The 57,671-nt window shown below is 71.0% G+C and carries 47 protein-coding genes and 2 tRNA genes (2 of these 49 cut by a window edge); 15 read left to right on the top strand and 34 right to left on the bottom strand.

Annotated features, from left to right (window positions below; translation table 11 throughout):
* Positions 1-661, top strand: partial view of an L-cysteine desulfhydrase Cds1 gene (gene cds1 / locus IF11_RS0102020; protein ID WP_030349615.1) — the 3' portion only. It extends 497 nt beyond the left edge of the window; 661 of the gene's 1,158 nt are visible here — the last part of the coding sequence; its start codon lies off the left edge, out of view; its stop codon occupies positions 659-661.
* 35 nt (positions 662-696) lie between these two features.
* Here the strand turns inward: cds1 and IF11_RS36280 are convergent, their stop codons facing one another.
* The 3 genes from IF11_RS36280 to IF11_RS0102000 form a co-directional block, all read right to left on the bottom strand.
* Complete coding sequence (locus IF11_RS36280; RefSeq protein WP_037726861.1) at positions 697-2,820, bottom strand: hypothetical protein; 2,124 nt, start codon at positions 2,818-2,820, stop codon at positions 697-699.
* A 145-nt stretch (positions 2,821-2,965) separates the two neighbouring features.
* Complete coding sequence (locus IF11_RS0102005) at positions 2,966-3,400, bottom strand: SRPBCC family protein (protein WP_030349614.1); 435 nt, start codon at positions 3,398-3,400, stop codon at positions 2,966-2,968.
* A 90-nt stretch (positions 3,401-3,490) separates the two neighbouring features.
* Entirely contained in the window at positions 3,491-4,375 is an 885-nt protein-coding gene (locus IF11_RS0102000) for a DeoR/GlpR family DNA-binding transcription regulator (protein ID WP_030349613.1), read from the bottom strand.
* Between the two features lie 180 nt (positions 4,376-4,555).
* Here IF11_RS0102000 and IF11_RS0101995 point away from each other — a divergent pair, with 180 nt between their 5' ends.
* On the top strand, positions 4,556-7,003 hold the full coding sequence (locus IF11_RS0101995) for a hypothetical protein (RefSeq protein WP_030349612.1): 2,448 nt from the start codon (positions 4,556-4,558) through the stop codon (positions 7,001-7,003).
* Here IF11_RS0101995 and IF11_RS0101990 read toward each other — a convergent pair.
* The 4 genes from IF11_RS0101990 to IF11_RS0101975 form a co-directional block, all read right to left on the bottom strand.
* Positions 6,973-9,390: a right-handed parallel beta-helix repeat-containing protein gene (locus IF11_RS0101990; protein ID WP_030349611.1), complete on the bottom strand. Its 2,418-nt coding sequence runs from the start codon at positions 9,388-9,390 to the stop codon at positions 6,973-6,975. The two genes, IF11_RS0101995 and IF11_RS0101990, sit on opposite strands and share 31 nt — an antisense overlap.
* Before the next feature lie 176 nt (positions 9,391-9,566).
* Positions 9,567-10,178 (bottom strand): Rv1733c family protein, encoded by a 612-nt coding sequence (locus IF11_RS0101985; protein ID WP_030349610.1) that lies wholly within the window; start codon positions 10,176-10,178, stop codon positions 9,567-9,569.
* A 189-nt stretch (positions 10,179-10,367) separates the two neighbouring features.
* Entirely contained in the window at positions 10,368-11,231 is an 864-nt protein-coding gene (locus IF11_RS0101980) for an MOSC domain-containing protein (protein ID WP_030349609.1), read from the bottom strand.
* Positions 11,232-11,366: 135 nt separating this feature from the next.
* Positions 11,367-11,849 carry a DUF6643 family protein gene (locus tag IF11_RS0101975; protein WP_030349608.1) on the bottom strand — a complete coding sequence of 161 codons (483 nt, stop codon included), beginning with the start codon at positions 11,847-11,849 and terminating at the stop codon, positions 11,367-11,369.
* Between the two features lie 238 nt (positions 11,850-12,087).
* Between IF11_RS0101975 and IF11_RS0101970 the strand changes: the two genes are divergently transcribed.
* On the top strand, positions 12,088-13,389 hold the full coding sequence (locus IF11_RS0101970) for a TerD family protein (protein ID WP_206300745.1): 1,302 nt from the start codon (positions 12,088-12,090) through the stop codon (positions 13,387-13,389).
* Positions 13,390-13,456: 67 nt separating this feature from the next.
* Here the strand turns inward: IF11_RS0101970 and IF11_RS0101965 are convergent, their stop codons facing one another.
* Complete coding sequence (locus tag IF11_RS0101965; protein WP_030349606.1) at positions 13,457-14,710, bottom strand: glycosyltransferase; 1,254 nt, start codon at positions 14,708-14,710, stop codon at positions 13,457-13,459.
* Between the two features lie 58 nt (positions 14,711-14,768).
* On the opposite strand from IF11_RS0101965, the gene IF11_RS0101960 reads away from it, so the two are divergent.
* A complete protein-coding gene (locus IF11_RS0101960; protein WP_030349605.1) occupies positions 14,769-15,551 on the top strand; it encodes a glutamate racemase in 783 nt (260 codons plus the stop codon).
* 118 nt (positions 15,552-15,669) lie between these two features.
* Positions 15,670-16,230 carry a hypothetical protein gene (locus tag IF11_RS0101955; RefSeq protein ID WP_030349604.1) on the top strand — a complete coding sequence of 187 codons (561 nt, stop codon included), beginning with the start codon at positions 15,670-15,672 and terminating at the stop codon, positions 16,228-16,230.
* Positions 16,231-16,332: 102 nt separating this feature from the next.
* Here IF11_RS0101955 and IF11_RS0101950 read toward each other — a convergent pair whose 3' ends face one another.
* On the bottom strand, positions 16,333-17,331 hold the full coding sequence (locus IF11_RS0101950; RefSeq protein ID WP_037726798.1) for an O-antigen ligase family protein: 999 nt from the start codon (positions 17,329-17,331) through the stop codon (positions 16,333-16,335).
* Positions 17,332-17,708: 377 nt separating this feature from the next.
* On the opposite strand from IF11_RS0101950, the gene lnt reads away from it, so the two are divergent.
* The 4 genes from lnt (at position 17,709) to IF11_RS0101930 (ending at position 23,022) form a co-directional block, all read left to right on the top strand.
* A complete protein-coding gene (gene lnt / locus IF11_RS0101945; RefSeq protein ID WP_030349602.1) occupies positions 17,709-19,316 on the top strand; it encodes an apolipoprotein N-acyltransferase in 1,608 nt (535 codons plus the stop codon).
* Positions 19,317-19,508: 192 nt separating this feature from the next.
* Positions 19,509-19,988 carry an NUDIX hydrolase gene (locus IF11_RS0101940; RefSeq protein WP_030349601.1) on the top strand — a complete coding sequence of 160 codons (480 nt, stop codon included), beginning with the start codon at positions 19,509-19,511 and terminating at the stop codon, positions 19,986-19,988.
* A 56-nt stretch (positions 19,989-20,044) separates the two neighbouring features.
* Positions 20,045-20,920: a 3-hydroxybutyrate dehydrogenase gene (locus IF11_RS0101935; RefSeq protein ID WP_106979079.1), complete on the top strand. Its 876-nt coding sequence runs from the start codon at positions 20,045-20,047 to the stop codon at positions 20,918-20,920.
* Positions 20,921-21,099: 179 nt separating this feature from the next.
* A complete protein-coding gene (locus tag IF11_RS0101930; RefSeq protein WP_240627644.1) occupies positions 21,100-23,022 on the top strand; it encodes a helix-turn-helix domain-containing protein in 1,923 nt (640 codons plus the stop codon).
* A gap of 40 nt (positions 23,023-23,062) precedes the next feature.
* Here IF11_RS0101930 and IF11_RS0101925 read toward each other — a convergent pair whose 3' ends face one another.
* Together IF11_RS0101925 and IF11_RS0101920 are read right to left on the bottom strand one after the other, a co-directional pair.
* Positions 23,063-24,469, bottom strand: a complete 1,407-nt coding sequence (locus IF11_RS0101925; protein ID WP_037726796.1) for an MFS transporter — start codon at positions 24,467-24,469, stop codon at positions 23,063-23,065.
* Between the two features lie 291 nt (positions 24,470-24,760).
* Complete coding sequence (locus tag IF11_RS0101920; RefSeq protein ID WP_030349597.1) at positions 24,761-25,918, bottom strand: Dyp-type peroxidase; 1,158 nt, start codon at positions 25,916-25,918, stop codon at positions 24,761-24,763.
* Positions 25,919-26,005: 87 nt separating this feature from the next.
* On the opposite strand from IF11_RS0101920, the gene IF11_RS0101915 reads away from it, so the two are divergent.
* Positions 26,006-27,364, top strand: coding sequence for a right-handed parallel beta-helix repeat-containing protein (locus IF11_RS0101915; RefSeq protein WP_030349596.1), 1,359 nt, complete (start codon positions 26,006-26,008; stop codon positions 27,362-27,364).
* A gap of 7 nt (positions 27,365-27,371) precedes the next feature.
* Here the strand turns inward: IF11_RS0101915 and IF11_RS0101910 are convergent, their stop codons facing one another.
* The gene (locus IF11_RS0101910) at positions 27,372-28,052 is read right to left on the bottom strand and encodes a hypothetical protein (RefSeq protein ID WP_030349595.1); all 681 of its coding nucleotides are present in this window, start codon (positions 28,050-28,052) and stop codon (positions 27,372-27,374) included.
* Between the two features lie 265 nt (positions 28,053-28,317).
* Here IF11_RS0101910 and IF11_RS0101905 point away from each other — a divergent pair, with 265 nt between their 5' ends.
* A complete protein-coding gene (locus IF11_RS0101905) occupies positions 28,318-30,813 on the top strand; it encodes an SdrD B-like domain-containing protein (RefSeq protein WP_030349594.1) in 2,496 nt (831 codons plus the stop codon).
* A gap of 720 nt (positions 30,814-31,533) precedes the next feature.
* Positions 31,534-32,670: a PQQ-dependent sugar dehydrogenase gene (locus IF11_RS0101900; RefSeq protein WP_030349593.1), complete on the top strand. Its 1,137-nt coding sequence runs from the start codon at positions 31,534-31,536 to the stop codon at positions 32,668-32,670.
* Between the two features lie 55 nt (positions 32,671-32,725).
* Here the strand turns inward: IF11_RS0101900 and yicI are convergent, their stop codons facing one another.
* The 6 genes from yicI to IF11_RS0101870 are packed head-to-tail and all read right to left on the bottom strand — an operon-like array spanning position 32,726 to position 40,624.
* Positions 32,726-35,044: an alpha-xylosidase gene (gene yicI, locus IF11_RS0101895; protein ID WP_030349592.1), complete on the bottom strand. Its 2,319-nt coding sequence runs from the start codon at positions 35,042-35,044 to the stop codon at positions 32,726-32,728.
* The gene (locus tag IF11_RS0101890; protein ID WP_106979078.1) at positions 35,041-36,498 is read right to left on the bottom strand and encodes a GH1 family beta-glucosidase; all 1,458 of its coding nucleotides are present in this window, start codon (positions 36,496-36,498) and stop codon (positions 35,041-35,043) included. Before IF11_RS0101890 ends, yicI begins: the two co-directional genes overlap by 4 nt.
* A 56-nt stretch (positions 36,499-36,554) precedes the next feature.
* On the bottom strand, positions 36,555-37,373 hold the full coding sequence (locus IF11_RS0101885; RefSeq protein WP_030349590.1) for a carbohydrate ABC transporter permease: 819 nt from the start codon (positions 37,371-37,373) through the stop codon (positions 36,555-36,557).
* Positions 37,374-37,378: 5 nt separating this feature from the next.
* A complete protein-coding gene (locus IF11_RS0101880) occupies positions 37,379-38,335 on the bottom strand; it encodes a carbohydrate ABC transporter permease (RefSeq protein ID WP_030349589.1) in 957 nt (318 codons plus the stop codon).
* Positions 38,336-38,342: 7 nt separating this feature from the next.
* Positions 38,343-39,575: a sugar ABC transporter substrate-binding protein gene (locus tag IF11_RS0101875; protein ID WP_030349588.1), complete on the bottom strand. Its 1,233-nt coding sequence runs from the start codon at positions 39,573-39,575 to the stop codon at positions 38,343-38,345.
* Between the two features lie 17 nt (positions 39,576-39,592).
* Positions 39,593-40,624 (bottom strand): LacI family DNA-binding transcriptional regulator, encoded by a 1,032-nt coding sequence (locus IF11_RS0101870; RefSeq protein ID WP_030349587.1) that lies wholly within the window; start codon positions 40,622-40,624, stop codon positions 39,593-39,595.
* Between the two features lie 203 nt (positions 40,625-40,827).
* Here IF11_RS0101870 and IF11_RS0101865 point away from each other — a divergent pair.
* Positions 40,828-40,914, top strand: a tRNA-Ser gene (locus tag IF11_RS0101865).
* 95 nt (positions 40,915-41,009) lie between these two features.
* Here the strand turns inward: IF11_RS0101865 and IF11_RS0101860 are convergent.
* A complete protein-coding gene (locus IF11_RS0101860; RefSeq protein ID WP_030349586.1) occupies positions 41,010-41,399 on the bottom strand; it encodes a hypothetical protein in 390 nt (129 codons plus the stop codon).
* Between the two features lie 56 nt (positions 41,400-41,455).
* Between IF11_RS0101860 and IF11_RS0101855 the strand changes: the two genes are divergently transcribed.
* The gene (locus IF11_RS0101855) at positions 41,456-42,304 is read left to right on the top strand and encodes a helix-turn-helix transcriptional regulator (protein WP_078490325.1); all 849 of its coding nucleotides are present in this window, start codon (positions 41,456-41,458) and stop codon (positions 42,302-42,304) included.
* On the opposite strand, the gene IF11_RS0101850 is transcribed toward IF11_RS0101855, so the two are convergent.
* The 8 genes from IF11_RS0101850 to IF11_RS40655 form a co-directional block, all read right to left on the bottom strand.
* Positions 42,262-43,632 (bottom strand): NAD(P)/FAD-dependent oxidoreductase, encoded by a 1,371-nt coding sequence (locus IF11_RS0101850; protein WP_030349584.1) that lies wholly within the window; start codon positions 43,630-43,632, stop codon positions 42,262-42,264. The two genes, IF11_RS0101855 and IF11_RS0101850, sit on opposite strands and share 43 nt — an antisense overlap.
* Positions 43,629-44,171 (bottom strand): flavin reductase family protein, encoded by a 543-nt coding sequence (locus IF11_RS0101845; RefSeq protein WP_030349583.1) that lies wholly within the window; start codon positions 44,169-44,171, stop codon positions 43,629-43,631. The genes IF11_RS0101850 and IF11_RS0101845 overlap by 4 nt, the downstream gene beginning before the upstream one ends.
* Positions 44,172-44,221: 50 nt before the next feature.
* On the bottom strand, positions 44,222-44,737 hold the full coding sequence (locus IF11_RS36275; protein ID WP_051745344.1) for an SRPBCC family protein: 516 nt from the start codon (positions 44,735-44,737) through the stop codon (positions 44,222-44,224).
* Positions 44,734-47,133 carry an MMPL family transporter gene (locus IF11_RS0101835; RefSeq protein ID WP_051745342.1) on the bottom strand — a complete coding sequence of 800 codons (2,400 nt, stop codon included), beginning with the start codon at positions 47,131-47,133 and terminating at the stop codon, positions 44,734-44,736. Before IF11_RS0101835 ends, IF11_RS36275 begins: the two co-directional genes overlap by 4 nt.
* Entirely contained in the window at positions 47,130-48,149 is a 1,020-nt protein-coding gene (locus tag IF11_RS0101830; protein WP_030349580.1) for a hypothetical protein, read from the bottom strand. Before IF11_RS0101830 ends, IF11_RS0101835 begins: the two co-directional genes overlap by 4 nt.
* 76 nt (positions 48,150-48,225) lie before the next feature.
* The gene (locus IF11_RS0101825; protein WP_078490324.1) at positions 48,226-49,665 is read right to left on the bottom strand and encodes a cytochrome P450; all 1,440 of its coding nucleotides are present in this window, start codon (positions 49,663-49,665) and stop codon (positions 48,226-48,228) included.
* 17 nt (positions 49,666-49,682) lie between these two features.
* Complete coding sequence (locus IF11_RS0101820) at positions 49,683-50,363, bottom strand: class I SAM-dependent methyltransferase (RefSeq protein ID WP_051745340.1); 681 nt, start codon at positions 50,361-50,363, stop codon at positions 49,683-49,685.
* Between the two features lie 211 nt (positions 50,364-50,574).
* Positions 50,575-50,673: transfer RNA gene (locus IF11_RS40655), tRNA-OTHER, on the bottom strand.
* A gap of 178 nt (positions 50,674-50,851) precedes the next feature.
* Here IF11_RS40655 and IF11_RS0101815 point away from each other — a divergent pair.
* Positions 50,852-51,601, top strand: coding sequence for a GDSL-type esterase/lipase family protein (locus IF11_RS0101815; protein WP_051745338.1), 750 nt, complete (start codon positions 50,852-50,854; stop codon positions 51,599-51,601).
* Here the strand turns inward: IF11_RS0101815 and IF11_RS0101810 are convergent.
* From IF11_RS0101810 to IF11_RS0101775, 7 genes are all read right to left on the bottom strand, one after another.
* Positions 51,588-52,844 (bottom strand): beta-ketoacyl-[acyl-carrier-protein] synthase family protein, encoded by a 1,257-nt coding sequence (locus IF11_RS0101810; RefSeq protein WP_206300621.1) that lies wholly within the window; start codon positions 52,842-52,844, stop codon positions 51,588-51,590. The two genes, IF11_RS0101815 and IF11_RS0101810, sit on opposite strands and share 14 nt — an antisense overlap.
* The gene (locus IF11_RS0101805; protein ID WP_030349575.1) at positions 52,844-53,083 is read right to left on the bottom strand and encodes an acyl carrier protein; all 240 of its coding nucleotides are present in this window, start codon (positions 53,081-53,083) and stop codon (positions 52,844-52,846) included. Before IF11_RS0101805 ends, IF11_RS0101810 begins: the two co-directional genes overlap by 1 nt.
* Positions 53,084-53,146: 63 nt before the next feature.
* Positions 53,147-53,662: a hypothetical protein gene (locus IF11_RS0101795; RefSeq protein ID WP_078490323.1), complete on the bottom strand. Its 516-nt coding sequence runs from the start codon at positions 53,660-53,662 to the stop codon at positions 53,147-53,149.
* Positions 53,662-54,177 (bottom strand): type II toxin-antitoxin system RatA family toxin, encoded by a 516-nt coding sequence (locus tag IF11_RS0101790; protein WP_030349573.1) that lies wholly within the window; start codon positions 54,175-54,177, stop codon positions 53,662-53,664. Before IF11_RS0101790 ends, IF11_RS0101795 begins: the two co-directional genes overlap by 1 nt.
* Positions 54,170-55,519, bottom strand: coding sequence for an aspartate aminotransferase family protein (locus tag IF11_RS0101785; protein WP_078490322.1), 1,350 nt, complete (start codon positions 55,517-55,519; stop codon positions 54,170-54,172). Before IF11_RS0101785 ends, IF11_RS0101790 begins: the two co-directional genes overlap by 8 nt.
* A 15-nt stretch (positions 55,520-55,534) precedes the next feature.
* Positions 55,535-56,674, bottom strand: a complete 1,140-nt coding sequence (locus IF11_RS0101780; protein ID WP_030349571.1) for an acyl-CoA dehydrogenase family protein — start codon at positions 56,672-56,674, stop codon at positions 55,535-55,537.
* Positions 56,675-56,731: 57 nt separating this feature from the next.
* A protein-coding gene (locus tag IF11_RS0101775) for an aldehyde dehydrogenase family protein (protein WP_078490320.1) crosses the window boundary here: on the bottom strand, positions 56,732-57,671 show its 3' portion. The gene runs 770 nt beyond the window's last position; the window shows 940 of its 1,710 coding nt (coding positions 771-1,710); its start codon lies beyond the right edge, outside the window — the gene reads right to left on this strand; the stop codon is at positions 56,732-56,734.

Below are 57,671 nucleotides of genomic sequence, written 5' to 3'. Positions count from 1 at the left end.
CGAGTTGGCGGCCAGGACCGGCGGCCACTACATGGACCAGTTCACCTACGCCGAGCGCGCCACCGACTGGCGTGGCAACAACAACATCGCCGAATCGATCTACCAGCAGCTGCGGCTGGAGCGCTATCCCGTGCCCGCGTGGATCGTCGCCACGGCCGGCACCGGCGGCACCTCCGCGACCATCGGGCGCTACGTCCACTACATGCAGTACGACACCCGCATCTGCGTCCCCGACCCGGAGAACTCCTGCTTCTTCGACGGCTGGACCCGGCACGACGCCCAGGCGTGCAGCGAGCGCGGCTCCCGGATCGAGGGCATCGGCCGGCCACGGATGGAACCGAGCTTCGTGCCCGGCGCCATCGACCGGATGATGAAGGTGCCCGACGCGGCGAGCGTCGCCGCCGTGCGCGCCCTGGAGCGGGCCATCGGACGCAAGGCGGGCGGCTCCACCGGCACCGGGCTGTGGAGCGCGCTGAAGATCGTCGCGGAGATGGTCGCGGAGGGGCGCAAGGGCAGTGTGGTCACCCTGCTCTGCGATCCGGGCGACCGCTATCTCGACAAGTACTACTCGGACACCTGGCTGGCCGGACAGGGCCTGGACATCGCGCCGTACACGGAGACGCTCGACCGCTTCCTGGAGAACGGCGTCTGGCCGGACTGACAGGTCCCGGGACACGGACCCGGCCGCCGTGGCTCTCAGCCCACCGCCCGGAGGCCGCCGCCGCCGGTGAGCCGCGCCGACAGCCGTACGGAACCCTCCCGGGGCGCCCGTACCGCCAGCGTCGTCGCCGACGCGTTCGCCCGTACGCTGCCGACGGCCTCGATCCGTGTGACGTCGCGGCTGCCCGCCGCGAGCAGGAACCACTTCCCGGAGGGCGACTTCCAGCGCGTCCCCGCCAGGATGTGCTGCCCGAACCTGCCGCAGGACGCGGTGTTCCCGGCCTCGGCCACCACCGTGCCCGGCGCGGTCGGCACGGACGCGGGCCGCTGGAACTGCACCAGGATCCGGCCGGGGCCGCGCCAGGTGTCGGCCCGGGTGCAGACCCAGGCGGCCCGCCCGCCCGATTCCGGGAGCGGCTGCTCGGCGAACACCCAGTTGTTGACGGCCCGTACGCCGGAGCCGCGCAGCGTCCGCAGCGCGCAGGCGGTACGCGCCCAGCTGAGCAGCGCCGGTTCAGCGGTCGCCTCCCGGGGGCCGCGCGCGGGCGCGCCGTCGCCGGGCGGCGGGGTGTAGGTGAGATGTGCCGGGGCGGGGTCGCCGAGGTCCGTGACGAGGAACGAGTGCCGCTCCACGATCCGCTCCGAGGAGCGCAGCGCCATCACCGGCCAGGCCACGCAGTCACCGCCGGACGCCGGAGCCGGTACGGCGTCGGTCACGCCCTCGGCGGAGACATCGAGGCCGCGGGCGGGGGCGTCGGGCGCCAGCAGGTCCCGGGTGGCCGACCCGGCGATCCACGGGGCGAGCAGATAGCGGGCCCCGTCCGGGGTACGGCTGACCGCCAGCGCGGCGGCCGTTGTCAGATCCGCCTGGTCGGCACGGGCGAAGTCCAGGGACGGCGTGCCCCCGCCGGGCGCCGGCCCCTCTCGTTTCACCGTCTCCGGCGCCGGCCCCTCCCGTTTCACCGTCTCCGGCGCCGGCCCCTCCCGTTTCACCGTCTCCGGCGCCGGCCCCTCCCGTTTTACCGAATCAGGCAGCGGCCCCGACTCCGGTTCCGCGTACCGGACGATCCGCTGGCCGTCGTGGAGCAGGACCACCGCCGCCCCGTCCAGGTCGCCCGCGTACAGCAGACGCGGCGGCTGCGTGGGCGGCGCCGTCCCGGTGCCCGGGGTGGCGGAGACCCTGACGGCGGGCCCCGGGCCGCCCCAGACGCGCAGAGCGCGCTTCAGCAGCGCGGTGTCGTCCGTACGGCCGCCCCTGGCCGGCCAGACGGAGAAGTCGATCCGGGAGGTGTCGGCCCACGCGTCCTCCGGCGCGCGTTCCAGCAGGGCCGGGTCGAGAGCGCGGGCGAGCGCCGCCGTACCGGCCGGACCGTAGAGGGAGCCCTCCGCGCGGACTCCCGCGACGGATCGCTCCGGGGAGCCGTCCCCGGGCAGGGACACCGCGAGCACCGTCGCGGCCAGCGCGATCGCGACGGTCGCCCCGGCGATCCTGGACCGCTGCCTGCGCCGCAGCAGATCGGTCGGGCGGGTCTGCACCGTACAGGGGTCGAACTCCGCGGTAGCGAGCAGCTTTCCGGCCCGGCCGTCCCGATGCGCGGCGAGCCGTTCCGCCGTACGCACGGCGGCGGCCGGGTCCGCCACCCCCGCGTCCTCCAGCAGAGCGCGGACCGCCTGCTCGGACAGGCCCTCCAGCACGCGCAGGGCGAGCGCGGCGCGCGCGGGCGCGTTGACCGTGGACAGGGCCTGGTCCAGGGCGAGTTCGTCGGTGCCGTCGGCCCGGGGAAAGAGCCGCAGCCCCACGACGAGCGGCAGACCGGTCCGCGGCCGGACGGCCCGCACCCGCCACCAGGGGGTCGGCTGCTCATGGGTGAGCGCGGCCCGCAGCACCTGACCCCGTAGCCAGGCAAAGGCGGAGCCGCTCGGCGTGCGCTGTCCGGGCACCCGCGCCTTCTGGTCGCCCTTGCGCGCGCCGGGCAGCACATGCTGGACGGTGGCGTGCGCGGTGAGGACGCGTCGGTGGCGGCCCAGCGTGGGAGGGAGCGTGAGATAGGCCAGCCTGACCAGCCGCGGGTAGTGCTCGACGAGGGCGGCCTCGGCGTCATCGACGCCGGGACGCGGGCCCGTTGTGGCGTTGTCGGTCGGCTGTCGGTGGCTCGGCATGGGGACGGTGCCCTTCCGCATGTGCTGACGCGTCGTCGCTCGGCGCTGCTCGACAGGCCAAACGAGCGAAAGATGCGAAGGTCACCGTAGAGGTGATCATCTCCGGCCACCGGAGAGGCAGTTGACGCACCCTCGGCTCGCGGGACTAGCCACGCAGCAGCCGGTCGACGGCGCGGCCGAACACCGCCCGTCCCGCCCGCGCGGTCAGCGGGTCGAGGGGCCCGGGCAGCAGACCGATCCGCAGCTCCTCCTCCCAGCGCACCAGGGTCGCACCGGCCGCTTCCCGTACGTGGATCTCGGCCCAGCCCGTGATGGCCCGGCCGCGCTTCTCCAATCGGCAGTGGCCGGGGACGCCCGGTGCGGGCGGCTGCCAGCGGACGACCTCCATCGGGTCGTCGAACCCGGCGCGGCCGAGTCCGGTGCGGGCGACGAAGACGGTGCCGGTGCGGGTGGGCCCCGGGGTCAGGACGGAGACCCTCGTCAGCGGCACCTGGTCCGCGTGGGCCGGCCAGTCGGTGAGCCGGCGCCACACCTCGTCGGCGGACAGCGGTGAGGTGCGGTCGATACGGAAGGCGCTCACCCGGCGATCGTAGGCCGCACGGACCGCACGGACCGCACGGATCACCGCACGGATCGTAGAACGAGCCGCCCGAGCCGGGGGCCGGCGCGCTCAGTCGTCCCGCTGTACGGACAGGTCCGTGGACTCGCTCTCCAGCGGCTCTCCCGGCGTCTCCGACTCGCCCGCCACCACCAGCCCCGGCAGATACTCGGTGATCTCCTCACGGGCCGCGGCCGACAGCCCCGAGTCCGTCACGAGCGTGTCGACCTGATCCAGTGTCGCGAAGGAACTCAGCCCCACCGTCCCCCACTTGGTGTGGTCGGCGACGACCACCACCCGGCGCGCGGACCGTACGAAGTGCCGGTTGGTCTCCGCCTCCCCGAGGTTCGGGGTGGACAGACCGGCCTCGGCCGAGATGCCGTGTACCCCGAGGAAGAGCACATCGAAGTGGAGCGAGCGGATCGCCTGGTCCGCCACCGGGCCGACCAGCGAGTCCGACGGCGTACGGACCCCTCCGGTGAGCACCACCATGGCCGCCCCGGGCCGTGCGCCGCCCGCGCCCCCGGGGGCCCGCTGGCCCGTGTGGAACACATCCGCGACCCGCGTCGAGTTGGTCACCACCGTCAGATCCGGTACGTCCAGCAGATGGTGGGCCAGGGCGTACGTGGTCGTACCGCCGGACAGCGCGATGGAGCTGCCGGGCACCGCCATGGCCGCCGCCGCCCGCGCGATGTCCTCCTTGGCGGTCAGTTCCAGCGCCGACTTCGCCTCGAAGCCCGGTTCGTGCGTGCTGGCCTCGACCACCGGCACCGCGCCGCCGTGCACCTTCTCGATGACACCCTGGCGCGACAGCGCGTCCAGATCCCGCCGCACGGTCATGTCGGAGACGCTGAGCCGGCGCGTCAGCTCATTGACCCGGACCCCGCCGCGCCTGCGCACCTCGTCCAGGATCAGGGCACGGCGCTGCTCCGCGAGAAGATTCTGGTTGTCGCTCACCGCAGGGCCGGTCCTTCCGCGTCGTCGTGGTCGGTCGTCAGGGGCCCCATCCTCCCACGCGGTTCCGGCGCCCGCTCCGGTGGTTGGCGGACGCGGGGGGAGGGGAGGTTCAGTGAGGGCCGGGGCGGCCCGCCGGCGTAGCGAGTCATTCCGAGTCCTTTCCGAGAGCGAGCCACCGAAGTGTCCCCAGAAACACTGGATCCGGATCCGCGCAGTGACGGAGCCGCGCTCGAACTTCTGGTTCACGGCGTCGGCGGGGCCACCCCGCAGAAGGTGCTCGACGATCCGCGTACGGTCAGGATCACCGGCGACGAGACGGCCGCCGTGTACCGGCGCGCGGACGACGTGGACGCCGAGGCCCACCCCGAGCGCTACCAGGGCAGGCCGGTCCCCGAGGCGTACTGCTGGTCCAATCTCACCTCGGGCAACGGCTCGCGCGCCCTGTGGCTCCTGCTGCTCCCGTTCATGGTCGTCAATCTCGCGCACTGGATGCGGCCTGCCACGAAGGGCCTGGGCAGGTCGCAGCGGCTGTACGGCGTGCTCGTACGGCTGGTCGCCCTGACCCTCACCGTGCTGCTGACGGCCGCGGCCTGCGAGGTCGCGCTCGATCTGACGGCATGGCAGTGTGCCGGATCGGCGCGGTGTGTCGCGGACCGCTCCTGGCTCGGCTTCCTGTCGCCGGAGCGGCACGGCTGGTGGTCGCAGCCGGGGCGCCGGCTGGCCCTCGCCGCCGTGGTGCCCACGGCGCTGGTGGTGCTGTTGTGGTACCTCTCCAACCGCACCTGGAGCGCGTACGAGGCCCAGCGCCCGCCCACCGACGAGCCCGCCGCCGGCACGTCTCGCGCCGACAAGCCCGAAGCCACGCACGGGGCGCCCGGCACCGAGGGGGCCGCGGACGAGGGCCGGGCCGCGAGCGACGATCCGGTGACGGTACGGCCCGCCCTCGGCCGCCCCGGCTTCTGGTACGGACGCCGACTGGTCGCCAGGCTCCGCGCCGCCCACACCGCCGCCGGCTTCCTCACCATCGCCGCCGCGCTCACGGCCGCGGCCACCGACCACGACCGGAGCACCGACGGCGGTCCGCTCGGCCTGCTCGGACTGCTGCTCCAGGCAACGCTGGCCGGGTGCGCGGCCGTTGTGCTCTGGGTGGTGTGCAGCCGGGGCCGCAGCGAGCGCAAGCGCGACGGCTCCCTCGACCAGTTGCTGATCAGCACCCTGCCCGCCACCGCGCTCGGCGCGCTCGCCGTGGCCGTCGTGTACGCCGCCTGGTCCAGGCCCGGCTGGATCTCCACCGGCGGGCTCCCCGGCAACCTGTCCTTCCTGGTGCTGGCCCTGGCCCAGATCGCGTTGATCGTCGTGCTCGTCGTCACGGCTCATGTCCTGCACCGCCGCGCGCCGCATCCACGGATCGCGATGCGCGGCCTCGGCGGACCCGCCGTCGCGATGCTGGCCTGCGCCCTGGGCGGGGTGATGACCGGCGGCGTCGCCCAGCGCGTCGCCGACTGGCTCGACGGGGACGCCACCCCCGGCGCGGGCGAGGGCGCGATCGTGGGCCCGCCTGTGCTGCTGAGCTGGCAGGCCTCGGTCATCCCCGTACTGCTCGTACTGCTGCTGATCCCGGTCGCCGTCCTCGGCTTCCGTACGCTACGGGCCGCCCGCCGGCTGGCGCCGCTGGTGGAGCGGGAGTACGGGAAGGAGACGCCGGACCCCCTCCGTACCCGCCAGGTGGCGGGCGCGCGGGCCAGGGCCGCGCTCACCGACTACGCTCCCCGGCTCGTCGGAGTGGTCTCCGGGGCCTCCCTGCTGCTCGGCGCGGGCGCGGTCGCCGGGTCCTGGCTGAGCGGGCAGGTGCCGGGGGTGGCCGCGGAAGGCACCGACTCCTTCGTCGAGTCCGTGGCCGACACCGCGCAGTCGATCGGCTCCTGGCTGGTCGGCCTGGGCTTCCTGCTCTTCGTCACCTGGGGCCGCCGCGCCTACCGGGACGCCTCCGCCCGGCGCACCATCGGCATCCTCTGGGACGTGGGTACGTTCTGGCCGCGCGCGGCCCACCCCTTCGCGCCACCCTGCTACGCCGAACGCGCGGTCCCCGACCTCACCTGGCGGATCGTCTCCTGGACCGGTCGCACCGGCGGCCGGCTCGTCCTCTCCGGCCACTCCCAGGGCAGTGTGCTGGCCGCCGCGGCCGTCTGGCAGCTGCGGACCGCCACCCGCCACCGGGTGGCGCTGCTGACGTACGGCTCACCGCTGGAGCGGCTCTACGGCCGCTGGTTCCCCGCGTACTTCGGCGCCGAGCAACTGGGGCAGCTGAGCAAGGAGGTGCACTGCTGGCGCAATCTGTGGCGGTCCACCGACCCGATCGGCGGCCCGGTCCGGGTCCCCGAGGACGGCGACCGCCCCGAGGTGGACCGCGGGCCGCTGAAGGACCCGCTCGCCTACAGCCGTACGGTGCTCCACCCGCTGCCCGAGCCGATCCTCGGCCACTCCGACTACCAGGCGGACCCGGTATTCGCGGAGGAACGTGCCGCGCTGCTCGACCGGCTGCCGCCGGCGGCGGTGCCCGCGCAGCGGACCGAGAAGGAGGCTCAGGGGCAGCGGGCTCAGGGCAGTTCGGGCAGATCGTCCGCGTAGAGCAGGGTCAGGTCGTCCGTGCTGGTCTCCGGCAGCTGGGCGACCCGGCCCGCGTGCCGCTCCACCATCGACTCGAACGTCTGGCGCGCGGTACGGCCGTTGCCGAAGGCGGGCCCCTTGGGCAGCACCGTGAAGTACTTCAGCAGCGCCTCGGCCGTACCCTCGCCCAGCCGGTACTCCTGCTCCTCGGACTGCTGCTCCACGATCCGCAGCAGTTCCTCGGGCACGTAGTCGCTGAAGGTGATGGTCCGTGAGAACCGGGACGCGACACCGGGGTTGACCGTCAGGAACCGCTCCATCTCGGCGGTGTACCCGGCGACGATCACGACCACCGCCTCCCGGTGGTCCTCCATCAGCTTCACCAGCGTGTCGATGGCTTCCTTGCCGAAGTCCCGGCCCGAGTCCTCGGGGGAGAGGGCATAGGCCTCGTCGATGAACAGCACACCGCCCCGCGCCCGGTCGAACGCCTCCTGCGTACGGATCGCGGTCGAGCCGATGTGCTCACCGACCAGATCGACCCGGGAGACCTCGACGAGATGGCCGCGCTCCAGCACCCCGAGGGAGTGCAGGATCTCGCCGTACAGCCGGGCCACGGTCGTCTTGCCGGTGCCGGGGGAGCCGGTGAAGACGAGGTGGCGGCGGACGGACGCCGCCTTGAGGCCGGCTTCCTTGCGGCGGCGGCCGACCTCGATCATGTCGGTGAGCGCCCGGACCTCGCGCTTGACGCTGTCGAGGCCGACGAGCGAGTCGAGTTCGCCGAGGACGGCCTCGGAGGCGCGGGCGGGCTTCGTCGCCTCGGGGATGGCGTCCGAGGGCCGCGCGGTGGCGCTCTGCGCCGGGACCGCGCCGAGGAGACCGGTGGACTGGGTCGCGGTCAGCACGGCCGACGGCTCCAGGGACGGCGTCGGCGGGGTCAGCACGCCGCTCTCGTCGCTGGTGCAGTCCTCGACGGTCGGCCCGTCCTCCGCGAAGTCGTACCCGCCGCGCGCGCACCGTTCCGTACGGCACCGGGTGAGCGTCGTACGGCAGCCGTCCATCACATGGAAGCCGTAGCCGCCGCTGCCCGTCACCCGGCAGCTGTGGAACGTGCCCCGGCCCTCGGCCGAGACATAGAAGCCGGCCTCGGCGGGCGAGGTGACCGTGCACCGCTCGATGGTGGGATCGGCGCCCTTGGTGACGATGACCCCGGTCTGGACGCCGTCGATCGTGCAGGAGTTGAGCGTGCCGCCGCTGCCGTGGTCACGGAACCAGGCGCCGGTGGACGCCTCCCGGATCCGGCAGTCGTCGAGCTGCGCGGTGGCGCCGTCGCTCACGGACACCGCCGTGTTGCGTACCTGCGAGATATCGGTGTCCACCACATCGGCGCGCGAGCCGCGGTCGAGGACGAAGAGCGCGTCGGGCACGTCATGCACCCGGCAGGAGTCGAGCACGACGGTCGCGCCGTCGCTGACCCAGACGGCCGGGTAGTCGCCCGTACTGTCGTGGATCTCGCACTGGTTGGCGTCGACGCGCGTGCCCGGATCCCAGACGGAGAGCCCGTTGCGGCCGAAGCGGCGGACCGTCGAGCGGGTCAGCGTCAGCACCGAGCGGGAGCGCAGATCGACGGCGTTCTCCGGGATGTCGTGGATGTCGCAGTCGGAGAGGGTCAGTACGGCGTCGGTGTCCAGGGTTATCCCGTCCGCCGACGTGCGGTGCACGGAGGAGTCGGTGAGATGGGCCGCGGCGCGGGACGCGATCTGCACGCCGGTGCCCTTGATCTCGTACACCTCGCAGCCGACCGCCTCCAGACCGCTGCCCTCACCGGTGACGGACAGGCCCGATCCCGAGGCGTGGTGGATCCGGCAGCGCTCCAGCCGCGGATGCGCGCCGCCGCGCACGGAGATGCCGGACTGTCCCGCGGCGACGATCTCGCAGTCCTCGAACACCCCGCCCGCTCCGTCGAGTACGCCGATGCCGACGCCGGCCGGATTGTCGACGGTGCAGCGGCGGACGGTCGGGCGGGCCGCGCCGCGCACCTCCAGGCCGGCCGCGGAACGCGTCACGATCCGCAGATCCGACAGCTCCGGCGTGCCGTCCTCGACGAGCAGCGCGGGGGCCGCCGAGTCCTGTCCCTCCACATGGAGGTCCTGGACGGTGGCGGAGGCGCGTACGGTCAGCGGCACCCCGTCGGCGGGCGCGATGCGTACGGAGCCGAGCGAGCCCTCCGGGCCGCGCAGCGTGACCGCTCGCGTGACGATCAGATTCTCCCGGTAGGTGCCCGGGGCGATCGTGAGGACGTCGCCGTCACCGGCGGCCTCCAGGGCTGCGGCGAGGGAGGCGTATTCGCCTGTGCGGCGCCGCCAACGCGATGTTCCGGTGTGCGTCACCTGGACCGTGCCCTGTGCCATGGCGCTGCTGTGCCCCCACCTCGTGCGTGTGCGCGTGTTCTGCCGTCCCGGGTACCGGCCCCGGACCCCCGGCCGCGAAGGCGGACCGGGCGGCACCACCGTAGCGCGCGTGGCGGCGCGGAGTTGACGCGAACGGCTAGTACAGGGCGTGGTCTCAGCTGGCGGGAGGCATCGTTTCAGCTGCCCGCGCCGGTACGTCCCCAGTCGGGACCGGCCGCGGCCCAGGCGCGGTCGAGCCGCTGGTAGCGCCGCTGTACGAGCCGCCATATGATCAACCGCCTGGCGCACTCGACGAGTCCGACGGCCAGCACCGTCACGCCGAATCCGGCCAGAACCGCGTGAACGCGCGCGCTGGTCGCGCTCACCGGGCCCCGTACCTGCTTGTTGGTCCGCCGGTCGGTCCACATGCTGAACGTGTCGCCGGCGCGGGGTTTCCGCAGCGGGGCGGAGACCGTGCCGGTACGCGCGCTGCCGTCCGCCGCACTCCACTTGGCGGTCACGCGGGTGCGCGAGGAGTGATCCGAGAGCGACTCGGCGTCGTATGCGATGTGGCGGTGGTCCGCCGCGCGCGCGACGACCACGGCGGTCGTGCGATGCCGCTGCTCGTGCTGGACGCGCGCGGTGTTCCGCAGCGACGCGTCAAGGGCGTTGCCGCAGATCCAGCCGACGGCGGGGGTGGCGAGGGCGAACAGCAGCACCGCCGTCAGCGCGACCCACGCCTCCACGAGATCGGTGCCCCGGCGCAGGGGATTGTGCCGCCAGCGCCAGAGTCCCACGATGATGCGCACAGTCCCGCACCTCCTTCCCGTGTCCGTTTTAGCCGCGGGGAGCAGGGTTTACGCGCGAAGGACCGCAAGAGAGAGCAAGCTCACCTCGATGCCCCCTGCACGCAAAACACCGGATGCCGGGTGGTGTTCCTGTGACGCGCGGGTTTCGCGCGGGTGTCACGCCGAGGTGAACGGGCGCCCGGGAAGGCGTCATTCGAGCACGGTCACCGGATCGCCCACCCGGAGCGTGCCGGTGGACTCGGGGACGAGATTCTGCCCGAAGATCAACTGGCTGCCGAACCGGCGGTAGTGGCCGAGGGTGCGCAGCGGCTCCTTGCCGCGCTCGCCGGTGCGCTGGTCCGTGGTGGTGATGACACACCGGCCGCACGGCTTGGCCACCCGGAAGGTGACCTCACCTACGGCGATGCGCTGCCAGTCGTCCTCCTCCCAGGGACTCGCCCCGGCCACCACGAGATTCGGCCGGAACCGCTCCATGGGAAGCGGGCCCTCGTCCGGATGATCCCCTTGCGCGATCAGGGAGTTGAGGGCGTCGAGCGACGCGGTCGTGGTCACCAGCAGCGGAAACCCGTCCGCGAAACTCACCGTTTCCCCGGGCCGCGCGTAGGCCGGGTCGACCGGCCGGCGCACGGCGGGATCGTCGAGATGGACGAGCCGGACCTCCACCCCGAGGTACCTGCTCAGTGTCCGGTGCACGTCGTATCGCGTACCGTCCGCATCGTGCGCGTCAGGACCGGCGAGCACCGACTCGACCTTGGTCCCGAAGATGTCCGCCACCACGGTGTCGTCCGTCCGTGGCACGCCAATGACCAGCGGATCGATTCCCGGCGCGGACAGCCGGATCCCGCCGTCCGGCAGTGGCTCCGCGCGGGCGAGCGCCAGGCGCGGCTGCTGGCGCTGTGTGACCGCCTTCCCCGTCGTGTCGATCAGCGTCCAACGGCGGTCCCCGGCAAGTCCCCAGGGCTCCACGACCGCGCTGTCCGGCGTACAGCCGGCCATCGACTTGACCGGGTGAACCCGCAGGGCGTGCAGAACAGGATGGACTGGCTTCGGCATGAAGCCATCCTGCCAGCCGCCCGGGACGCACGGCGGATCAGTACCCCCCGTCGGTACTTCCGTGCCGTCGATGCGCCCGTGCCGTCAACGTGTCCGTGCTGTCACCACGACTCAGCTGTCAACGTCCCCGCGCTGTCAGTACCCCCGCGTCTGATAGGGCCGGTTGTACGGATCGTCGTACTGCGCGGGCTGTGCGGCGGGCACCGGACGCGGAGCCGCCGGACGCATCGCCTCGTAGCCCGTACCGGGCATGGGGCGCTGCGGCTGCGCCTGCTGCTGGGGCTGCTGGCCCGGGTAGCCCCGGGGCGGCGCCTGCTGCGGGATGTACGGCGCGGGCGCGTGCTGGAGCGGCATGGGCCCCGGCGCCTGCTGCTGCTGGTAGCCGCCCCCGTACGAGGAGTACGAGGAAGCCGACGGGGAAGGGCCCGCGGGGAGGGCGGGCAGCGCGGCGGGCAGAGCCGGCAGATAGCTGTTGCCCGTGTCGTAGGCGGAAGGCACTCGGATCGGGGCGATCTGAGGCGTGCCCCGCTCCGCGACCAGGGAGTCGTAGATAGGGGTGTCCGGGAACGACGGCGCGGTGTAGTAACCGCCGCCGTAGGTGGCGCGGGGGGAGGTCATAGAACATAAGTTAAGCCCACCATGTGCCGGTTGGGGAGTCCGATTAGGGGGTTGTTTCGGGAGCTGTGGGTGACTTCGGATCCCCAATGCGAGCGAACATGGGAAAAACGGTCGTCCGATGGTGTTCGGATCGTGTAAAGGGCAAGCTAGCGGGGGGTTACGGCGGGTCTCAGGGGGTCCGGCCGGTGTTCCAGCGATTAGGTTGGCCGCACGTAATCTTCGGACACCCCGACTCGTGATGGGGGCGAGCATGTCCATGCTTAAGGGAGCCAATCTTCCGGTACAGGCGCAGGCCGTCCGGGTCGAATTGGGATGGCGTTCAGGACCGGGGGTGCCCGACGTCGACGCGTCGGCGCTCCTGCTCGTGTCGGGAAAGGTCCGCTCGGACGCGGACTTCGTCTTCTACAACCAGCCGGCCCACGCGTCGGGGGCGGTACGCCACGAGGGCAAGAAGACCGGCGCGGACGGTGTCACGGACACGCTCGCGGTCGATCTCGGCCGGGTCGAGCCCGCCGTCGAGCGGATCGTGCTGGCGGCCTCGGCGGACGGCGGCAGTTTCGGCCGGGTGCCCGGCCTGCGGGTGAGGGTGCTGGACGCGGCGTCCGGCGCCGAGATCATGCGGTACGAGAGCCAGGACGCGACCGTCGAGACGGCGTTCCTCCTCGGTGAGCTGTACCGGCGCCAGGGGAACTGGAAGTTCCGGGCGGTGGGACAGGGGTACGGCAGCGGACTGGCGGGCCTGGCAACGGACTTCGGGATCTCGGTCGACGACGAACCGGCGCCGCGCACCGCCCCGGCGGCCCCGGCGCCCGTACGCCCGGCGCCCGTACGTTCCGAGCCCGTACGTCCCACGAGGCCGGCCGCCCCGGCTCCGCCCGATCCGGTCCCGGCTCCCACACCCGTACGGCTGAGCAAGGTGACGCTGACGAAGGACGCCCCGTCCGTCTCGCTGGCCAAGCAGGGCGGCACCTCGGGCGCGATGCGTGTGAACCTCAACTGGCAGATGCGCAAACAGTTCAGGGGCTGGGGCGCCAAACTCGGCCGGGCCGTCGCCAACCACAGCGATCTCGATCTCGACCTGTGCGCTCTCTACGAACTGTCCGACGGACGCAAAGGCGTCGTCCAGGCGCTCGGCAATGCCTTCGGCGCGCTCCACCAGCCGCCGTACATCCATCTCGACGGCGACGACAGGACCGGAGCGGTCTCCAGCGGTGAGAACCTCACCATCAACCTCGACCACAAGGACCGGCTGCGGCGCATCGTCATCTTCGTGACCATCTACGAAGGCGCGCGCAGTTTCGCGGATCTCGACGCGACGGTCACTCTCCAGCCGCAGCACGGCGCCCCGATCGACTTCGCGCTCGGGGAATGCACGGTGCCCTCGACGGTCTGCTCGCTGGCCCTGATCACCAATACCGGCTCCGACCTCGTCGTCCAGCGCGAAGCGCGCTTTCTCGTACCGGAACGCGGAGTCAGCCCGCAGCGCACCATCGATTACGCCTATGGCTGGGGCATGAACTGGACGCCCGGCAGGAAGTGACGTACGGGCAAAGGCCGCTGGAATCCTCCGCGGCGGCGACGGCGACGACGGCGACAGCAGCGGCGGGTCAGGGGTCCGGCGCGGTCTCGGGACGGGTGTACGTACGCCCCTTCCAGGCCGCGCCCCGGCCCCGGTAGTGCTGCACCGCAGAGTCGACCGTCATCAGCAGATAGAGCAGCGCGGTGAACGGCAGCAGCGGCGCCAGCCACGGCGACAGCCGGTAGTAACGCAGCATCGGGAGGTACGTCCCGGTCATCACCGCCCAGGCGGCGAACCCCAGCCACCCCGCGGCCGTGTCCTCGCCGAACACCCCGGCACAGAACGCGACGGGCGGCGCCAGATAGACCACCGCGAGGCCCGCGACCGTGAGCACGAGCAGCAGCGGGTTGTGCCGGAGCTGCGCGTAGGCGCTGCGCGAGACCATCCGCCAGAGATCGGCCAGCCGCGGATAGGGACGCACACTGTCCACCCGCTCCGCCAGCCCCAGCCAGATGCGTCCCCCGCTGTGTCTGACCGCCCGCGCCAGTGACACATCGTCGATCACCGCCTGACGGATCGACTCGGGCACCCGCGCACGCTCGGCGGCCTCCGTGCGTAGCAGTACGCAGCCGCCGGCCGCCGCTGTGGTGCGCGCGCCGGGGCTGTTGATCCAGCGGAACGGATAGAGCTGCGAGAAGAAGTACACGAACGCCGGTACGACCAGCTTCTCCCAGGCGCTCGCGACCCGGAGCCGCGCCATCTGCGAGACCAGGTCCAGTTCGTGCGTTCTGGCCGCGACGACCAGTTCCCGCAGACTGTCGGGCTCATGCGCGATATCGGCGTCCGTCAGCAGCAGATACTCGGGATCGCGGGCGCGGGCCAGCGCGATGCCGTGCCGCAGGGCCCACAGCTTTCCGGTCCAGCCGGGCTCCGGTTCACCGGGCGTGGCCACCGTCAGCGGCAGACCGCCGTACCGCGCGGACAGTTCGCGGGCCAGCCTGCCCGTACCGTCCTCGCTGCCGTCGTCGATGAGGAATATCTCCGCCCGGCCCGGATAGACCTGCGCCAGCAGGGACGGCAGGGACTCGGGCAGTACGGCCGCCTCATCCCGCGCGGGTACGACGAGAGCGACGGACGGCCACCGCTTCGGGTCGTCGTGGTCGGCGTCCTCCGGGCGGCCCCTGTGATCGCGGCCGCGGTCGTCGTACCGCGAACCCTCACCGGCCGTACCGTCCTCACGCGCGGGCAGCCGTTGGTCGGTTCGCCAGAAGAACCCCTGACCCAGCAACAGCCAGCCCCAAGCGGCCAGCGAACCCACGGCGATCCAGGCAACGGTGCTCATTCGCCGCAGTCTGCACCACATCGACCGGACCGCACATGCTGTCGACTATGGTGACTGGGTGAAGATCGCACTCATGGACTCTGGCATCGGTCTGCTGGCGGCGGCCGGTGCGGTACGCCGACTGTGCCCCGAGGCCGATCTCGTCCTCTCCTCGGACCCCGACGGAATGCCGTGGGGTCCCCGCTCCCCACGAGATGTCACCGAGCGCGCGCTGGTCGTCGCGCGGGCCGCGGCCCAACACCGCCCGGACGCGCTGATCGTCGCGTGCAACACCGCGTCCGTACACGCCCTGCTCACGCTCCGCGCCGAGCTGGAGCCGCGACTGCCGGTCATCGGTACGGTCCCGGCGATCAAGCCCGCGGCGGAGGGCGGCGGGCCCTTCGCGATCTGGGCCACCCCGGCCACCACGGGCAGCCCGTACCAGCGCGGTCTGATCCATGACTTCGCCGCGTCGGCCGAGGTCACCGAAGTGCCGTGCCCCGGACTCGCGGACGCCGTGGAGCACGCCGACGAGGCCGCCATCGACAGCGCGGTGGCCGCGGCCGCCGCGCTGACCCCCCGTGATGTAAGGGCCGTCGTCCTGGGCTGCACCCATTACGAACTGGTCGCGGAGCGTATCCGTACCGCCCTCGGGCAGCGCGGCCTGCCGGCCGTCGTCCTGCACAGCTCGGCCGACGCGGTCGCCGCACAGGCACTGCGCCGTATCGGCGCGCGGTCCGTTCCGGCAGGGCTGAACGGGAGCGTCACCGTGCTGCTCGGTGGGCGCGAGTCCGCACTGCCCGAACCCGCGTTGGCGTATGCCGAGGGACGGCTGCTCGCCGCCGTCAGTCAGGTGCACTGACGGCAGGTGCGCCGAAGAGCTGAAGACCGGACTACCGGACTCCGGAGCATGTGACGTAGCCCTCCATTCGGCGGTCATCGGACTCCCCCTTGGGTGGAATCTGAGTACGCTGCTTGCCATGAGGGAGTACTCCCGGCAGGAGGGCCAAGGCGCCGAGCCCCTGCCCGAGACCTGGACCGGGCGCGCCACCAACCGTGTGCAGTGGCTGCTCGCCGCCGCGGGCGCCGGGTGCGTCGCCCTCGGGGTGGAGCTGGCCGTGGACTCCAACTGGACGTCCGGTGTCACCGCCCTGCTGATGTCCGTCATCGGCTGTGTGGCGGCGGGCCTGCTGATCCTCTTCGGCACCCTGGCCTTCGTCCATGTGGCGGTCAGACTGGACGGCGACTGCCTGGAAGTGCGCTGCGGCCATATGGGACTGCCGCGTCGGCGTATCGAACTGGCGCATGTCGTGGACGCGGACTTCGTCCCCCGGGTCACCCCGCGCCAGTGGGGCGGCTGGGGATACCGCTGGCGTCCCGAGATGGGCACCGCCGTGGTGGTGCGCCGAGGTGAGGCGCTCCTCCTCAGGTTGGGCGACGGCCGGACGTTCACGGTGACGGTGGACGACGCCGAGTCGGCGGTGAGGATCATCCGCAGCCGGCTGCTCCTGCTTCCCAAGCCCAACGCGGCGGGGGTCTGAGCCCGTCGTTCCGTTCCGGGGCCCGAGTCGTTCCGTCGACGTACGAGCCGTTTCGCGGGATTCTGAGTCGTCTTATCCATGTCCGAAGCCCGTTCGCGGGGCCTATGCCGGACCGGCCGCCCTTCGCGCCGTCGCCAGGCCCGCGAGCAGGCTCGCGCCCGCTGTCACAGGTGTGGAGCTCAGCGCGTTGCCCGCGCTCGCCATCGCGGCCAGTGCCGTCAGGGTGGCGCCGGCCGTCAGGACCACCGGAGTGGAGCAGGGCGAGCGCCCCAGTCCGTACAGCAGCCAGCCGAAGACCGCTCCGAGCAGCAGTACGCCCACCACGCCCTGTTCCGCGGCCTGCTGGAGCGGCGCCGACTGCGGCTTGCCGTCGGTGTCCAGGGACTGCGAGACGGTCGGGCTGAGGTCGCCGAAGCGGTCCGGGCCCGCGCCCAGCACCGGATTCTCCTTCGCCAGCTCGGCCGCGTCGTGCCACAGCCCCACCCGGTACTGGGTGAGCTGCCCCTCCAGCGAGACCGAGAGCCCCTCGGGCAGCGCCCGCTCCGCCACCGCCCAGGACGTACCGACGACCAGCGCTGTCACCAGCCCGAAGCTTGCGAGGGCGAGCAGCCGGCGCCGCATTCTGGCCGCCGCCAGCGAGCAGAGCAACACCCCGAGGGCCGCGATGAACCCCACGAAGGAACCGAGCAGCGAGGCGGTGCCCGCGACCGCCAGGGCCAGCAGGCGCAGCGCCGTGCGTACGGCAGGCCGCCGGGCCGCCGCGGCCGCGCAGCAGGCAGCGCCCGCCGCCAGGACGAGCAGCGCGGCGGCCGCGCCGGTGTCGCCGGAGGGTGTGACGACGGCGACGGCCGTGCCGAACGACTCATGGCTCGAAATGAGCGCCGCCACGAGCGCGCCGACCGACACGACGGACGCGGTGGCGACCGGCACGAGCGACCCGCTGATCCGGCCGAACACATATCCCGCGGTGACGGCGAGCACCGCCAGCAGGGCGCCCTCGGGCCTGCCGTCGTGCCCCGCCGCGCTGATCAGCGGCCATACGGCGCAGCCGCCGAGGACCAGCGCGCCCAGCACGTCGGGTCCCCGGCCCCGGTCCTTCATGGGGTCGCGGACGTGTCCCCGTACAGCTTCCCGTACCGCGGAGTGTTCCCTCGGCGCAGTCATCCCGTCGACCCCCCGAACTGTGGCGGGCCCTGTCCCGGGACGGCCGGATCCGGCCAGATGGTGGTCAGGGCTGGCGCACACGGTAACCGCAATCGTGGGGATGTGTGGAGACATTGCGAAGGAACGTTACTGCGCACGGCCGGCCGACGACTCGACGGGGTCACCCGGCAATCTCCCGACCGCATCGCCCGCTATCACTCGATCGGGCTATCCGGCACGGACGGTTCCGCGGGCACTCGGACGACCGGTCGACGGGCCGCCCTACAGATCACCGCGCTCCCCGGCGCACAGCGGATCACCGTAGACTCCGCCGGGTGAGCGCCACCATGACCCCCGTAGAGCCTCCTCCGCCCGCCCCCGCGTCCAGCGGCGGGCAGCGCCTGCTGCGAAGGCTCGCCAGGCCCGGCGCCGCGGTGGTGTCCGGCGTCCTTCTCTACGTGAGCTTCCCGCCCCGCACCCTGTGGTGGCTGGTACTGCCCGGCTTCGCCCTGCTCGCCTGGAGCCTGCGCGGGCGGCGGGCGCGCGCGGGGTTCGGTCTCGGCTACCTCGCGGGCCTCGGGTTCCTGCTGCCGCTGCTGTTCTGGACGGGCGCCGAGGTCGGGCCGGGGCCCTGGCTCGCGCTCGTCGCGATCGAGGCCCTCTTCATCGGCTTCACCGGCCTCGGGATCGCGCTCGTCAGCCGGCTGCCCGTATGGCCGGTCTGGGCCGCGGCCGTCTGGATCCTCGGTGAGGCGGTCCGCGCCCGGGTGCCGTTCGGCGGATTCCCCTGGGGCAAGATCGCCTTCGGCCAGGCCGACAGCGTCTTCCTGCCCCTCGCCGCGCTCGGCGGTACGCCGGTGCTCGGCTTCGCCGTCGTGCTGTGCGGCTTCGGACTGTACGAGGCGCTGCGCCATGCCCTGGCGTACCGCCGGACCGGAACGCTGCCGCGCCGGGCCATGGCCGGCGCCGCGGCCACCGTGTTCGTCCCGCTCGTCGTGGCGCTCGCCGCCCTGCCGCTGGTCGACGACTCCGCCGAGAACGGCACCGCGACCGTCGCCGCCGTACAGGGCAATGTGCCGCGAGCCGGCCTGGAGTTCAACGCCCAGCGCCGCGCGGTCCTCGACAACCACGTACGCAGGACGCTCCAACTCGCCGCCGATGTGAAGGCCGGCAAGGTGCCCAAGCCCGACTTCGTGCTGTGGCCGGAGAACTCCTCCGACATCGACCCGTACCGCAACGCCGACGCCCGCGATGTGATCGACCAGGCCGCCAGGGCGATCGGGGTCCCGATCTCCGTCGGCGCCGTCGTCACCCCGGACACCGGACCGCTGCGCAACACCCAGATCCTGTGGGACCCGGAGCGCGGCCCGACCGACACGTACGACAAGCGGCAGATCCAGCCCTTCGGCGAGTTCCTGCCGATGCGCTCGCTGGTGAAGACGATCAGCCCCGGATACGCCGAGATGGTGCGCCGGGACTTCGGGCGCGGCACCAAGCCCGGGGTCTTCGACCTCGCGGGCACCGAGGTGGGGCTCGCGACCTGTTACGAGGCGGCCTTCGACTGGGCCGTGCGGGACACCGTGACGCACGGCGCCCAGCTGATCTCCGTACCCAGCAACAACGCCACCTTCGACCGCAGCGAGATGACGTACCAGCAGCTGGCGATGTCGCGGGTACGGGCGGTCGAGCACAGCAGGACCGTGATCGTCCCCGTCACCAGCGGTGTCAGCGCGATCATCCAGCCGGACGGGACGATCACCCAGCAGACCGGGATGTTCACCCCGGACGCGCTGGTCGCCGAGGTCCCGCTGCGCTCCTCGCTCACCCCCGCCACCCGGCTGGGCACCCTGCCAGAAGGCCTGCTGGTGGCGGTCGCGGTCGCCGGACTCGGCTGGGTGGCGTTCCGTTCCGTACGCAACCGCCGCTACACGGCGGGCGGTTAGGCCCTGTCTGACAAATCCCGCCTGGCTCGCGACGCCTGGCACGCACGCTCGCTGCGTTGTCGGGCTCGTCCACGTACGGCCGGGCCATCCACAACGACGACCCTCCGCCTTGCGATCGCACGCACCAGACGCCGCGAGCCCCGCCCTCCGGGCGGACGGCGCTATTTGTCAGACAGGGCCTAGGGTCGGAGCATGGGAACCCCTGACTTCATCCGCGAGATCCGGGCCACCGCCGGACACCAGCTTCTCCTGCTGCCGGGCGTCAGCGCGATCGTCTTCGACGACGACGGGCGTGTGCTGCTCGGGCGGCGCGTGGACACCGGGGGCTGGTCGATCATCGGCGGGATCCCGGAGCCGGGTGAGCAGCCCGCGGTCACGGCGGTGCGCGAGGTGTACGAGGAGACCGCTGTGCGGTGTGTGGTGGAGCGGGTCGTGCTCGTCCAGGCGCTGAAGCCGGTCACCTACCCCAATGGTGACGAGTGCCAGTACATGGACATCACCTTCCGCTGCCGCGCGGTCGGCGGTGAGGCGCGGGTCAATGACGACGAGTCCCTGGATGTGGGGTGGTTCCCCGTGGACGCGCTGCCGGCGCTGCAGGAGTTCGCGCTCTTCCGGATCAAGCAGGCGCTCACCGATGCACCCACATGGTTCGAACCCACCACTTCGGAGTGAAGTGTGGGCGCTGACCATATCGGTCGGTGCCGATGCCGCTCCTTAAGGTGCGGAATATGACCGCGCCCACCACACCGGTATCCGTACCGGGTCCGGGCCCCCGTACGCCGGGGTCCCGCACCGCCGACCGTCCCGTGACCGCCTCCGACGCCGTTGTCCCCGCCTCTGTCCCTCTCGATCTGGCGGGCCGTACCGCGCTGGTCACCGGCGCCGCGAGCGGCATCGGCCGGGCCTGCGCGCTGCGTCTCGCGGCGGCGGGGGCCCGGGTCAGAGCCGTGGACCGGGACGGCGAAGGGCTCGACTCGCTGGCCGCGGAGGCGGACGGGCTGCCGGGGGCGCTCGAACCGCAGGTCCTCGATCTGACCGAACTCGACGCGGCGGAGCGCGCGGCGCGGGGAACGGACATCCTGGTCAACAACGCGGGACTGCAACTGGTCCGCCCCATCGAGGACTTTCCGCCGGATGTGTTCCACACCGTGCTGACAGTCATGCTGGAGGCGCCCTTCCGGCTCATCCGAGGCGCGCTCCCGCACATGTATGGCCAGGGCTGGGGCCGGATCATCAATATCTCCTCCGTACATGGGCTGCGGGCCTCCCCTTACAAGTCGGCCTATGTGGCGGCCAAACACGGTCTCGAAGGGCTCTCCAAGACCGCTGCCCTGGAAGGCGCCTCCCACGGGGTCACCTCCAACTGCGTCAATCCCGCGTATGTGCGCACACCACTGGTCGAGAAGCAGATCGCCGACCAGGCGGAAACACATGGCATCCCCCGGGAGCGGGTCGTGGCCGATGTGCTGCTCCAGGACTCCGCGCTCAAGCGGCTCCTGGAGCCGGACGAGGTGGCCGAGGCGGTCGCTTATCTCTGCACCCCCCACGCTTCCTTCATCACGGGCACGTCGCTCGCGCTCGACGGTGGCTGGACCGCGCACTGACCGCGCACTGACGGCGTTCTGACAGCGTTCTGACCTCGGGCGGGCCTCGCAGGCGGGTCGCCGGCGCCCTGCCCGCGGGGCCTCGGTGAGTGGCCCGGACGGGGGGCCGAGTTGTCCACATCGCATCCGTTGTCCACAGGGCTGGCGCGGACGGCCGTAGGGCGGGTAATCCTGTGTCCATGTCCCACGACATGTCCCACGATCAGGCTTCCTACCTGGAGCTCCTCGCACGCGGCGCCGCGGCGGAGGCGTACGACCGCCCCGCGCTGCTGGCCCGTGCCGAGGGCGCCGGGACCGAGGCGCTCGCCGCGCTGGAGCACGCCAAGCGGCTCGCCCTGCGGGTGCGGGCCGAGCTCGCCGAGCGACGGCGCCGCGAGGCCGAGCTGTCGGCACTCTTCGAGACCGCGCACGACCTGGCGGGGCTGCGAGATCTGGACGCCGTGCTCCGCGCGATCGTCCAGCGCGCGCGTTCGCTGCTCGGTACGGAGGTCGCCTATCTCTGCCTCAACGACCCGGCCGCGGGCGACACGTATATGCGGGTCACCGAAGGCTCCGTATCGGCCCGCTTCCAGCAACTCCGCCTCGGCATGGGGGAAGGGCTCGGCGGGCTCGTCGCCCAGACCGCGCGCCCCTATGTCACCGACAGCTACTTCGACGACCCGCGCTTCCAGCACACCAGAACCATCGACTCAGGAGTCCGGGACGAGGGACTCGTCGCCATCCTCGGCGTCCCGCTGATGCTCGGCAGCCAGGTCATCGGTGTGCTCTTCGCCGCCGACCGCCACGCCCGGGTCTTCGAGCGCGAACAGATCGCCCTGCTCGGCTCGTTCGCCGCGCACGCGGCCGTCGCCATCGACACCGCGAATCTGCTGGGGGAGACACGGACGGCCCTCGCGGAGCTGGAGAAGGCCAACGAGATCATCAAGGAGCACAGCGCGGTCATCGAACGCGCCTCGGACGTGCACGACCGGCTGACCGAACTGGTGCTGCGCGGCGGAGGCGTCCATGACGTGGCGAGCGCGCTCTCCGAAGTGCTCGACGGCACGGTCGAGTTCGCGCACCCCGATTCCCCGTCCGTGACCGCGCTGGAGCTGACCGGCACCGAAGGCCGCGCCAAGCGCCACGGCGAGGTCTGGGGCGCCGCCGTATCGGCCGGCGGCGAACTGCTCGGCGCGCTCGTCCTGCGCGGGCACCCCGGCCTCGACCCCGTCGACCAACGCACCCTGGAGCGGGCGGCGATGGTCACCTCCCTGCTACTGCTCGCCCGCCGCTCCGCCGGTGAAGCCGAGCAGCGGGTACGGGGCGAGCTGCTGGACGACTTCCTCGACGCCCCGGACCGCGATCCACGCCTGCTGCGTGAACGGGCCGTGCGGCTGCGCGCGGACCTCGACGCCCCTCATGTGGTGCTGGCCGCCCGGATCGACGGCCCCGTCGCCGGCGCGGCCGGCGCCCCGGGAGCCACCGAACGGGAGACCGCCGACCGGCGCCGCCTGTGGTCCGCCGCGTCCCATCTCGCCGCGACCGGGCAGGGCCTGGCCGCCACCCGCGACGGCGGCACGGTCCTGCTGCTGCCGCTCGCCCCCGGCGACACAGCGGCCGATCTGGCGAGACGCACGGCCGGACAGCTCGGCGGCGCCCTGCGTGAGCCCGTCACCATAGGCGCGTCGACGGTCATCGAGGCGCCCGCCGCGCGTCCGGGCGCGATTGCCGAGGCGTACGCGGAAGCCCGGCGCTGCCTCGACGCCCTGCGGCTCCTCGGCCGCTCGGGCGACGGCGCGGCCGCTCAGGACCTCGGCTTCCTCGGTCTGCTGCTCGCCGACACCCGCGACATCGAGGGCTTCGTGGACCGCACCATCGGTGAGGTCGTCGCGTACGACCTGCGCCGGGGCACGGACCTCGTCCGCACCCTGGGCGCCTACTTCGCGTCCGGGATGAGCCCGGCCCGTACGAAGGACGAACTGCACGTTCATGTCAACACCGTCGCCCAGCGTCTCGAACGCGTCGCCCGGCTGCTCGGCCCCGACTGGCAGTCACCGGCGCGGGCCCTGGAGATCCAGCTGGCGCTGCGGCTGCACGCCATGTCGGAGGCCGTCGTACGGTGAACGGGGAGTTCCACCGTACGACGGCCTCCGACAACACCACTCAGACCCCGGTGGTACGGGAACCGGCGTCATCGGCCCGCCGCGGCGCGGGCACGCCCGTCCGGGCCGGCTCCGCGTCGACATCGGCGAGATCGCGGTGGCGGGTCTCCTGGGCACACGCGATGGCGACGACGGTGATCAGCGCGGCGGCGATCACATACAGGGCGATCGGCGTCGAGCTGTCGTAGTCGGCGAGCAGCGCCGTGGCGATGAGCGGCGCCGGAGCACCGGCCGCGACCGAGGAGAACTGCGCACCGATCGAGGCGCCGGAGTAGCGCATCCGGGTCGCGAACATCTCCGAGAAGAAGGCCGCCTGCGGCGCGTACATCGCACCGTGCAGCACCAGACCGACGGTGACCGCCAGGAGCAGATTCCCGAAGCTCGCGCTGTCGATCAGCGCGAAGAACGGGAACATCCAGGCGCCGACGCCGACGGCACCGATCAGATAGACGGGCCGGCGCCCGATCCGGTCCGACAGCGCGCCCCAGGCGGGGATCACCGCGAAGTGCACGGCGGAGGCGATGAGTACGGCGTTGAGGGCGGTCTGCTTGCTCAGCCCCGCCGAGGTCGTCGCGTACACCAGGATGAAGGCGGTGATCACGTAGTAGCTGATGTTCTCGGCCATCCGCGCGCCCATCGCCACCAGCACATCCCGCCAGTGGTGCCGCAGGACGGCGACGAGCGGCATCTTCTCCGTATCGTCCCCGGCGGCCGCGGCCTTCCGCTCCTCGGCCCTGGCCAGCGCCTCCTTGAAGACCGGTGATTCATCGACGGAGAGCCGGATCCACAGACCGACGATCACCAGCACCCCGGAGAGCAGGAACGGAATGCGCCACCCCCATGAGGAGAAGGCCGCGTCCGAGAGCAGCGCGGTGAGCGCCGACAGCACGCCGGTAGCGAGCAACTGCCCGGCCGGCGCGCCGGTCTGCGGCCACGAAGCCCAGAACCCACGCCGCTTGGCGTCCCCATGCTCGGACACCAGCAGCACGGCCCCGCCCCACTCACCACCGAGCGCGAACCCCTGAATCAGCCGCAACACGGTCAACAGCACCGGGGCCGCCGTACCGATGGTGGCGTGCGTGGGCATCAGCCCAATGGCGAACGTCGCCCCGCCCATCATCAGCAGACTCAGCACCAGCAGCTTCTTGCGCCCGATCCGGTCACCGTAATGCCCGAACACCAACGCGCCGAGCGGCCGAGCGGCGAAGCCGACGGCGTAGGTGAGAAAGGACAGCAGCGTCCCGACCAGCGGATCGGAGTCGGGAAAGAACAGCTTGTTGAACACCAGCGCTGCGGCGGATCCGTAGAGGAAGAAGTCGTACCACTCGATGGTCGTGCCGATGAGGCTGGCGGCGACGATGCGCTTGAGTGAGCTGGGCGTTGGGGGAGCGGATGCCGAGGCAGCCATGGTCACCACTTCCGAGCGGTCTGGGGATGGTTGCTGTGTCGCCACACCGTAGGAATGCCCAGGTCAGGGGCCCATGTGGTGGGACACCATAGTTCGGACCCGAGGTGTGCGCGGGCAACCCATGTCAGGCATCCGGGGCCCGCGGCACGGGCACGATCGACAGCGGAGCGGGCGGTGTCGAGGATGCGTCATTCGGGGTGATTTGGCGCACCCATCGAGCGAGGCATCCGCCCCCCAGGCGTCGCCCGCTGGGTGAACGTGTCCGACCACGGGGATCCCGGCACGGCGGAGTCAGCCGAACAGGTGGGAACCGAGCGGGTGCTGTTGGTCGAAGCCGGGGAGGATCAGGAAGGTCGCACTGGCGGTCGTGGTGGTGAAGGGCAGCAGTGCGTCGGAGGTGTCCATGCGGCTGAGCGTGGCCGTGAAGGTCCGCAGGTCGTTCTGGAAGCTGATGAAGAGCAGGCCGGGGGCGGGCTCGTCGGTGCTGTAGGAACGCCGGAGCATGAGGCCGACGCCGACCACGGTCGGGTTCGCCCTGCGGACGTGGGCGTCCACGGGGACGAGATAGCGGCCGTCGGGCGTCTTGGCGCCGAGTTCCGGGGCCGAGGCGACGGTGCCGCCGGAGAGGGGTACGCCGCTGGCCCGGCGGCGTCCGAAGACCGCCTCCTGTTCGGCGACGGTCAGGGCGGCGAACCGTGTCAGGTCGAGTTCCATGCGCCGCAGTACAGCCAGGGTGCCGCCGGCGACCGCAGGGGGCCCGGCCAGCCACAGGTCACGTTCTTGCTCGGCGGTCGTGTGCGGGCCCACGATGCCGTCGATGAAACCGAGCAGGTTGCGCGGTGCGGTGACGCCCTCGGCGACGGACACGTTCGTACCGCGGCGTCCGGTCTGCCGCCAGCGTTCGCGGATGCGGTCGCCGGCCTGGTCCAGGAGCGCGGCGGCGACGACCGGTACGAGCAGCGCGTCGCTGGCGCAGATCTGTATCAGCAGATCACCGCCGCGTGCCCGCGAGGCGATCCGCTCGCGGGAGAACCGCGGGAGGTCGGCCGCGCCGGGCAGTGAAGCACCGGCCGGCCGCACCAGCCGCGGACCCACGCCGACGGTCACGGTCAGGTCACCCGGGGACAGGCCCAGCAGCCGCGGGTCGGACCCGGCGGTGAGGGTGCTGATGGCCTCGCCGAGTTCGGCCAGTAACGGGCCGGGCGCCACCGCGGTGCCGAGGTCGGCCACCACGGCCAGCAGGTTGCGCTGGGCCGACTGGGGAAGCGTGACGCCCGCCTGATGCCGGCCCCTCGCCGGAACCTGCGTGGGCGTGGCCGCCGCGGAAGGGGCGGGCGGGCCCGGCTGGGCGGAGTCCGATGAGCACCCGGCGATGAGACCGGCGGCCACCGTGGCGCCGGCGGCATCGAGGAACGCGCGGCGTGACGGGTGGCGATCGGCGCGGTTCATGATGTGCAGAGTGCCACACCCGCCTCGGGTCTGCCGTGCAACTTCCCTATTGCGGCGGGGAATTCGCCGCCGTGCCAGACTGGGATCATGTCTCGATCAGCTCTTCGCGTGATGGCGGCGGTACTGGGCGCACTGACGCTGGTGGCCGGTTGCAGCGGTGGCGGTGGCGGTGGCGGTGGCGGCGACGACGGATCGGGCAAGGGCCGGCGGCCGGAGGGCGCACAGGTGACGATCCGTGTGCCCGGCGACGCCCCGACGATCTCGGATGCGGTGTCCCTGGCCCAGCCCGGTGACCTGGTGCTGGTGGCTCCGGGTGTGTACCGCGAGTCGGTGAAGATCGACACGGCTCGCATCACGCTGCGGGGAGAGTCCCGGGACAAGGTGGTCATCGACGGGCAGTTGCGGCGGCCGAACGGGGTGGTCGTCACCGCGCCCGGGGTGGCCGTGGAGAACCTGACCGTGCAGAAGAACACGCAGAACGGGGTGCTGGTCACCGGTTCGGCGGCGGCGGTCGCCGGGCTGCCGGGGAGCGGCGGCTATGACACCGGCGATGAACCCGTCAGCCTCCTGAAGTCGTTCCTGGTCTCGTATGTGACCGCGACCCGTAACGGTCTGTACGGCATCTACGCGTTCTCCGCGCAGAACGGTGTCATCGAGCACTCCTACACATCGGGCGGGGCGGACTCGGGGATCTATGTCGGCCAGTGCAAGCCGTGTCGGATCGTGGTGCGGGACAACGTCTCCGAACTCAACGCGGTCGGCTACGAAGGCACCAACGCCAGCGGCGACATGTATGTGGCCGGCAACCGTCTGGTCGGCAACCGCGTCGGACTGACCACCAACTCCGACCACCAGGAGAAACTGCTCCCGCAGCGCGACGCCGTCGTCGTCGGCAACCTGATCGCGGACAACCAGCAGACGCAGACCCCCGAACAGGCCGACGGCGGCTGGGGCGTCGGTATCGGCGTCGACGGCGGCAGCGACAACCAGTTCATCCGCAACCGGATCACCGGCAACACCAACGCCGGGCTCATGATCACCGCGACCGCCGACCTGACGGCGGACCGCAACCGGATCACGGACAACACCTTCACCGCCAACGGCGTCGACGTCGGCTGGACGTTCCCCACCGCCACCCGCGGACAGGGCAACTGCCTGCAAGGGAACGCGCTTCGGAGGACCGTACCCGCAGGGCTCGCGGACACCGCGTCATGTCCGGTTCCCGCCACGTCACCCACGCCCTCCGGCAGCTGGGCCAGTCCGACGCCGCCCGCGGGCATCCCGTTCACCGACGTGGCCGCGCCAGGCCCGCAGCCGGAGTTCCCGCGTGCCACCACCACAGGCGCCACCGTCGTGCCGGAGGTTCCGGCGCTGCCGGACATCGCGGACATCGCGCTGCCGTCGGCGTCGCTGCTCGCCGCCGGTGCGCGGGTGCGGACCTCGTGAGCGGCGGCTACGGCGCCGGTGTGATTCCGGGTACCGGCTGGACGGGGACGTACGTCCGGGTGTCGAAGTCGAAGACCACCGGCTGCGACTCGGAGGCCACACTGACCTGAACCCGGTACATGGTGCCGTCCGAACCGATCCAGTAGCGCACGGTCCCTGAGGTACTGGCCTTGGTATCGGCGTCCGGCCCGTTCATGATGTCCGTCTGATGGCCGTGCACCTTGTCCCGCCCGACCCATGCGGCGCCGTTCTGCGGCAGCAGTGCGGCGTTGTCCGGCCGGTCGCTGCCGAGGCGGAGCGCGATGGACAGCGAGCTGTCCAGGGACATGCCGGATGTCCGCAGCTGACGGCTGTACCAACCGGACGCGGGCGGCGACGCCGGTGCGACTGCCGGGGGATCTGTCATGGGGTGGACAAGGACGGTGGAGGCCGTCCACTGGATCAGCCCGTCGCTGGACGTGTCGCGCCCCGTCCCGTGCACCACCCCGTAACCGGTGTGGGTGCGGTAATCGATGGATCCGGTGATCACCAGCCCGCCGGTGGCGTTCGGCACGGTGATCGTCACCGCCCGGCCTCCCGCCTGGTAGTTGAGGAACCGCGTGATCGCCAGCCGGTTCACCTCGTCCGAGGTCAACGCCCGCGGGGCGGTGGGGCCACCGCGGTTGCCGAGGAGGACGAAGGCGGTGATCGCGGCAGCCGTGATGCCGATGACGGCGGCTGCCACCCAGCGCAACCTTGGCCACCGGCGGCACCGCCCTGCCTCGCGCCCCAGGAGACCCTGCTTGATGTTGATGCTCCGCGTTCTGATGCTCCGCACGCGGCGCGACTGTAACAGGTCTCCGCCGAGGCACCCTCAAACTCTGCGTTTACCGGACATGACGTTCAGTCAACTTGTAGGCTCACCCCTGCATTTGCCGAGTTGGCATTAGCGTAGGACGAGGTAAAGGAATGCCATGCCATTACGTGGAGTGGTGCGGTTAGGGCTGTCCGGCCTCTTACTGGTGGGGGGCGGCGCAGGCACGATCTTGACCGGCGCCGGGCAGGCCAGCGCTTCGGCCTCTGACGGCACCCTGACCATCCAGGTACTGCGGGACTTCTTCGGCACCGGCGTGATCAACTCGACGATGGATGTGCCGCAGCGGGGAATGAAGGTCGATGTCGCCGACCCCGCCGGCCATCACGTCACCGGTGTCACGGATGCCACCGGAAAGGTCATCGTGCCGCCGTCGAACGAGCTGACCGGCGGCCGGTACCGGGTCGATGTCACCGTCCCGGCACCCTACAGCGACTATCTGCGGGCGGCGCCCGCCTCGACCGCGCCGAACCACTTCGACAGCTTCACCACGTTCGTGGACGTCTCGGACGGCAAGGACGACTCGGTGATCACCGGGGTCTGGGACCCGGCCGACTACACACTGCCCGATTCCCGCTATTTCGTGCCGATCCAGAGCGGCTCCGGCGGGACGGACACCCGGGCACTGGTCGCGTTCGGGACGGACGCCCGCGGTAACTGTCCCGACCAGCAGGCATGTCCGGAGGTGCTCAACACTCAGGACCAGGTGGGCACGACCTTCGGGCTGGCCTACGACAAGTACCGCGACCAGCTGTTCCAGTCGGCTTTCGCCCGGCGGTACACCGAGTACGGGCCGGACGGCGGTGACGCGATCTACACCGTGCCGACCGACGGCGGCGCCACGAAGCTGTTCGCGAAGGTGCCGGGCGCAACGAAGACCGCGCACGACACCGGCAACCTGATCAAGGACGCCGGATTCACCGACGCCCCGGGCAAGGAGAGCATCGGCGGTCTGGCCCTGTCGGAGGACGGCTCGACCCTGTACGCGGTGAACCTGCTCACCCGCAGCCTGGTCAGCTTCGACGCGACCAAGCCCACGGCCTCGGCGCCCAAGGCGACCGTGCCGATTCCCGACCCGGGCTGCGCGGCGGCCGGCGACTGGCGCCCGTACAGCGTGGCCACCCACAACAACACCCTGTACGTCGGGGGTGTGTGCAGCGCGGAGACCAGCAGGGAACGCGCGGATCTGAAGGCCGTCGTCGCCACCTATGACGCCGGGAAGTTCACCACCGTGCTGTCCCAGCCGCTGACCTTCGAGCGCGGGAGCGTGTTCACCACCAACTCCGGCCGCGACGAGGTCAATCACTGGAACCCGTGGAACAACGACCTGGCGGACTGGGACACCTTCACCGTGAGCAGCGCGATGATCAACCCGCAGCCGGCGCTGGCCAGTATGGCCTTCGCCCGCGACGGCTCGTTGATCCTCGGCTTCCGCGACCGGTTCATGGACGTCGTGAGCTGGGGCGGCCTCGACCCGAGGCCGGGCAACGACACTCCGCAGAACGGCATGTCCGGCGGCGACATCAGTATGGCCTGTGCCAAGCCCACCGGCGGGTACGAGTGGGAGGGCACCGGAGACTGCCCCGACCACGCCACGGACCCGACCGTCGACGGGGTCCAGCCCCCCGGCGTCGTCGAGTACTTCCCGGGCGACTTCTTCCCGAACGGCGGCTCCGCGACCCAGCCAGGGCCGCACCAGGAGTCCGCGCTGGGATCGGTCGCCTACATCCCGCAGCAGCAGTGGGTCGTCAGCACGCAGATGGACCCGACCGGCCAGGTCATCACCAACGGTACCGGCTACTACGACGTCGCCACCGGCCTCGGCCCCGGCAACGACCCGGCCGCCAACGCCTACCAGTTCATCGGCCCGAACCAGAACGGGTTCGGCAAGGCCGGTGGCCTCGGCGACATCGCGTACGCCGCGGCGAACGCACCGATCCAGATCGGCAACGTGGTGTGGTACGACGGCGACCACAACGGCGTCCAGGACCCCGGGCAGGTGCTGCTGCCGGATGCGACGATCAACTTGCTGGACGCCGATGGCAAGAAGGTCGCCACGACCACGACCGATGCCGCCGGCGAGTACTACTTCGGTGGTGTCGGCGCGGACTACGAGCTGACACCGGGCGCCAAGTACACCGTGCAGTTCGATGTGTGCACCGCGGACACCAGCGAGGTGCCGGGCCGGCCGGCCGCCACCGACCTGCGGTTCACCTTGCCAAGGGTCGGTGACGACCGGGTACATGACTCCAATGTGACCCCGCCGACCACCGGCCGACTGTGCAATGGGTACGCCCCGGTCACCGCACCGACCACGCCAGGAGGGGTTGATCACACGATTGACGCCGGCGTGTACATCCCGCAGGCGGCATCGCCGACACCCACGCCGCCCGCATCCACGTCCCCGACACCGACACCTGCGCCGCCGACCGGCCAGGCGCCCAACACCCCGGCACCGGCCGGCCGGCCACCGGGTTCCCTCGCGAACACCGGTACGTCCGGCCTGGGGGAGGTTCTCGCCCTCGTGGCCCTGCTGCTCGGTGCGGGTGCGACAGTCGTCCTCGTCAGCCGTAAGCGGCGCGCCAGGCACCGCTGACATCCGAAACCCCCGACGGGCCGGTGCGATGCACCGGCCCGTCGGCATGACCGGCTCGATCGCCGGCAGCAGGCAGGTATCAGCCGCCATCTGCTGTACTACCTCAACGCCCCCATTGCCGAAGGCTGCCGCCTGCGCGGCGTCCTCCCTGCCCCTGGTGCCGTACTCAAGCTCGCGCAGCAACGCCAGCAGATCCGCTTCGCTCTCGGTCCTGCCCCCATCCTGACGCGACAGCCACACGCGGACCAGGTCGGGGCACCACCACGCTCACCCTGACCCGACAACACTCATTCAAGTTCAGTAATGTGACACGAACCGGCTCATTTCATGAGGAGTTATAAGCCAGACGGGCGCCGCAGGCGAGTTCTGTGGTGCTTCCCACAGGCTCGAAGGTGCCTTCTCTGCACGGCCGGCCCCACGAGATGGGCCGGTACCCGACGGGAGAGCTGTTGGCGCTCTTCATAGTCGTCCAGCAACTCCAAGAAGTTGTTCAGCCGCGTGCCGACGCGGCGGTTGAGGCGGAGGGCGCAACGGACAGCGGAACGGAGGTGCATGGATGGGGCATTGGTCTACGCCAAACCGCTCCTGTCCCTGTATCCTCATCCGTGGCCAGCGGCACACAATCCCCCCACCCAGGTTGCGTGCTGGCGCGGGCGACGCCCACACAACTCTGCCCAGGCAGCCGGGTTCCCCCCATTCGCCGCCTCTAGGAGGGTCACGGTGAAAGTTCGCACCAGAAGCTCGGCGATCATCGGCACCATCTGCCTCATTGCTTCCCTCGCCTTAACCACGGCGTCCGCCGACGAGCCCGCCGCCCCACGTCAGGCGGCGGAGGTCACGCTCAAGAAAGTGGCCACGGCGCAGAATCCCATCGCCGGCGCCGCCGGGCCCGGTGACACGGTCTGGATAGCCGAACGCGCGGGCACCGTACGGGTCCTGGACGATCAGGGACTCGGCGAGCCCGTCCTCGACATATCCGACGAGACCACCACCGACGGCGAACGCGGCCTGCTGGGCGTCGCGTTCGACAAGGAGTTCGCGCACTTCTACATCTCGTTCACGAACCTCGAAGGCACCAGCACCGTGGACGAGTTCGCCGTGGAGGACGGAAAGATCCAGCCGGACACCCGGCGCACGGTGCTCACCCAGACGCAGCCGTACGCCAACCACAACGGCGGCGACATCAGGTTCGGCCCCGACGGCTATCTCTACATCGCGTTGGGCGACGGCGGCTCGGGCGGCGACCCGCACGGCAACGGGCAGAACCTCGACACGCTGCTCGGCAAGCTGCTGCGGATCGACCCGAGCGGCGGCGAGCCGTACGCGATCCCGCCGGACAACCCGTTCGTGGACGACCCGAACGCGAAGGGCGAGATCTGGGCGTACGGCCTGCGCAACCCGTGGCGGTTCTCCTTCGACGCGGGCACGGGCGACCTGCTGATCGGTGACGTCGGCCAGAGCGCCTGGGAGGAGATCGACTGGGCCTCGGCGGACAGCAAGGGCGGCGAGAACTACGGCTGGTCCCAGATGGAGGGCAACCACCCCTTCCGGGGCGGCACGGAACCCGCGAACCACGTGCCGCCGGTCCACGAGTACGACCGTAACGGGCTGGGCTGCTCGGTGACCGGCGGATACGTCTACCGCGGCGAGGCGATCCCGGACCTCAAGGGGCAGTACCTGTTCAGCGACTACTGCGACGGCACCGTCCGCGCTCTGCGGATGGAGAACGGCAAGGTGACCGGCGAGAGCGACCTCGGAGTCAACGGCGGCGAGGTCATCTCGTTCGTGGAGGGCGGCGACGGCGAGCTGTACGTGCTCGCCATCGGTGGCACCGTCTCCCGCATCGACCCGGCGTAACCACCAGGTCAGGCCCGGTGTTGAGAAATCAGCACCGGGCCCGACCCCCGTCGAGTCAGCTGAGCCGTGTCGTCAGTGAGGTCGCGCCCGGGGCTGGGGTCAGCAGGAGGCCCCGCTCCCCGTGCCCGGTCGGTCCTGGCGGGGCCAAGGGCTGGGGGCCTGGGAGCAGTACGTGCCAGGGGGCGGTGGCGTCCGTGGCTTCCACGGTCAGTACGTCGCCGTCGCGCCGGGTGTGGAAGACCGCGGTGGTGGAGCCGTCGGGCGCCGGGATCTCCGTGGTCACGCGGATTCCGTCGGCCGGTGCGTGGATCCGTAGGGTGACCCCGTCGGCCCAGTCGTACACGGCGCCGGCGGTGCTTCCGCCGAAGGGGACGACGGAGCCGGGGCGGGCGAACAGGGGCAGGCTGTCGAAGCCGTACGTCTCGCGGCGCCAGGCGGGGCCCCGCACCTGCTCACCGGTGAGGACGTGGGTCCAGGTGCCTTCGGGTACGTAGTACTCCACCGTGCCGTCCTCGGTGAACACGGGTGCGACCAGGAGATCGCCACCGAGCATGTACTGCCGGTCCAGGGTGTGGCACGCGGGGTCGTCCGGGAATTCCAGCACCATCGCGCGCATGACCGGGGTGCCCTGGCGGGCCGCCTGCCGGGACGCCTCGTAGAGGTAGGGCATGAGCCGGTGCTTGAGCCGGGTGAAGTCGCGGGTGACCGCGACGGCCTCCTCGTCGTATTCCCAGGGAACCCGGTAGGACTTGCTGCCGTGCAGCCTGCTGTGCGAGGAGAGCAGGCCGAATTGGGCCCAGCGCTTGAACACGGCCGGCGTCGGCGTGCCCTCGAAGCCCCCGATGTCGTGGCTCCAGAAGCCGAAGCCGGACAGCCCGAGGGACAGTCCGCCGCGCAGCGACTCGGCCATCGCGCTGAACGTGGACTCGCAGTCGCCGCCCCAGTGCACGGGAAACTGCTGCCCGCCCGTCGTGGCGGACCGGGCGAAGAGAACGGCGTCGTTCTCGCCGCGCTCCTCGGTCAGCACCTGGAAGACGGTCTCGTTGTAGAGCTGCGTGTAGTAGTTGTGCATCCGCTCCGGATCCGCGCCGTCGTGCCAGACCACATCCGTCGGAACACGTTCGCCGAAGTCCGTCTTGAAACAGTCCACGCCCTGCCGGGTGAGGGCGCGCAGCTTCCGCGTGTACCACTCCCTGGCGCCGGGGTGGGTGAAGTCCACCAGGCCCATGCCGGCCTGCCACAGGTCCCACTGCCAGACGTCACCGTTGGGCTTGCGCACCAGGAATCCCTGCTCACGGGCCTCCTCGAACAGCGGTGACTTCTGCGCGATGTACGGGTTGATCCACACCGAGATCCGCAGGTCCTGCTCCTTCAGCCTGCGCAGCATCCCGTCCGGGTCGGGAAAGACCTCGGGGTCCCAGGTGAAGTCGCACCACTGGTACTGGCGCATCCAGAAGCAGTCGAAGTGGAACACCCCGAGGGGGATGTCGCGTTCGGCCATGCCGCTGACGAACCGGTTCACCGTCTCCTCGTCGTAGGAGGTGGTGAAGGATGTCGACAGCCAGAGCCCCAGCGACCAGGCCGGGGGCAGGGCCGGCCGGCCGGTCAGCGCGGTGTAGCGGTCGAGGATCTCCTTGGGCGTCGGCCCGTAGATGATGAAGTACTCGACCGACTGGTCGCGGACGCTGAACTGCACCTGGCCGACGGACTCGGAAGCGATCTCGTAGCTGACCCGGCCCGGGTGGTTGACGAAGACGCCGTAGCCGCGGTTGGTCAGATGGAAGGGAACGTTCTTGTACGCCTGCTCACTGGCGGTGCCGCCGTCGGCCTGCCAGATGTCGACCGTCTGGCCGTTCTTGACGAACGGGGTGAAGCGCTCCCCGAGCCCGTAGACCAACTCGCCTACGTCCAGGGACAGCTGGCCCAGCGAGTAGTGCTGCCCGTCACCGGTGGTGACGAAGCCCGTGCCACGCCTGCCCGCCGAGGTCAGCAGTCGGCCGTCGGCGCTGAAGTCCAGTCGCCATGGCGCGTCGGTGTCCACCCGCAGGGACAGCGCGCCGCTGGTCAAGGCCACCACCGAGCCGTCCCGGTCGATCTTGGGGGTGTGGTCCGGGTCGGTGGTGAGGGTGAAGTGCGGGCCGTGGTCGACGCCGCCCGTGTGATGGCTGGAACGGACGCCGATCACGCCGTCGGCGGGTGACCAGCACTCGACGGTCAGCAGGGGGCTGTTGAGGGTGTGGCCCCTGCTCTCGACATGCCGGACGGGGGCGTAGAGGGTGAGGCGCTCGTTCTCGACGCGGGTCTCGGCGACCTCGGCGGCGAACGAGGCGTTCACGCCGTCGCGCATGAGCCAGTAGCCGTCGGTGAACTTCATCGGTGCTGCTCCTGCCCAGGGGTACGGGTGCGGTCGCGGTGGACGGTGATCAGGTCCCGGTACCAGCGGTAGCTGTCCTTCGGGACGCGTTCCAGGGTGTCGTAGTCGACCCGGACGATGCCGAAGCGCTTGCTGTAGCCGCGGGCCCATTCGAAGTTGTCCAGCAGCGACCAGACGTAGTAGCCGCGTACGTCCACGCCCTGGTCCATGGCGTCGGCGAGCGCCGCGAGATGGTCGCGCAGGTAGGCCACCCGGTCGGTGTCGCGCACCAGGCCGCCGGCGTCCGCCACGTCGTCCTCGGACGAGCCGTTCTCGGTGATCAGCAGCGGTGGCAGGTTCGGGTAGCGCCGGTGCAGTCCGACCAGGAGATCGGTGAAGGCGCCCGGGACGACGGGCCAGCCCATCGTGGTGCGGCGTACGTCCTCGCGCCATGACTCCTCGGCGCGGATGTCCACGGCGGTGCGGGTGGCCGGGTCCGGGTCCTTGTGGGGAACGGCGGAGATGGTGATCGGCCGGTAGTAGTTGACGCCGATGAAGTCCAACGGGGCCTGGACGAGGGCCAGATCACCGTCGCGCCGGTACGAGCCGTCCGCCAGTTCGCCCCAGGTCTCCTCCTCGTGCCGCGGGTAGCGGCCCGCCAGCAGGGGTTCCAGCCAGACGTCGTTGTGCATCGTCTCCGCGCGCCGCACCGCGGCCAGATCGGCCGCGCTGTCCGTGGCGGGCAGCAGCACATCGGGATTGAGCGTGATGCCGACGTCCGTGGCGCCCGCTTCGCGCAGCGCCCGTACGGCCAGCCCGTGGCCTACCAGCAGATGGTGGGCGGCGGCCAGCGCGCCCCGGCCCTCCCGGGCGCCGGGCGCGTGACCGCCCGAGCCGTAGCCGACGAAGGCGCTGCAGAACGGCTCGTTGAGGGTGATCCAGCGGTCCACCCGGTCGCCGAGCCGCTCGGCGGCGAGCCGGGCGTACTCGGCGAACCGCTCCGCGGTCTCGCGGACCCGCCAGCCGCCCCGGTCCTCCAGGGCCTGCGGCAGATCCCAGTGGTAGAGGGTCGCGGCGGGGGAGATACCGGCCGCCAGCAGTTCGTCCACCAGCCGGTCGTAGAAGTCGAGCCCCTCGGCATTGCCGGGGCCCGCGCCGTCCGGCTGGACACGGGGCCAGGCGATCGAGAAGCGGTAGCTGTCCACACCGAGGCCGCGGAGCAGGGCGACGTCTTCGCGGTAGCGGTGGTAGTGGTCGCAGGCGATGTCGCCGGTGGCGCCGTCGGCGACCCGGCCGGGCTCACGGCAGTAGGTGTCCCAGATGGACGGGGTACGTCCGCCCAGATCGTGTGCGCCCTCGATCTGGTAGCTCGCCGTGGCGGCTCCGAAGAGGAAACCGCTCGGGAAACGGGGGAATCCGGAGGCGTCGGGGTCGGCCGGGGCGTCGGCCATCAGGCGGTCATCAGTGGAACTCATCAGGGTGAGGTGCCTTCTTCTTTCCGGTTGGCAACGATATCGGTGGCCGAGGCCGGCTACTTGATGGAGCCGCCGGAGATGCCCGCGGCGATGTACTTCTGGGCGAGGACGAGCAGGATCGCCGCCGGTACGGCCGACAGCACGGCGGTGGCCATCACGGCGCCCCAGTCGCTGACATGGGCCCCGACGAACTGGTAGATACCGAGCGTGATCGGCTTGACGTCGTCGGTGGTGTTGAGCGTCAGGGCGAACATGAAGTCCGACCAGGCGAACAGGAACGTGAACAGGCCCGCGGTGATCAGCGCGTTACGGCTCATCGGCAGCACGATGCGTACGAAGGCCGTGAACCGGTTCGCGCCATCGACCAGCGCGGCCTCGATCACCTCACCGGGCACGGACACCATGAACGCGCGCAGCAGCACGATCGAGAACGGCAGCCCCAGCGACGCGTCGGCGAGTATCAGCCCCAGATAGGAGTTGACGAGCCCGAGTTCCGCGTACGCGCTGTACAGGGCGTTGGCGATCACGATGCCCGGCACCATCTGCGTGATCAGCGTGGTGAAGACGATGCTCCGGCCGCCCCGCAGACCGAACTGCGCGAGTCCGTACGCGGCGGGCGCGGCCAGCGCCAGACACACCACGACCGCACCGAGCGCCACGACGAGGCTGGTCAGCAGGGACTTTCCCTGGCTGCTGATGGCCGCGTCGAAGTTGGACAGGCTGACCGAGGTGGGGAACCACTCGGTGGCCGTGATGCTCGTCTCCGGCTGGAGCGCGGTGTTGACCATCCAGTACACCGGGAAGAGCAGGAAGACCAGGATGAGCAGCGCGGCGGTGGTGTTCCAGGCGCCGCGCAGCGACGAGAACCGCTTCATCGGTATCACTTCCCCGTTCCGAAGTCGGCCCGGTTGGCCCGCAGATAGAGCACGGCGAAGACCGCGCTGATGAGGATGAGCACATTGCCGACGACCGCGCCCTGGCCGAAGTCGAGCTGGAGGAAGGAGAGCTGGTACGTGACGGTGCCCAGCGTCTGGGTGGAGTCGGCGGGACCGCCCGAGGTCAGCGCCAGGATCAGGTCGAGGATCTTCACCGTGGACATGAAGCCGAGCACCAGCACCACGGTCACCACTGGTCGCAGCAGCGGCAGTGTGACACTGCGGAACGCGCGCCACGGGCTCGCGCCGTCCAGCGACGCCGCCTCGTAGAGCTGGCGCGGGATCTCCTGCAGTCCGCCGTAGAGGATCACCATGTTGAACGGGATGCCGATCCAGATGTTGACCAGGATGGCCGAGAGCAGGGCCACACTGGGGCTGCTCAGCCACGGCACCCCACCGTCGGCCGGCCCGATGGTCTGAAGCGCGCTGTTGAGGATGCCGTGGTCCTGGTCGAGCACGCGTCGCCAGACAACGGCGGACACCACCATGGGGACCAGCCAGGGCAGCAGCAGGACCGCTCGGATGACGCCCGAGAGCCGGAAGCGGCGGGAGAAGAAGACGGCCAGCGCCAGGCCGATGGTGAACTGGCCGGCCAGCGAGCCGACGGTGAACACCGCGGTGTGCCACAGAGAGTCGGCGAACAGCTCGTTGGAGAGGACGGCACGCCAGTTGTCCAGCCCGTTGAAGGGCGCCTCCCCGGTGAAGTACGTCCTCGGTGTGTACTCCTGGAAGCTCATGACGATGTTGCGCACCAGCGGGTAGCCGAAGAACAGCGTCATATAGACGAGCGCGGGCAGGACGAACAGCCAGCGCAGCAGCGAGTGGCGGCCGCGGCGTGGCCCCGTGGGGCCGGGAACGACGGTCTTCGCCGGTGCGGCGGCGGAGGAGACAGCGGTACTCATGGTGTCCTCACTTCTCCCCGGCCGATGCCTGACGCTGGGCGTTCTTCAGGGCCTGCTCCGGCCCGGTCCCGCCGGTCAATACCGACTGGAAGGCGCCGGCGAGCGCGTCGTTGACCACCGGCCAACGGGTGCCGACCTCGGCGGTGCGGGAGCGTGCCGTGGCGACCAGATCGACGAACGGGGCCAGCTCGGGGTGTTTCTCGGCGTACGACGTCGCCGCGGACGCCCTGGTGGGGACGTTGTTCACCGACTCGCCCCAAGCGAGCTGGTTCTTCTCGCTGTTGAGACAGGCGAGGATCTTCCCGGCGTTCTTCTCGCGCCCGCTGTCGTCACTCTTCGGTACGGCCATCACCGTTCCGCCGATCGGTGCGATCGCCTCCTGCCCGGCCTCGGGAACGGGGATGGTGGCGACGGCCCAGTCGACCTTGTCCTGCGCGCTGAGCACCGGCACCTGCCACGGCCCGTTGATCATCATCGCGGCACGGCCGGCCACGAACTGGTCGTTCACGTCCTGCTGATTCCAGTTGACGACCGATTTCGACACGGACCTGTCGCCGAGCAAGTCCTTCCACAGCGTCAGGGCGGCCTCGCCCTTGCCATTGTCGAGCCGCGCCTCATCACCGCCGCCCGACCAGAAGAACGGCAGGAACTGGTAGACGCCGTCGGCGTTGGGGCTGGCGCTGAAGGCCATGCCGTACGTGTTCCCCGACGTCAGCGTCTTCGCCGTCGCGCGCAACTCCGGCCAGGTGGTGGGCGGTTCGACACCCGCCTTGCGCAGCAGGTCCTTGTTGTAGAGCAGCGCCAGGGAGTTCACCGAGCGAGCCACGCCGTACTGCGTCCCGTCGTAGCTCCCCAGCGAGGTGGCGCTGTCGGAGAAACCGGAGGTGTCCAGGCCCACTTCGGCCAGCGGACGCAGCCCGCCGGTCTCCGCGAACTGGGGCAGCTCCGAGCCGTCGAGTTCCAGGATGTCGGTGAGCGAGTTCGAGGAAGCCATCCGCAGGGCTTTCGAGGCGACCGTGTCCGCGGGCACGCTGATCTGCTCGACCTTCAGCCCCAGCGGTTTCGCGCAGCGGTCGAAGAACGCCTGGTTCGCGTTGTGCTCGGCCGCGTCGGTGGCCGAGTTGAGTACGGTGACGGTGCCCGGGTCGGGGGTGGCGGCGCACCCCGTCAGACCCACTGTCACGGGGACGAGCGCGGCAGTGGCGGTCGCGATCATCCGTATGCGTCTTGGGCGTTGCATGGTGGTGGGCTCTCCGTTCACGAAGACGGCTCCGAAGGAGGGCGGATCGCGCTTCCGGTCGCCATCCGGGGGGCGATCAGCCGGTGTGGGGGTTGTTCTCCCGAGGGAACGGAGCCGTCCGTGCCCACGGCACCGACCGCGAGACGGACCACGGCGGCGGACATCTCCGTCACGGGAAGTTCGATACGGGGCAGCGGCCGGCCGCCCACGTCGTCGGGGAAGCTGCCGACGAGAACGACGGCCAGATCCTCGGGCACCCGAAGTCCGGCCGCGGCGATCTCGTCCAGCAAGTGCGGCAGCAGGATCAGGTGCTGGACCACGAGCGCGGTCGGAGCGGGCCGGGCGGCCAGTGCCTCGCGCAGCGCGCGGCCCAGCTTCTCGGGCTCACCACTGGAGGGGACGATCCGGATGTCGGCCGTGCTCTCGCGGGCCGCGAGCCGGGCACCGGCCAGACCGTGCAGCGCGTAACCGCGCCGGGCGGAGATCTCGTGCTCGGCGGACGACAGGAAGACGATGCGGCGGTGCCCGGCCGCGACCGTCTCGCGCAGGGCGAGGGCCACGGCGGCCTCCCAGTCGAGATCGACCCACGGCAGACCGGGGGCGTCCTCGCTGCGGCCGAGCAGCGCGGCGGGAAACCCCGTCTCGCGGAGGGCGGCGGCGCGCGCATCGTGCTCCTCCACGGCCATCAGCACGGCCGCGTCGGCCATTCCGCTGCCGGCCACACGGCGCATGGCGGCCACGCCGGCCAGATCGGTGATCAGCACGACGTCGTAGCCGTGGCCGCGCGCGGCGTCACTGATGTCGATGGCGAACGTACCGTCCGTGCCCCGGTACTTGCCGGGCACCCGGGGCACGGCGAGCGCCAGGACGTGGCTGCGGGCGCTGCGCAGCGTACGGGCGCTGGCACGCGGGTGGTAACCCAGCTCCTCGACAGCGGCGCGGACGGCGATCCGGGTGTCCTCGGAGATCTTCCGGGAGCCGCTCAGCACGTACGAGACCGTGCTCGGAGCGACACCCGCCCGCTGCGCTACGTCCTTGATGGTGGCCACGCCGCCCCTTCGCGACTGTCGAATCGATTCGTCGAATCGATTCGACATTGTGTACGTGGGCGTCACATTAGGGCGCACCGGAAGCCCGGGCAAGAGTCGGGAACGGACTTGTTTCGTCTCAGGGCCGTGTCAGCGAAATCTCAGGCGGGTCCAGCAGAATCATGAGCACCGAAGGGAACGGGGGAGACCCCGTCCCGAGGTGGGGAGAGGTACCCGAAGCGGCCCAACGGGGTTCCGGGGAAACCCGGACCGGGTGAAAGCCCTCGCAGGTTCGAATCCTGCCCTCTCCGCACAGCGAAGGCCCGGCGCGCCGCCCATCTCGGGCGGCGCGCCGGGCCTTCGGACGCCGGGAGGCGAGGGGCGGACGCCCCTCGCCTCCCGGCGTTCAGGCGTTCTTGCGCCAGACCAGGACCGCCGCCACGACCAGCAGCGCGATCGCCGCGATATCGATCCGCGCCACCCGCATCGTCGCGTCGTTGAGCGCCGGCGTGGTGTAGGCGAGCAGCAGGAACGAGCCCATGCTGACCCCGCCGCCGATGAGGGCGGGCACTCGCAGGGACGGGATGAACGCCGCGCAGAGCAGGGCGATTCCGACGAGTCCCAGGAGCACCGCGCGATGCCGCAGAAGCACCGTCAGATCAGCGGAGTCGGGACCGTCTATGGACACCCCGTACGCCGTCGTGATTCGGGACGGGGCCAGTGCGACGACTCCGGGCAGGAGGTTCACCGCACCCACGACGACGAACAGCGCGGTGGTGAGTCGGTCGGTCCACATATCTTTTCCGTTCAACAAGAGGAAGGGATGATCGGGGTGTTGGTTAGCATGCCCGCATGCAACCGGCGCTGCTTTCAGAAACGTGCCGTGACCAGGCCGCGTTGTGGTTGTGGCCGGGGCACGCGCTGTATGTCGGGCCGTCGCTCGAACTGGACGTCCACTCCGGGGCGGTGAGCTGTCTGGCGGTGGGTATCGACGGGGAGTTCACGGTCCGGCTGGAGCACGGCCCGGCCCATGTCGCCCGTACGGCGCTGGTGGGGGCGCGGGTGCGGCACCGGATCGTGGCCGGCGGGGGCCGGATGGCCTTCTGCTACCTGGACCCGGCGTCCGCGCGCGAGCGGGCGTGCCGCCGGCTGATGAGCGGGAGCGCCGAACTGGCCAGGGACCACGCACACGAGCGCGAACTGACGTCGCTGGCCGCCCTGTTGGAGCAGGACGTGCCGCTGCCGGCCGTACGGCAGTGGCTGGATCTCGCCGGCCCGGACGGTCTCTCCGGCAGCCGGGACCCGCGCGTACGGCAGGCGACCCGACGGCTCTCCGAGAGCTCCGGGCAGCAACTGCCGGCGACGGAACTGGCGGCGGAGGCCGGGCTGTCCGTCTCGGCGTTCCTCCGGCTGTTCCGGGCCGAGACGGGCACGACCTTCCGCCGCTACCGGATGTGGACGCGCATGGTGAGGGTGGCGACCCTGCTGGATACGTGGCCCGATCTGAGCACGGCTGCCGTCGAGTCGGGCTTCGCCAGCCCGTCCCACTTCAGCAGTGCTTTCCACGCGATGTTCGGCCTGCGGCCCAGCAGTCTGTTCTCCCCTCGGCTGACGATCAGGGCCGCCGGGCAGTCCAGCCCGGCGCCGGAGACCCGGCCTCATGGGGTGCGGCGGGCTTCCCGGTCCATGCCGCTCAGGTAGGCCCGTAGCAGTCCCCTGACCGGGCGCGCGGTGAGCGGGACCCGTGGGGCCCGGTCGCGGTGCCAGGGGTAGTCGGCGGGGCCGCGGCCCGCCGAGGGGTCTTCGACGAGCGACTCCGCGACATGTGATCCATGCGCCACCGACATGGCCAGGCCATGGCCGCAGCAGCCACCGATGTACCACACGTCCGGATGGCCGCCGACGCGACCGACCACCGGGAGGTCGTCGGTGGTCATGCCTATCTGTCCCGACCAGCGGTGGGTGACCGGGACATCGGCGAGTACGGGGTGCAGCCGGCGCAGCCGCTCCTCCAGCCAGGTCCAGGTGGCGGTGCGCAGCGCGGCGGCCCGGTCGGCACGCAGCCCCGGCAGATGGACGGCCCTGCCGCCGCCCACCACCAGGCGGTCGTCGTGGGTGAGACGGAAGTACGGCGCCAGGGACATGCTGTCGACGAGGGACGTTCCGGTGGCGCCCCCCAGCGCCGTGCGGGCCTCGGGGCCGAGCGGGGCGGTGGCGATGGCGTGCACCTGAAGGGGCAGGATCGTACCGACGGGCAGCCCGAGCGGTCCGGCCGCCGCGTTGACGGCCAGGACGGCCTTGCGGGCGCGGAGCGTGCCGCTGGGGAAGAGCAGTTCGGTGGGCGTGTCGCCACTGCCGGGACGCATCCCGCGCAGCGGGCTGTCGTCGTGGAAGCGGACCCCCTTCGCGGCGCAGGCGGCCGCCAGCGCACCGCTCAGGGCGGCCGGGTCGAGGGTGGCGGCGGAGCGGTACAGCAGCCCCGCGTGGTACGGGACATCGAGGCGCTCGCGGATGGCGGCGGCCGACAGCACGGGGACGTCCAGGCCGAGCGCCTGATACGTCCGCGCCTGCCGGGCGAGGGACGCCAGGCCGGACGCCGTACGGGTCGCCACGATCTGCTCGCCCGCGCGCAGCCCGCACGGCGCGCCCAACTCCTCGGTCAGCGCGACCACTCGCTCCACTGCGCTCACGGAGGCCAGATACATGCGCCGCGCCGTGGAAGGGCCGTAGCGGCGGGCGGCCCGGTCGATGGCCGGACCGACCTGGGGCCCGAGGAGGCCGGTGCCCCGCCCGCTGGCGCCGGCCGCCGGATGACGGGCGTCCACGACGACGACATCCAGCGAGGGATCGCGTTCGATCAGGTGGTACGCGGTGGACAGACCGGCAAGACCGGCTCCGACCACGGCGACATCGGCGGTCGGCCCGCCGGTCACCCGCGCGGAGGGCGCGCCGGTGGTGGCCCGGCCAGGGGCGTCTCCGGGGGAGGCGTCGGGTGCCCAGCAGGGCTCCTCCCGTATCGGGGCCGTCATCGCTTCCCCGCTTCCGCCAGGGTGTGGAAGCCGCGGTCGTGCCAGATCAGAGGCCGCCCGCCGGCCGTGTGCAGGGCGGCCACCCGCCCCACGACGAGGCAGTGGTCGCCGTACGCGCGTACCTCCTCGGTCCGGCAGACCGACCAGGCGAAGGTGTCCGAGAGCACCGGTACGCCGAGCACCTCCTCGAACGATTCGGCGGCGAACCGCTCGGCGGGGGTGGCGGTGGAGAACAGCCGTGCCCGGCCGCTCTGTTCCTCGTGCAGGAGGTGCACCGCGAAGTGGGAATCCGGCGTGATCGCGGCGAGGGTACGCGAGGTGTGGGACAGACAGACGAGCAGCAGCGGCGGGTCGGCCGAGAGCGAGGTGACGGTCGAGACGGTCGTCCCCACCGGCCCGTCGTCCGAGGGCGCCGTGACGACGGCGATGCCGGAGGCGAGGCCGGCGTAGAAGTCCAGGCAGAGTTGGGCGCCGGGAACGGACGTCTGATCCACTTCCGGCCCGCCGGTACGCGCACCGGCTATGACGGGCTGCATCATGGGGCTCCTTCCTGTCCGGTTGCTTGCTTCGGGGAGAGGGGAGACAGGACCTAGCGGCCGGACTCCAGAGCGTCCCGCAGCGCGACGAGGGTGGTGCGCATCGTCGCCCGGTTGCGGGTCCTGCGCCGTACGACACCGGTCACCAGCGGGGTGACGGCCGTGAGCGCCATGCCGAGCGGGCCGGAGCGGCGGTCCCGCCACTCCTCGTGGACCTCGCAGCCCTCGGGCAGCGGGGTGAAGCGGTATGTCCAGCCCGCCACCGAGATACCGAGGAAGCTCACATGGAAGGCGAAGGTGCGGCCGGGATCGGCCTCGACCACATGGCACAGCGTGGGCCACGGCAGCCACCGGGCGCGGTTGCGTCCGATGAAGCGCATGCCCGTCCTGGCCGGGCCGTTGCGTCCGATGATCCACGCGCCCCGGCACTCCGGGCTCCACTCGCCCATCCTCGCCACGTCGCTGACCGCCGCGTAGGCGGTCTCCGGCGGTACCCGGATGACGATGCTCTCGGATATCCGTGACGGGGAGTCGGACTCCGGTGGTGTCGCGGCGGTCTGGTCGGTCACTTGTGGGCGGTCCTCTCCATGCTGGCCATACCTTCGGCTTGTACGGGTTCGGGCGCGTGCGCGGTGCCCGGCGCGTGCTTGCGGCCCGGCAGCCACCAGTTCCAGCGGCTCATCAGACGCATCGACGCCGGGACGATCAGGAGCCGGATGACGGTCGCGTCGAGCGCGATGGCCAGGGCCATGCCGAGGCCGAGCTGCTGCATGGGCAGGATGCCGGTGAACGCGAAGGCCGCGAAGACCGCGACCATGAGGACGGCCGCGCCGGAGATCAGCGGCATCGTGGAGGACATGCCGCGCGCCACGCTGCCGATGTCGTCCCCGGTGGCGAGATAGTCCTCGCGGACCCTGCTGAGCAGGAAGACCTCGTAGTCCGTGCTGAGGCTGAAGAGCAGGGTGACCAGCAGTACGGGGACGAAGTTGGTGAGGTGGCCGTCCACGTCGAAGCCGAACGGCCCGCTTCCCAGACCGTCCTGGAAGACCAGGACCAGCACCCCGTAGGTGGCGCCCACGGAGAGCAGGTTCATCGCGATGGCCTTGAGCGGCAGGAACAGGGAGCGGAAGGTGAGAAGCAGCAGCAGATAGATGACGCCGAGCATGGTCGCGATGACCGGCACCAGCTTGTCCTCGATCACCTTGTTCGCGTCGACGCCCTCGGCCGTCTCCCCGCCGACGTTCACCTTCCAGCCTCCGCCGCCGGCCGTGAAACCGGCGGCCTCGGCGCGTACGGACGCGAGCAGGTCCCGCAGCGGTTCGGAGGAGGCGGTGTCGCCGCCCACCACCTCGATGAGCGCGGTCCTGCCGTCTCCCGACACGAAGTGCCCGACCGTGCCACGGGCATCGGCGGGCAGCCGGTCCAGCGATGCGAGGGCCGCGAACGGGCGGTCCCGGCCGGCCTGGCGGAGCGTACCGATCGCCGAGTCGGTCCGTACCACCCCGGGCAGTCCGGCGACGGTGTCGTGGAACCGCAGCAACTGCGCGACCTCCGCGTCGGAGCGCCGCTGGAGTGGTACGCGCGATTCGACGACCACCTGGATCGGCGCCGCGCTGCCCACCCCGAACTCGTCCCTGGCCGCGTCGTAGCCCTGGCGTACCGCCGCGTCCGCGGGCACGACCCGGGCGTCCGGGGTGAAGGTGTCCAGGCGTACGGCGGGGAGGGCGAGCGCGGTCAGCGCCGCGACGCCGGCCACCAGGAACAGCACGGGGCGGCGCATGACCGCCTGCGTCACCGTGACCCAGCCACCGCCGGACCGAGGGGTGTTGGTCATGCGGCGGCCGATCCTGCCCCACTCGATCCTGGACCCCAGCAGATGCAGCAGTACGGGCAGCAGCAGCACACTGGTCAGGACGGAGAAGGCGACCACGACCACGACGCCGAGAGCCATCGACTGGATGACGCTCAGATCCACCAGGAAGAGGGTGGACATGGCGGCCACGATCGTGATGCCGGAGGCCACGACGGTCTCGCCCGAGGTACGCAGCGTACGCGCGAGCGCGCGCTCGCTGTCCTCCCGGGAGAGCGGGCCGCCCCCGGGAGGCAGCTCACTCTTGAAACGCATGATCATGAAGAGTGAGTAGTCCACGCCCACGCCGAGACCCAGCATGGTGGCGGCGTTCTGTACGAACACCGAAAGCTCGGTCTGCCGGGCGACGAGGGCGAGCACCGCGAGGGCGAGGACCACCGACGTGACACCGACCAGCAGGGCGGCGAGCGCGGCGGCCACGCTGCGGAAGAGCAGCAGCAGGACCAGGAGGATCAGCGGCAGGGTGACCAGTTCGGCGAGGAGCAGCCCGCGTTCGCTCAGATGGTTCACCTCGCCCCACAGAGCGGCCTGGCTCACCAGGGACACCTGGAGGCCCCGCGGCTCGTACTCCCGGCTGAGCCTGTCCTGGATATCGGGCAGCAGACGGCGGGCCGTGCCGTCGTCCAACTCGGAGCCGACGCGGACCAGTGCCGTACGGTCGTCGTCACCGAGGAAGGCGCCGCGCGCCCGGTCGCCGGTGAGCGTGGTGTATCCGTAGCCGCCCGTGGCCTTGAGGCCGTCGTCCCGGAGCACGGCCTCGGCGGCGTCCCGTACCCGCGTCTCGAAGGCGGGATCGCCGGCCCGGTGCCGGGTGTCCTTGATCACGAGGGTCAGGGAGGTGGCGCCGCGCCCGTCGAACCCGTCGGTGAGCCGCTCGGCGGCGACGGCGGAGCCGGAGCCCGGCACGTACCATCCACCGCCGCTGAGCAGACCCGGCAGCGGAGCGGCCTGCCAGCCCGCGACGCCGAGCAGCAGCAGCCACAGGACGGCGAGCGGCAGCCGGTGACGGCTGGTCAGGCGGGACAGACGCGTCGGTAACCGGGACCCGCCACGCCTCGTGGACCCCGATGAGCCGTCCGGGCGCGGATCGCTCATGCGCGGATCGCGATTCCGTGTTCGCGGTCGTCCGTCAGGATCTCCATCAGCGCGCGGTTGCTCGTGGTGAGCCGCTGGCGCTTGCCGGTCGCCTTGTTGACCAACTCCAGCTCACACCTGCCGATCTTGGTGTTGAGGCAGTGCTTGATGCCACCGGGAGGGTTGTAGTAATTCAGCCCGACGAAGTCCTCGGGCGCCGCGGTGAAGCGGCCCCGGATGGCGACGGTCTCGTCGGAGCTGGTGAAGTCCCAGTAGAAATAGCCGAAGTCGGCCTTGGCCTTGAGCGCCTGACGGGGCGCGGACAGGGAGTACTCCCGGTCTTCGTGGCGGAGCACCAGGAACGTGATCTTCGGCGTCTTGACCGGGCCCACCAGCTTCGTACGGCCGGTGACGATCTCCAGGAAGCTGTCCGGGTGCTCGTCGAACCCGGCGACCTGCCCGAAGGCGTAGTGATCGGTGTGCCGGCTGCCCCAGTTGTGGTTCTGGCTGCCGGTCCAGCCGTCCACGTCGATCGTCTCGCCATCGACCGTGAGCTTGCCGCTGTAGGTCGCCAGCGGGACCCCGACCAGGCTCTTGGCCTTGGGGAAACCTCCGGTGTACATGCCGGGCGGCAGCAGGAGCAGCGGCGGTTCGGAGCCCTCGTACGTCAGATCCCAGCCGATATGGCCGTTGGTGCCGGCCGCCTCGCCCTTCAGAGCGCCCGTCTCCAGGACCCGGTCGTTCACCCGGGCGCTGAAGGAATCGGGGCTGAAGTGGCAGTCGGAGATCGGGTGTTCCTCCTTGGCCACCACATGACGGCCGGTGGTCCCGTCGAAGTAGATGGCCCACAGTTCACCGATGGCGGCATGGGGCATGCCGGCGGGACTGAAGATCGTGTACCGGATCCAGAAGGCCCGGGGCTCCGTCGGGTGGTTGCCCCGCTGGTAGAAGCTCTCGTAATGGCCGGCTTCCTGGCCCGGACGGTACTGCGTCCAGTTCAGGCGCTCCGCGTCCGCTGTGCTGGGGTCCAAGTTCATCGGGTCCGTCTTCCCATCCGATACTGGCACTGGCTGTGCTGTGCTGGTGGTGGCGCCCGGCGCCGGTGCACCACCGTTACGGAGCGCCGCGCGCTCCCGTACGGGCGTGCGCGGTCATGGACATTCCGTAGCGCGGCCGCAGAGTGATCGACGCCTGGTTGACGACGCGGTGCGCGGGCACGTGCCGGAACTCGTACCGCCGTACCAGGGCGGCGAGCAGCAGATGTGCCTCCATCAACGCGAAGTGCTTGCCTATGCAGAGATGTGGACCGGCTCCGAAGGGCATGTGGGCGAAGCGGTGGCGCCCCTTCTTGCCCTCGGGGGAGAAGCGGTCCGGATCGAAGCGCTCCGGCTCGGTCCAGTGCCGCTCGTGGCGGTGGATGTTGTAGAGATTGACCAGCAGCCGTGAGCCGGCCGGCACGCTGTGGCCCCCCAGCACGGTGTCCTTGAGCACCAGCCTGGGGACGATCGGTGCGGACGGATACAGCCGCAGCGCCTCCTCGAAGACCTGGAGTGCGTAGGGCATGGCCGCCAGGTCTTCCATGGTGGGCATACGGTCGCCGAGGACCTCGTCCACCTCGTCCTGCACCCGGCGCATCGCCTGGCGGTTGCCGGAGAGCAGATAGAAGGCCCAGGTGAGGGTGATCGCGGTGGTCTCGTGCCCCGCGCCGAAGGTGGTGATGACCTCGTCGCGCACCTCGCGGTCGCTCATGCCCTCGCCGGTGTCGGCGTCCCGTACGTCCAGCATCATGTCGAGCAGATCGGGCGGCCCTTCACCGCGGGAGACACCGTCGGCCGCCGCCTTGCGGCGCTCCGCGATGATCCCGTACGTCATCTCGTCGATCCCCTTCATCACCTCCTGGAAGCGGCGATTGCGCGGGGTCGGCCACTGGGTGGGCGGGCTGAAGGGGTTCTGGAGGCGGTCGAAGGCGTAGTTGATGGCGACGTCGACGGCCTCCGGGCTGATGCCGTCCCTGGTCTGCTCGACATCGGTGCTGAACATGCACCGGCTGACGATGTCGAGCGTGACCCGCATCATCTCCTCGTGCACGTCCACCACATCGCCGCTTCGGTACGTGGCGGCCATGTGGGCGACCTGATTCGCGGTCGACTCGGACATCGAGTCAAACATGCGCGCGATCGCCTGTTTGGTGTAAATGGGCTGCATCATGCGCCGGTTGCGCATCCAGCTCTCATGGTCGTCGCTGGTGAGCAGGCCCTCGCCGAGGATCAGCCGGAGCGGGTTGTCCGGGCCGAGCTTGCCGTACGTCGCGCTGTCGGTCAGGACCTCACCGGCGAGTTCGGGGCTGGAGACGCCGTGCACGACGACCGGACCGAGCCGGTAGCGGACCAGATCGCCGTGGTCGCGCCAGCCCTGGTGCATGGCGTCCAGGATGTCCTTGCGGAAGTCCAGCACACTGCCCAGCACGGGCAGCCCGCGCGCCTCGGGCGCCGAGGGGGCCGCCGCCCCGGACGGGGACGGAGCGGTGGTGGCGGTGCCGCGTGTTGCCGTCATGCGAAAGTCACTCCCCTTCACTTCCGGGCCAGGGCGCAGACCCAGCCGAACGAGCGGAGCGGCTCCGCGACGAACCGGGCGTCCCGGAAACCGGCCTTGCCCAGCATCTCCACCAGATCGGCCCCCGAGAGGATCCGCAGGCCCTCGCGCTCGGAGCGCTCGGTGAACCGCCGTCCGAGGAGACGCTGTTTCGCCGTGGGCTTCTCGGCCGCCTCCCGGCTCATCTCCAGGGTGACCGACACCTGGCCGCCGGGCTTGAGGACCCGGTACGCCTCGCTGAGCCCGCGCATCGGGTCGGGCCAGAAGTAGAACGTCTCGATGGCGCTGACCTGGTCGAAGGACGCGTCGCCGTACGGCAGCTCGCCCGCGTCGCCCTGCTTGATCTCCACCCGTCCCGCGGCGACGCCGTCGACATTGCGCCGTACGGACTGACGGACCATCTCCGCGGAGTAGTCCACGCCGGCGACGAACCCCTGAGTCGCCTGCTCCGACAGCAGTTTGACGGCCATTCCGCCGCCGCAGCCGATGTCCAGGACACGCTGGGAGCGGCGTACTTCCATGTGCTCGATCGCCCACACGGTGAGCGTACGGTGCTGCTTCGCCATCACATGGCCGATCAGCCGACCGGCGCGCCCGTTCGGCTGCTTGAAGTTGTCCTCCACCAACTCCAGCGGCCTCTTCAGCAGTTTGTCGATCATCCGGACTTCCCTTCGCGATTCGCAACGTCTCGGGTGGTGCCACGGAATGGGCCGCCGGCCCCGGAGGGCGGGCCCGGCAACTTCCGGGAATGGATATGCGGGCCACAGCGCGCACAGGGAGCGGCCCGCTGGTATCCCGTCTGCCTGACGGCCTTGGGCGCGGTCCCCTCACCCACGAGGACGGCGCCGCGGCACGGCATCGGATGGTCGGCGGAGAGGGCAGGATTCGAACCTGCGCGGGCCAGTGCCTGTCCGGCGACCCGATCCGGGTTGCCCCGGAACCCCGTTGGACCACTTCGGGTACCTCTCCCAGCCTCGGAGGCGGACCGGCCGCTGCTTCCGCTGCGCCACTGATGCTGCCGCAGCTTCCTGAGATCACGCTGAGATCTTCCTGAGACCGCTCGTCGCGCCCCGGACAGGGACAAACCGGAGGAGTGGACCGGAATCGAAGCGGGCAGCAAGGAAGGGTTCAGAGCGAGGGGAACACGATGAACGACACGACCGACCAGCGAAAGTCCCTTGTCCGGGAGGGTGCCGACCCACGATGCCTGCGGCCCGGCGAAGCCGGAAAGCTCCTCGCCGGGGCCCCATGGCGCCGCCTGGCGGTGCTGGGCGACATCGCGGTGGAGCGGGCCGCGGAACCTGTCGAGGGATACGGACCGAGGCCCTGGTACGACAGGGTCGCGACCGCCCTGGGCGCCGCCACCGAGGGCTTCGCGTATCTCAACCTCCTCGGCCGGCGGGAGCTGCGCGCCGCGCAGGTGCGCTCCGGGCAGCTCCCGGCCGCGCTCGCCTTCCGGGGCGACCTCGCGCTGGTCTGCTGCGGCACCGCGTACACACCGGACGAGACGCTCGACATGTACGGACTGACGGCGGAGCTGGTACGGATCGTCGCGCCGCTGCGTGACGCCGGGTACGACGTCGCGCTGCTCGGCTCCTACCAGTTGGCCGGCTGGCCCGGACTGCCGGCCGGCCGCCGGGAACAAGTGGCCGAACAGCAGAAACGGGTGTCCGAACAGGCCAGGGCCGTTGCCCTGCGCCATGGCACGCTCTATATCGACCTCGCGTCCCACTACTCCGACACCGAGGTGGCGGCCGTGTGGAGCCGCGACCGGGCGCGGCCGAACAGCCTCGGCCACGCGGTCGCGGCCGCCTCCGTGGTGCGTGCCCTCGGCCGCCGGACGGCCGCCGCCGTCCCCACGGCCGGGGCCGACCACGGACCGGTCAGGCCCTGGTGAACAGCAGTACGGCATTCTGACCGCCGAATCCGAAGGAGTTGCTGACGGCCACCTCGGCGCGCAGGTCGCGCCCGGCCTTGAACACCATGTCCAGTTCCAGTTCCGGATCCAGGCTCTCCAGATTGGCGGTCGGCGGGATATGGCCCTCTTGGAGGGACAGCGCCGTCACCACAGCCTCGATGGCCCCGGCGGCGGCCAGGGAGTGGCCCACCACACCCTTGACGGAGGTGACGGCGGGCCGCTCCCCGAGCACCCGGCGGATCATGCGGGCCTCGGTGGCGTCGTTGAGTACCGTCGCCGTGCCGTGCGCGTTGACATGGTCCACCTCGCCGGGGCCGACCCCGGCGTCGCGCAGCGCGGCGCGCACAGCGAGTTCCGCGCCCCCGCCGTCCGGATCGGGAGCGGTCGCGTGGAACGCGTCGGCGGAGGCGCCGTATCCGCTGACCATGGCCCGGATCGTGGCTCCGCGCGCCCTGGCGTCCTCGGCGCGTTCCAGGACGAGTACGGCCGCGCCCTCGGCCGGCACGAAGCCGTCCCGGTCGGCGTCGAAGGGACGGGAGGTGGCGGACAGATCGTCGCGCCGGTCGGCCAGCGCCCGCATCTGGCCGAAACCCGTGATCAGCGAGGGGACGAGAGGTGCCTCGGTGCCGCCGGTGATCACCACGTCGCAGGCTCCGCTGCGCAGCAGTTCGCGTGCCGTGCCCACCGCCGTGGTCCCGGAGGCGCAGGCCGTCGCCGTCACCAGGCTGGGGCCCCGGGCGCCGAACATCATGGACACGTATCCGGCGCACATATTGGGCGACAGCATGGGGACGAGCAGCGGGGAGACCTTGCGCGCGCCGCGCTCCAGCAGCACCTTGTGCTGCTTCTCCCAGGTGGCGGCGCCGCCGATGCCGTTGCCGAGGACGACACCGACCCTGGTGGCGTCCCAGGAGTCCCGGTCGAGGCCGGAGTCCGTGACCGCCTCGTGGGCGGCGACCAGCGCGAGCTGGCTGCTGCGGTCAAGACGCCACATCTGCTTGCGCTCGATGAGCCCGCTGGGGTCGAAATCGGTGACGGCGCACGCGAAGTCGGCGGGTATGCCGGCGAGCGCCGGTACGTCGGTCGCCGCCGTACCGGCCCCGGCACGGATCCGCTCCCAGCTGCGCTCCACCCCGACCCCGGCGGCGGTGACCATGCCGACTCCGGTGATCGCGGCGTCGAACGGGGCCTGTGCCGGGGCGGTCGTCGGTGAACGGCCCATCAGACGGTGGCCAACTTGCCCGAGATGAGCTCGGCGGCCTGCCCGACGGTCGACTCGGGGCCCAGGTCGCTGTCTTCGAGCGGTACGTCGAACTCCTCCTGGGCGGCGACGGAGAGCTCCACGAGGGCGAGGGAGTCGAGTTCGAGTGCGCTGAGCGTGCTGGTCGGTTCGATGCTCTCGGGGTCCAGGCCGAAGGTGCTGGTGAGCAGTTCCAGCAGGCGCTGGTAGATGTCTTCCATGAGGGGTTCCCTTCGGGAGCGTAAGCGTTCGTCGGTGTGCCGGTGCGGGGTGCCGCCGGCGGCTCAGCCGCCCTGCGGCTGCCGGGCGGCGGTGGCCACACCGGCCACACCGTCCGCCGGTCCGGGGCGCGCGGCCGGCGCGGCGTCGAACTGGTCGGTGAAGCGGGAGTAGGCGGGATGGGCCACCGGCTCGAAGTCCAGCGCGAAGGGCTTGAGGAAATTGCCGAACAGCGCGCGGTCGCCGAACAGATGGATGGGGATGACCAGCAGCGCCCACTCGGGACCCCACAGCCAGATCCACGCGAGCACCACGAGCGTCTGGGTGACCAGGCTGTGCATGACGTTGTAGAGCACGTAGTACGCCCGGTGTATCCGCTTGGACGCGCTGCGGTGGTAGGCGATCGCCCCGGGGATGTAGCCGATGAGGTCGATATAGGCGAACAACCCGATCGCGGGGAGCCATCTGACCTCGTCGAGATGGGTGAAGAAGAAGGCCGCGGCGATCACCAGACCGAGCCCGTACTCCAGCCGGATCAGCCGGTAGGTGGTCGGCGTCTCGAAGAGGTTCTTGCCGTCCATCAGTGCGATCCCGACGCGGCGACGACGGGCGCGGCCGTCACCTCGGCGACGGCGCGGGCGACCGCCTCGTCGCCGACCACCGAGGCGTTGCCCTCGAAGAGGCTGATGACGACACGGGCGATGGTCTCCTTGAAGACCCGCTCAGCGACCGGGTCGAGAATGCCCGCGAGGCTGGGGATGCCGAAGTCGAACTCGGCGCTGAAGTCGACCACGCAGTCCTTGCCGTCCGCGACGAGCCGCCACACACCGGTGAACTCGGCGAAGTCACCGTCGATCTGCTCGAAGGTGATGGTCAGGTTGTCCCGGTCGAACCGGTCGGACTCGGTCCAGCACAGGATGCCGTTGCGGAAGTAGACCTCCCAGTCGCTGACTTCCTGCGTGCCGGACTCCTGACGGGTCGTCACCGAGCGGATGACCTCGGTGAATTCGGAGTACCGGCCGAACGCGCCGACACGGTCGAACGCCACCGCCGCGTCGACGTCATGAACGCGGACCTTCACTTGCACGCTACGCATGGATTTTGTCACCTTCCGCTGTGGGTGCGTACCGGGCGCCCTGCGCGCGGCACGCGCGGTCGACCGCGTCGTAGAAGAAGTCCAGGTCGCTTCTGGTCAGCACCGCCGGCGGGGTGAAGCGCAGGACGAGATGCGAGTTGAGGGAGTGATTGGCGATGACGCCGTTCATGATCAGCTCGATCAGCAGATCGCCCGCCGGTCCCGGCTCGGCGAACTCGATCCCCAGCAGCAGACCTTGGCCCCGCACCTCACGTACGGCGTCGCCGTAGTGCGAGCGGACGATACGGTCCAGCTCCGGGAGGATCTCGGCGCCGAGCTCGCGGGAGCGGGTCACGAGGTCGTCCTCGTGCATCGCCGCGAGCGCCCCGCGTACGGCGGCCATCGCCAGCGGCGCCCCGGAGAACGTGGACGTGTGCAGATACGGGTCCCGGTCGAAGGCCCTGAACGCCTCCCGGGTGGCGACCACGGCCGACACCGGTACGACGCCCCCGCTGAGCCCCTTGCCGACGAGCAGCACATCGGGGGTGATGCCCTCCCGGTCGGCGCCCCACCAGGAGCCGAGCCGGCCCAGACCGGTCTGGATCTCGTCCAGGACGAGGAAGGCCCCGTACCGGTCGCACAGTTCCCGCACCGCGCGCAGATAGCCCGTCGGCGGGATCACCACCCCGGCCTCGCCCTGCACCGGCTCGATGAACACACACGCCTCGCCGGGAGCCGTGGCCAGCAGGGATTCGAGCGCGGCGGCGTCACCGTACGGCACATGGCTCGTCTGGGGCAGCAGTGGCCGGAACGGGTCCTGGAAGACGCTCTTGCCGGTCAGGCTGAGCGCGCCCATGGTCTTGCCGTGGTAGCCGTTCTCCATGGCGATCAGCCGGTGGTGGCCACGGGTGCGGGCCAGCTTGATGGCCGTCTCGGCCGCCTCCGCACCCGAGCCGGCGAAGTGCACCCGCTCCAGTCCTGGTGGCGCCACCGACACCAGGGCGTCGGCGGCCAGGGCGACCTGCGGTTCGAGGAAGAGACGGGTGGCGACGGGGTGGGTGGCCAGCTGCTCGGCGACATGCCGGATGACGGTGGGGTGCCGGGCGCCCATCAGGAACACACCGTATCCACCGCAGTTCAGGAAGCGTTCGCCCGTCGAGGTGGTGACCCAGGCGCCCTCGGAGGCGACCTCGATGTGCCCGCCGAACAGCTCGCCGAGGGTCGCCCGGCCCTTGCTGAGACGGGCCCGGTACAGCCTGCCCAGCTCCTCACGCCCGAGGGCGGGCGTGGTGGCGGGGACGGCCGCGGGCGCGGTCGGGGGCACGGCCGGCGGAAGAACGGATGTCGGTGTCGTCGATGGCATGGATCTCCCTCTCAATCAGGTCAGGCGCAGCGGGTGGCCTGCGACGTGGTCGAGGTACGGACCGGTGAAGCTCGACCGCGACGGCGGGTGGAACGACAGACCGTGTGCGGCACCGGCCAGATAGGCCACGTCGGTAGAGGACATGAAGGCCGTGCCGCCGAGCAGTTCGACGGCCTGGTTCAGCGCGTCGCCCAGCGCGTCCTGGGCGGCGTACCGCGCCACGAGCGTGCGGGCCAGCGCCGCGTTGCCGGTCTCGCCGTCCCTGATCATGCGGGCGGTGCCCGCCAGCAGCAGGGCGGCCGTCTCCAGCCGGGTGAGCACCCGGGCGCGGTCGGAGTCACTGCCCCGGCCGCCGTCGACGACCCGCTCGACCAGTCCGCTGACAATGCCGAGATAGCAGGCGGAGATGAGCAGTTCGAACCAGATCAGGCCGACGGTCTGGAGATCGTCCAGGTTCCCGGCGTCGCCCTCCGGCTCGGTGCGCATCAGCAGCTGCTCGTCGACGAAGACGTCCGTGAGCCGCACCTCGTCGCTCTCCGCGCCCGCGAGCGTCCGGCTTCCCCAGAACGGATGGACGCTGATCCCGTCGGTCTGACGGGGGATCAGCAGCACCGCCATCCTCGGCTCACCGCTGTCGGTCGGCAGCGCCACGCTGGCGGTGAGCAGGTCCATCGAGTGCGACAGGCTGCACGGCTTCTTGGAGCCGTTGATCACATAGCCGCCGTCCGCCTTCGACGCCGACATCATCGGCGAGAGGATGCCCCGTCCCGGCCGGCCCTCCGCGAAGCCCGAGGCGACGAGCAGCCGCTGCTCGGCTATCCCTTCGAGCAGCGCCCACTCCATGCCACTGCTCTGGATGGAGTCGGCCAGGGTGAACAGGGTCGCCACCGAGAAGTGGTGCATCGTGGTGGCGATCGCGAGGGACGGTGCCCGGGAGGCCAGGGCCTGTACCACGGCGAGGGCCTGGAGCGGATCGGCTCCCGCCCCGCCGTAGGTCTTGGGGATCACCAGACTGGGGCCGCCGGCCGTACGGAAGTGGTCGAGTGCGGGGTTCTTCGGTGCTTCCAGCTCTTCCAGCGGGGTGCCGGAGAGCTGATCGAGCAAGCCGGGCAGGAATGATTCGCACGTCTCGCGTGCGGCTTCCAACGAGCGCATGGATCCCCCTCATGTTCTGTCGTTCTGGCGTGGTTGTTTGCTGGCTTCGGGGCGCGGTCAGTGGCCGGCGGCGGCCTGGAGGGCCTTCCAGGCGCCGAACACCGCCTCGGAGGGGCGCGCGCCGGCGGCGACGCTCACGCCCTGGATATGAGAGGTGCGCAGGATCGGGTAGTTGGCCTCGCCGAACACGCCTCCGGTGAGTCCGGTACCGCCGTGGGTCGGCAGATACGGCAGGAAGCCGATGTGGGAGTCGTTCACCTTGAGCAGCCCGCCCTGGGTGATCCGGGTCACGATCCGGTCGACCACCTCGGGGTCCCGGGCCCACGCCGAGTTCCGCAACCCGTAGGCGTTGCTGTTGACGAAGTCGACGAACCGGTCCAGCAGGACGTCGTCGGGGGCGGGTTCGGCCACGATCACCGGCAGCAGCGGGAAGAACGTCTCCTCGCGGACCGCCTGGACCTCCCGGGCCTTCTCCAGACCTCGTACGACCACCACCGTGGGCTCAAGGAAGATCCCGGCCGTGTCGCGCGTTCCGTCCTCCTGGATCGCGTGTCCGCCGCACACCAGCTCCGCGCCCCGGTCGAGAGCGTCGCGCAGGCACGAGAAGAACTTCTCGTTGCGCAGCACCGGAGTGAGCAGGACGCCCTCCTCCGACGACCGGCCTGGCCTGATCCGCGCGGCCTTCTCGGCCAGCAGGGCGACCAGCTCGTCGCGGACGTCCGGGTGGACCACCACCTGGTTCGGGATCATGCACAGCTGGCCGGAGCCGTAGAAGCTCTCCGTGATGGCCTCGGCCGCCAGGTCCAGATCGGCGTCCTTCCACACCAGCACCACGTCGTTGCCGGCCAGTTCGAGGATCGGCTTCTTGCCCGCCGCGATGCAGCGCTCCTGGAAGCGCATCCCGTTCTCGCTGCTGCCGAAGTACATGATGTCGTCGACGAGCGGGCTCTCCAGCCAGGCGTCCAGCATCGGAGCCGGGTCGCCGCACACCACGCCG

Source organism: Streptomyces scopuliridis RB72, from assembly GCF_000718095.1.
GTDB classification, from domain to species: Bacteria; Actinomycetota; Actinomycetes; order Streptomycetales; family Streptomycetaceae; genus Streptomyces; species Streptomyces scopuliridis.
The sequence above is the reverse complement of the archived record's forward strand: the minus strand, read 5'-3'. Positions and strand labels throughout refer to the sequence as shown.

Bases quoted from the DNA above. Each gene is read 5' to 3' on its own strand.
- IF11_RS0101990 (WP_030349611.1), bottom strand. From the start codon at position 9,390: ATGGCACAGGGCACGGTCCAGGTGACGCACACCGGAACATCGCGTTGG.
- IF11_RS0101955 (WP_030349604.1), top strand. From the start codon at position 15,670: ATGAGGGAGTACTCCCGGCAGGAGGGCCAAGGCGCCGAGCCCCTGCCC.
- IF11_RS0101815 (WP_051745338.1), top strand. From the start codon at position 50,852: ATGAACGACACGACCGACCAGCGAAAGTCCCTTGTCCGGGAGGGTGCC.
- IF11_RS0101920 (WP_030349597.1), bottom strand. From the start codon at position 25,918: ATGAACCGCGCCGATCGCCACCCGTCACGCCGCGCGTTCCTCGATGCC.
- IF11_RS0101940 (WP_030349601.1), top strand. From the start codon at position 19,509: ATGGGAACCCCTGACTTCATCCGCGAGATCCGGGCCACCGCCGGACAC.
- IF11_RS0101785 (WP_078490322.1), bottom strand. From the start codon at position 55,519: ATGCCATCGACGACACCGACATCCGTTCTTCCGCCGGCCGTGCCCCCG.
- yicI (WP_030349592.1), bottom strand. From the start codon at position 35,044: ATGAAGTTCACCGACGGCTACTGGCTCATGCGCGACGGCGTGAACGCC.
- IF11_RS0101930 (WP_240627644.1), top strand. From the start codon at position 21,100: ATGTCCCACGACATGTCCCACGATCAGGCTTCCTACCTGGAGCTCCTC.
- IF11_RS0101975 (WP_030349608.1), bottom strand. From the start codon at position 11,849: ATGACCTCCCCCCGCGCCACCTACGGCGGCGGTTACTACACCGCGCCG.
- IF11_RS0101795 (WP_078490323.1), bottom strand. From the start codon at position 53,662: ATGGACGGCAAGAACCTCTTCGAGACGCCGACCACCTACCGGCTGATC.
- IF11_RS0101875 (WP_030349588.1), bottom strand. From the start codon at position 39,575: ATGCAACGCCCAAGACGCATACGGATGATCGCGACCGCCACTGCCGCG.
- IF11_RS0101980 (WP_030349609.1), bottom strand. From the start codon at position 11,231: ATGCCGAAGCCAGTCCATCCTGTTCTGCACGCCCTGCGGGTTCACCCG.
- IF11_RS0101880 (WP_030349589.1), bottom strand. From the start codon at position 38,335: ATGAGTACCGCTGTCTCCTCCGCCGCCGCACCGGCGAAGACCGTCGTT.
- IF11_RS0101805 (WP_030349575.1), bottom strand. From the start codon at position 53,083: ATGGAAGACATCTACCAGCGCCTGCTGGAACTGCTCACCAGCACCTTC.
- IF11_RS0101855 (WP_078490325.1), top strand. From the start codon at position 41,456: ATGCAACCGGCGCTGCTTTCAGAAACGTGCCGTGACCAGGCCGCGTTG.
- IF11_RS0101950 (WP_037726798.1), bottom strand. From the start codon at position 17,331: ATGAAGGACCGGGGCCGGGGACCCGACGTGCTGGGCGCGCTGGTCCTC.
- IF11_RS0101790 (WP_030349573.1), bottom strand. From the start codon at position 54,177: ATGCGTAGCGTGCAAGTGAAGGTCCGCGTTCATGACGTCGACGCGGCG.
- IF11_RS0101915 (WP_030349596.1), top strand. From the start codon at position 26,006: ATGTCTCGATCAGCTCTTCGCGTGATGGCGGCGGTACTGGGCGCACTG.
- IF11_RS0101850 (WP_030349584.1), bottom strand. From the start codon at position 43,632: ATGACGGCCCCGATACGGGAGGAGCCCTGCTGGGCACCCGACGCCTCC.
- IF11_RS36280 (WP_037726861.1), bottom strand. From the start codon at position 2,820: ATGCCGAGCCACCGACAGCCGACCGACAACGCCACAACGGGCCCGCGT.
- IF11_RS0101890 (WP_106979078.1), bottom strand. From the start codon at position 36,498: ATGAGTTCCACTGATGACCGCCTGATGGCCGACGCCCCGGCCGACCCC.
- IF11_RS0101780 (WP_030349571.1), bottom strand. From the start codon at position 56,674: ATGCGCTCGTTGGAAGCCGCACGCGAGACGTGCGAATCATTCCTGCCC.
- IF11_RS0101825 (WP_078490324.1), bottom strand. From the start codon at position 49,665: ATGACGGCAACACGCGGCACCGCCACCACCGCTCCGTCCCCGTCCGGG.
- IF11_RS0101970 (WP_206300745.1), top strand. From the start codon at position 12,088: ATGGGGGCGAGCATGTCCATGCTTAAGGGAGCCAATCTTCCGGTACAG.
- IF11_RS0101845 (WP_030349583.1), bottom strand. From the start codon at position 44,171: ATGATGCAGCCCGTCATAGCCGGTGCGCGTACCGGCGGGCCGGAAGTG.
- IF11_RS0101965 (WP_030349606.1), bottom strand. From the start codon at position 14,710: ATGAGCACCGTTGCCTGGATCGCCGTGGGTTCGCTGGCCGCTTGGGGC.
- IF11_RS0101935 (WP_106979079.1), top strand. From the start codon at position 20,045: ATGACCGCGCCCACCACACCGGTATCCGTACCGGGTCCGGGCCCCCGT.
- IF11_RS0101810 (WP_206300621.1), bottom strand. From the start codon at position 52,844: ATGGGCCGTTCACCGACGACCGCCCCGGCACAGGCCCCGTTCGACGCC.
- IF11_RS0101835 (WP_051745342.1), bottom strand. From the start codon at position 47,133: ATGAGCGATCCGCGCCCGGACGGCTCATCGGGGTCCACGAGGCGTGGC.
- IF11_RS0101830 (WP_030349580.1), bottom strand. From the start codon at position 48,149: ATGAACTTGGACCCCAGCACAGCGGACGCGGAGCGCCTGAACTGGACG.
- IF11_RS0101905 (WP_030349594.1), top strand. From the start codon at position 28,318: ATGCCATTACGTGGAGTGGTGCGGTTAGGGCTGTCCGGCCTCTTACTG.
- IF11_RS0101820 (WP_051745340.1), bottom strand. From the start codon at position 50,363: ATGATCGACAAACTGCTGAAGAGGCCGCTGGAGTTGGTGGAGGACAAC.
- IF11_RS0101925 (WP_037726796.1), bottom strand. From the start codon at position 24,469: ATGGCTGCCTCGGCATCCGCTCCCCCAACGCCCAGCTCACTCAAGCGC.
- IF11_RS0101885 (WP_030349590.1), bottom strand. From the start codon at position 37,373: ATGAAGCGGTTCTCGTCGCTGCGCGGCGCCTGGAACACCACCGCCGCG.
- IF11_RS0101860 (WP_030349586.1), bottom strand. From the start codon at position 41,399: ATGTGGACCGACCGACTCACCACCGCGCTGTTCGTCGTCGTGGGTGCG.